Origin of the sequence: Pedobacter jeongneungensis (assembly GCF_039538295.1) — a bacterium.
Classification (GTDB): Bacteria; Bacteroidota; Bacteroidia; order Sphingobacteriales; family Sphingobacteriaceae; genus Pedobacter; species Pedobacter jeongneungensis.
Genome location: NZ_BAABBY010000004.1, coordinates 426173 through 483843 on the forward strand (window position 1 = coordinate 426173; position 57671 = coordinate 483843).

A 57671-nucleotide genomic window follows, 5' to 3' on the forward strand; every position below is an offset into this window, starting at 1 on the left:
AAATAGCAGCACCAGCCTAATTTCAATAAACCTGATCGGAACGAACATCCCGAATTAAGCATTGTTTATTATTTTTTGGTATGCTTGCTTGTTGCACAGGTTTCTTCGGGATAAAGTGGAGAGCAGGACTAAGCCTAACCTATAAAAAACAGGAACCTGCTTTCCAAACCCTTAAGTTACACAACAAACTGTAATACAATACATTACCAAATCATCATACTGCTTTTTTCTATCAAAACAATTTATGTTCAACTTTTGTAGTTAGGCTAAGCGTTTCCCTACAGTAAAAATATTTTTATTAAAGATTAATTCTCGATTTAAAATTACATTTTTGCAAAAATTATTTAAAAGTAAATGCAGAGTTACTCAGAATTTCTTGATCTAAGTGTTGGTTTCCCTCAGGAGGGGTTCGATGTTATAGATGATGAATTATATTTTCAGGATTTAAACCTGATGGAAATGATCGAAACTTACGGTACTCCCCTACGTTTCACATACTTACCAATGGTAAGTAAGAAGATTCAGCAGGCGAAGATTCTTTTCCAGACCGCTATTTTAAAGAACAATTACCGCGGTGATTATAAGTACTGCTATTGTACCAAAAGCTCGCATTTTAAACATATTGTAGAAGAGGCTTTAAAAAATAACATCCACCTGGAAACTTCTTCGGCTTTTGATATGCCGATGGTTGATGCTTTAGAGAAAAAAGGGGTATTAACGAAAGATACCACCATTATCTGCAACGGTTTTAAAACCTACCAGTACAAACAGTATATCATTGATATGCTGCACGATGGTTATACCAATATTATCCCGGTTTTAGATAACAAAGAAGAATTTAATCTTTTTGATGATGAGGTTGATATTGATACACCTTGTAACCTGGGTATCCGTATCGCAGCAGAGGAACAGCCAGATTCGCAGTTCTACACTTCGCGTTTGGGTGTACGTATGGAAGATATTATTGATTTTTACAACAATAAAATCGTTCACAACCCTAATTTCAGGGTTAAATTATTGCACTTCTTTATTAATTCAGGGATTACCGATTCGCCATATTACTGGAACGAGCTGGAGAAATATGTAACACTTTATTGCAAATTCAAAAAAATCAACCCTGATTTAGATACCCTTGATATTGGTGGCGGTATGCCATTTAAAGATTCGCTGGTTTTCGATTTCGATTACGAATACATGGTTAACGAGATTGTAAAAAGGATCAAGGAAATCTGTGCCATCCACGAGGTCATGGAACCAGATATTATTACTGAATTTGGTAAATATACCGTTGCCGAAGCATCAGGTATCCTTTATAAAGTATTGGGACGTAAACAGCAAAATGATCGCGAGCGCTGGTTGATGCTTGATGGTTCGTTCATCACCAACTTGCCTGATGTTTGGGCATTGAACCAAAAATATATCTTATTGCCAATTAACAATTGGGATGCTGAATACGAGCGGGTTAACCTTGGCGGCATTACCTGCGACGGACAGGATTATTATAACCAGGAAGCGCACATGAACAGTGTATTTATGCCGAAAACACGTAAAGTACAGTATTTAGGTTTCTTCCATACAGGTGCTTATCAGGAAGTATTAAGCGGTTACGGTGGTATCCACCATTGTTTATTGCCTAGTCCAAAACACGTTTTAATCCGCAGAAACCGTGATGAAAGTTTCAACTTCGAGGTTTTTGGAGAGGAACAGAACAGTAAACAAGTGTTGAAGATACTGGGCTACTAATTCAGTTTTTAGCTAGGAGTTTGCTGTTTGCAAATACCTGAAAATGTAAAATTTTATATCACATGATACAGATACCTCAGTTTTTTAAACTGGGGTATTTTTTTATATTTGAGTATGGCACAAGAACAGATTAAATTATTCGATCGGATCACTTCTACAGATGGTTTGATGGGTGGAAGACCCACAATACGTAGATTAAGGTTTCCAGTTTCTGATATACTTGAACTATTGGCAGCCGGCATGAATGAAAAACAAATCCTAGAGGAACATCCGGTATTAGAAAAAGAGGATATTAAGTCAGCCCTGTTATACTCCGCTCAAAAAGTTAATGAGGATTTCCTATCGGAATAATTGAGTGTTTTCAGTACAAACTTTCCACAATAGCTAAAGCAAAGAACAAGTTTCTTATTTTTACAATATGTAAATACCTTAGTTGAATAAGCTAAGGTATTTTCTTGCCTTTAACCTTTTACCTTACACCTAAAACCTCAAATAATGCAATTCGGTAAAGTAGACGACCCTTCGATTATAGATTATACCCTTCCTGCGGATGCACCTGAAACAGCAGCAATTTTGGCAGCTAATAAACCTAAACAGGATTTTAAAGCTTTTGTGGGCTGTGCAAAATGGAATAAAGCCGACTTAAAAGGTTTTTATCCAAAAGGAACTAAGGATGAATTAACTTATTATTCTACCCAGTTTAATTCGATCGAATTGAATGCCACTTTTTATGGCATGCCAACCAGCGAGCAGGTAATTACCTGGACGCAAAAAACACCTGCAGATTTTAAGTTTTTCCCCAAGCTCACCAATACCATCAGTCACTTTAAAAGGTTGATCAACGTTAAAGAACCTGTTGAGCAATACTGCGATGCGATTAGTAATTTTGAGGATAAACTGGGCATGGCTTTTCTACAGCTTCATGATAATTTTAAACCAAAAGATTTCGAAAGGTTAAAAATCGTAATCAACGAATTTCCAAAGGTAATTCCGTTGGGTGTTGAGGTGAGAAATACAGAATGGTTTACCAACCCGGCCATTTCAAATGAATTTGCCAAGCTTTTCGAAAACAATGGCATCACAAACATCATCGTTGATACTTCTGGCAGAAGAGACATGCTGCACATGCGCTTAACCACTCCAACTGCTTTTATACGCTTCGTAGGCGCTAATGATGATGAAATCGACAAAAAACGTCTGGACGATTGGATCGAAAGAATTGTGACATGGAAAGAACAGGGCTTGCAGAACCTTTACTTTTTTGTACACCAGAATGTAGAGCTTTCATCCCCTCTATTTTCTGCTTATTTTACCGAGAAACTGAATAAAGCAGTTGGAACCGATTTAAAAATACCAGTAATGGCTAATCAGGCTTCGCCTTCTTTATTTTAATAGGTTCAAAACCCTTAGTCGAGATTTGCAATCTTATCTGAATGAGCTGTGGATTTGCAATCCACCTTAAAAGATTATAAATCCTTAATTCAAAAGTCGGGATTACAAATCCTGACCAACAATTTGTCATGGTTCGTGTCGCCACGAACCATTTTCTAAAACCTAGATTTTTCTATAAACCGTTTCCGTCGCTTTTGCCTCTTCCCCTCCAGGCGAAACATTATAGGCAGTTAATATAAACTCATTATCGCCAACAATTTCCAGCGTTGTGCGCCAGCCCCAAAGCTGTTCCCCATACTCAGGACTACCATATTCGCCAAAAACCGAGAAACCATTTACAGTGGCTTCTCCGCTTGATAACATGATCTGCGTGCCCATATGAAAACTATCCACCCAGCTTGTGGTAAACCTTTGGTACGGAATATCGAAACCGATGATCATTTTGCCTTCAAAAGGCTTTCCCTCCAAACTGCCATGATAATCAACCGAAATAAAACGGCTGCCTAAAATGGAAGTAATTTGAGCTTCAGATGGAGATTCGTCAGCCAGAACATCCTTTTCGAACCAGGTTTTGGTTGTTCCCTGCCAGTTCCCAATTAACTGTTGAAGTTGCAGATGAGCGCCATCTGTTAAAGATTCCTCGAATTTACTTTTCGCCATAAATCAAAGCTATAGAATATTATTGTGATGTTAAATCTTTTATCTACAGGATTATGAAATGAAAATTGTAAATTGTTTTACAGAAAAGAATTCATATATGCTAAAAACGTTAGATCTCAATCAGGTAATGGTTATCGATATCGAAACTGTTCCGCAATACCCTTCATTTCAGGATGTCCCCCCCCATTTTCAGGAACTTTGGGAGCAAAAAACACATTATCAGCGAAGTGCTGACCAAAGTCCTGAAGATTTTTACGAAAAAGCAGGCATTATGGCCGAATTCGGTAAAATAATCTGTATCAGCCTGGGAATTTTTAATGTACAGGATCAATCTTATTCTTTGCGGATCAAATCTATTTTTGGTCATGATGAAAAAGAAATGCTTTTGCAGTTTTCGACACTGTTGAGCAAACAAGCACCTACTTTAATGTTCTGTGCGCATAATGGAAAAGAATTTGATTTCCCCTATTTATGTCGCAGGTTATTGGTTAACGGCATTGAAATTCCGGTTCAGCTGCAGCTTTCGGGCAAAAAACCATGGGAAGTAAACCATATCGATACCATGGAGCTCTGGAAATTCGGCGATTACAAGCATTTCACCTCCTTAAACCTTTTGGCCGCAATTTTGAATATCCCTACCCCAAAAGATGATATTAACGGATCTCAGGTAAGGCAGGTTTACTACGAAGAGAAAAATCTCGATCGGATTGTGACCTATTGCCAGAAAGATGTAATTACTACTGCGCAGGTGTTGTTAAAATTTAAAGGAATGGATATAATTTCAGCAGAAAATGTTACCATTGTAACCTGATGCTAAACGTTGAAAACCTAAATATTGATTTTTATAACCAGGAAGAAAAAACCTGGTTTAAAGCCGTTAAACAAATCAGTTTTAATGTAAAAGAAGGAACGGTTTTAGGTATTGTAGGCGAATCGGGTTCCGGAAAATCGGTCACTTCTTTTTCCATTATGCGTTTGCACGATGAAAAGACTGCAAAAATTACGGGTGAAATCGATTTTGAAAACGTAAGTCTGCTTAACCTTGGCACCAATGAAATCCGTCAGATCAGGGGAAACCAGATCTCGATGATTTTTCAGGAACCGATGACTTCCCTCAACCCTGTTTTTACCTGCGGCGATCAGGTGGCTGAAGCGATTATACTCCATAGAAAAGTAAATAAAACAGAAGCAAAAAAACATACCATTGCCCTTTTTAACGAGGTACAATTACCCCGCCCCGAAAAAATATTCGACAGTTATCCGCACCAGATTTCCGGCGGACAAAAACAGCGGGTCATGATTGCGATGGCCTTAAGCTGTGACCCCAAATTATTAATCGCCGATGAGCCCACCACCGCATTGGATGTAACCGTTCAGAAAACAATTCTTCAGTTGCTTTTAAAGCTGAAAACGGAACGAAACATGGCCATGATCTTTATTTCACACGATTTAGGTGTGGTAAACGAAATTGCCGATGAAGTTGCGGTAATGTACAAGGGCGAAATTGTAGAACAGGGACCTGCAAAATCCATTTTTGAGAACCCTCAGCATCCTTATACCAAAGGTTTACTTGCCTGCCGCCCTTCCCCTTCCCTGCAGTTAAAAAAATTACCTGTTGTGGGCGATTTCCTTACCGGAAAAATTGACGATGCCTCCGCGCATTTACAGGCTTCGAACCAGTTAACCGCTACAGAAATTGCAGTAAGAAGAGAAAAATTATATGCACAAAAACCGCTTCTCCAGATAAAAGACCTCTGCACCTGGTATCCAATCAGTAACGGCCTGTTTAGCAAAACCACTGATTATGTAAAAGCTGTTGATCAATTGAATTTCGAGGTTTTCCCGGGAGAAACATTAGGATTAGTGGGCGAATCAGGTTGTGGCAAAACCACATTAGGCCGCACCATTTTAAGATTAATCCAGCCTACTTCTGGTCAGATTATCTTTAACGGAGAAGATATTACACATATTAATAAAACTGATCTGCGGAAATTAAGAAAAGATATCCAGATCATTTTTCAGGATCCTTATGCTTCTTTAAATCCGCGTTTAAGTATCGGGCAATCTATTTTAGAACCTTTACAGGTACATAAGCTACACCGCAATGATGCCGAACGCAAACAAAAGGTATTAGAACTCCTCAATAAAGTAGGCTTAAAAGAAGAACACTATAACCGCTATCCGCACGAATTCAGCGGCGGACAAAGGCAACGTGTAGTTATTGCCAGGGCCTTGGCTTTAGAACCTAAATTTATCATCTGCGATGAATCGGTATCCGCTTTAGATGTTTCTGTTCAGGCACAGGTTTTAAACCTCATCAGAGACCTCCAGCAAGAATTCGGACTCACCTACATTTTCATCTCACACGATTTAGCTGTAGTAAAACATATTTCTGATCGAATTCTCGTAATGAATAAAGGCAAAATCGAAGAAGAAGGTTTCCCTGAACAGATATTTAATGCGCCTAAAGCTGAATATACAAGGAAATTAATTGAGGCCATTCCCGGGAGTTGAGGTAAGATGGATAATGGTGTCCATAGTCCATAGAATGGAAAGCATCTTGAATAAGGGTTTAATATTCCAAAAATATTTAATCAATTTACAGTTTACATCCAACAATCTAGCCATCTAAGAATTAAACAATTCGATTTACAATAACCGATTTAAACAATTAACCAATATTCAGATAACAATCTAGCCATCTAACAATTAAACAATCCGATTTACAATAACCGATTTAAACAATTAACCAATATTCAGATAACAATCTAGCCATCTAACAATTAAGCAATTTGATTTACAATTAACCAATTTATACATTTAACCGATTAACCATCTAGCCGGTAACAATCTAGCCATCTAACAATTAAACGATCCGATTTACGATTAACCGATTTAAACAATTAACCGATTAACCAATACTAAGATAACAATCTAGCCATCTAACAATTAAGCAATCTGATTTACAATTACCCACAACTCTACCAATAAACGAATGGCAAAATGAACAAATGAACCATTGAACGACCTCCATTATCCATTTTCCATCCCCCATCTTACATAATTTCCGTATCTTCGGTAAATTCAGTATTAGCGTATGGCAAAGAAAAAATCGGCAAATATAAAATTGGTTCTGAATCAATTGGTTAGTGATGTTTTTGAAAAGAACAGTAATCAGCTGCTCAATTATAAGCAGGTTTCAGCCAAATTAAATTTGAACGATCAGGAATCAAGGGAGACCATTCTCGAGATCTTAAAAGAGGGGAAAAATGCAGGAATTTTTATAGAACCCCAAAAAGGTAAATTTAAACTTAAAGAACTTCAAAATTTTATTATTGGTACGGTAGATATGACCGCCGATGGTTCGGCTTATATTGTTCCGGAAGATGAATTTGAAAAAGATGTTTTCGTAGCGCCGAAGAAACTCAAAAATGCCTTACATGGCGACACGGTTAAGGCTTATGTTTTTGCCAAGAAAAGCGGTCGTAAAAACGATGGCGAAGTTGTCGAAATTATTAAAAGGGCAAAATCGGATTTTACAGGTGTAATTAAAATATCCGATCGTTTTGCTTTCGTAATTGCGGATGATAAGAAAATGATGCACGATATTTTTGTGCCATTGGCAGATACTCACGACGCCAAAAATGGCCAGCGGGTATTGGTAACCCTATCTGACTGGCCCGAAAGTGCTAAAAATCCGATTGGTATTGTTAAACACGTGTTGGGTAATCAGGGTGAGAACAACACCGAAATGAATGCGATTTTAGCGCAATATGGTTTCCCACTAGAGTTTCCGCCTCAGGTAGAACGCGAAGCAAACGCCATCCCTGAAGAAATCCCTGCCGAAGAAATTGCCAAAAGAAAAGATTTTAGAAATATATTAACCTTTACCATCGATCCGGCTGATGCAAAAGATTTTGATGATGCCATTTCTTACCAAAAACTTCCTAACGGAAACCACGAAATCGGTGTACACATTGCCGATGTTTCGCATTATGTAATCCAGGGAACAGATTTGGATAAAGAAGCGTATAGCCGTGCAACTTCCGTTTATTTAGTCGACAGGGTAATCCCCATGCTTCCTGAGCGATTAAGCAATGGCGTTTGTTCATTACGTCCGCATGAAGATAAATTGTGTTTTGCAGCGGTTTTCGAGCTGGATGAACAGGCCAATATCCAAAATGAATGGTATGGCCGTACCGTAATCCACTCTGACAGAAGGTTTAGCTACGAAGAAGCACAGGAAGTGATCGAGAACAAAGCAGGTGATTATGCTACAGAAATTCTGAAGTTGAATGAGCTGGCTTACATTCTCCGCGACCGTAAATTTAAGAACGGAGCCATCAGTTTCGAAAGTACCGAGGTTAAATTTAAACTTGATGAAACAGGAAAACCGATCGGTGTTTATGTTAAAGAACGTAAAGATGCCCATAAACTTATCGAAGATTACATGTTATTGGCCAACCGGAAAGTGGCCGAATTTGTAGCCAAAAAAGTAAAGGGTAAAAATAAACTCACCTTTGTTTACCGGGTGCACGATTCGCCGAACATGGAAACCCTTACAACGTTTGCCACATTTGCTTCCCGTTTCGGTTATAAAATCAATACCAAATCGGATAAGGAAATTGCCAAATCATTAAATAGTTTAATGGCTGATGTTGAAGGTAAAAAAGAACAAAATATTCTTACTTCACTGGCCATCAGATCAATGGCTAAGGCGATTTATTCAACTAAAAAAACCAGCCATTACGGCCTGGCTTTCGAATATTATACCCACTTTACATCCCCTATCCGCCGTTATCCCGACGTAATGGCGCACAGGCTTTTACAAACTTATCTGGATGGCGGTAAATCAGCAGATGCCGAATTTTACGAAGTAGCCTGCGTACATTCTTCGGCCATGGAAAAACGGGCTGCCGATGCCGAGCGCGCATCTGTTAAATACAAACAGGCCGAATATCTTGAAAATAACATCGGTACAGAGTACAAAGGTATTATTTCGGGCGTTACCGAATGGGGCATGTATGTAGAAATTGAAGAGAACAAATGTGAAGGTATGATCCGTTTACGCGATATATCCGACGATTTTTATGTGCTCGACGAGAAAAACTACTGCATAATAGGTCAACGCAAAAAAAGAAAGTACCAGTTGGGGGATGAAGTGATGATCAGGGTTAAAAAAGTAGATCTTTCTAAACGTCAAATCGATTTTACGCTGATTCCTGATTAAAAATTAAGACATTTGTGCCCGAAAACACAATGTTCAAAGCAAAGCATGCATACTACAGAACAATTACAGCAAATTTTAGATACTGCAATACAAAATTTAAAATTTCCGGATCACCCTAAACAACTTTACGATCCGATTACCTATATCATTAACCTTGGTGGAAAACGCGTAAGGCCTTTATTGGTTTTAATGGCCACCGAACTGTTCGGCGGAGATCCAAATCAATCCATTCATGCCGCTATGGCCATAGAGGTTTTTCATAATTTTACGCTTGTTCATGATGATATTATGGATAATGCACCACTCCGCAGGGGGCAGTCCACCGTACACGAAAAATGGAGTACCAATGTTGCCATTTTAAGTGGCGATGTGATGATGGTAGAGGCCAATAAAAACCTCGCAAAAGTAAATCCTATCTTCCTGAAAGACGTTTTAGATACATTTAACGCAACGGCTCAGGGCGTTTGCGAAGGTCAGCAGCTGGATATGGAATTTGAAGGCCGTAATGACGTAAGCATCGATGAGTACATCAATATGATCCGGCTAAAAACAGCCGTATTGCTTGGTGGTGCATTAAAACTGGGTGCAATTATTGCCGGTGCTTCAGAAAAAGATGCTGATCTGATTTATCAGTTTGGCGAAAATATCGGAATTGCTTTCCAGTTGCAGGATGATATTCTGGATGTTTATGCCGATCCGGAAAAATTCGGAAAACAGGTTGGAGGAGATATTATTGCCAATAAAAAAACTTTCTTACTCTTAAAAGCTTTCGAACTGGCCGAAGGAGAAACCCGTGCTTCATTAGATACCTGGACGGGATACAAAGAATTTAACGCACAAGAAAAGGTAGAAACCGTTCGTCAGGTTTACGACACGCTGGATATCCAGGATATTGCTAAAGAAAGCATGAATTACTACCGCAATAAAGCTTTAGCGGTATTTACACAGATTAATGTGAGTGATGAAAAGAAAGCGAATCTTTTAACGCTTACCGAGCAATTAATGGCCAGGGAATATTAAATCAATACACTCGGCTACCATTGACAGACTCTAAATAAAAACCGTCATCTCGACTGGAACGCAGTGGAATGGAGAGATCTATCTCGGGATAGATTTCTCGACTTCGCTACACTCCGCTCGAAATGACGGTAATTTTATTTAAGCCTTCACCAGCTTATATTTAATCCAAAAATCTGATGATTTAGAAGATTCGCCACCCTGCATTGGTCGCTGACCTCCTCCTCCGCCCATTCCACCTCTTCCGCCACCGCCCATACCGCCACGGCCACCTCCGCCCATACCTCCGCCACCTCTACCTCCAGACCGACCTCTTCCACCACTGTTTCCTCCTTCAGGAGCACCTTCTCTTTTAAAGCCAGATTTACCTGGCTCGTTAATTTTTATATTGTAAACAAGCGGCTTTTTAAGATCCAAACCCACCTGTAGCTGCGCTAATGGAATACTAAGTTCGTAAATCAGGTCTCTGTTTGGATGTATGCTCATACCTGTTTCAATACCATCCTGATTAATGGCAGGTAATTCTCCATCAGGAATATTTTTAAAGCCAGAAACCCGGATGCTTTTATTCATTGCCGCAGGATCGTGCATTTCATTTTCTCTTTCTGCTGGTAAAGCAGCATGCTCTCGGTGCTCTTCCCCCTCTTTTGGCATCGGCGGTTTTTCCATTAAAGGAAAAGTTAATTTCATACCCTCTTTTTTCTTGCCTGCGGTATTGATATTTAAAGTAATGCCCCCTCTTAACACACTAAAAGTAGTTTGGGGATCCAGCGATTCGATAATGATGTATAGGTTTTTATCATCATTGGCCAGCGCAAAGGCTAACTTGGTAGCATCGTTATATTGATTAAGTGGTTCGTTCCATTCGTTTGATATGCCATCGGCTTTAAATGGTTTTATCATGCGGATATTTTCTTCCACATCCTGTGCATGTAATAAACGGCCAGAAATCAATAATAGGATTAATAAGGATATTCTTTTCAGATTCATTTGGATTGTTTTTATATCAATACTCAAATCTAAATCTGAAAAATGTTAATTTTTGTTATTTAACAGGATTTAACATTAGCTGGGAGTTCAGAGTTGGGAGTTAATAGCCAATTGGGATTAGTCCTAAGTCCATAGTCTTTAGTCCATAGTCAATTCTCTACTGATAATAGATCTTAGAGAAAATCGTTATCTCGACTCGAACAAAGAGATTTAAAATAGATTTCTCGACTGCGTTGCACTTCGCTCGAAATGACGATAACTTAAGGAAGTTTGCGACAATCGACTGAGGCTGATAAGCAATTTGATTTCTTGATAGTGGTCAATTAACCAGTTTAAACATTTAACCGATTAACCAAAAAACATTAAAACAAAAAAAAGTCCCGATTTGCATCGGGACTTTTCTTTTATAACTTGAATACCAATTATTCTGCAGGAGCAGCTTCTTCAGTAGATTCTTCTTTTTTAGTTGCTTTTTTAACAGGTGCTTTTTTTGCCGGTGCTGCTTCAACAACTTCTTCTGCTACAACTTCTTTCTTTGCAACCGCTTCTTTAGCAACTGGTGCTTTAGCTACTGCTGCTTCGATTTCAGCGTCGGTGATAGGAAGGATAGAAACATAAGATTTGTTATCTTGTTTCTTTCTGAACACTACTGTACCGTCAACTAAAGCAAATAAAGTATGATCTTTACCGATACCAACACCTTTATCAGGGTGGTGTTTTGTTCCACGTTGACGTACTAAAATGTTTCCGGCGATAGCTAATTGCCCACCGAAAATTTTAATACCTAAACGCTTACTATGCGATTCACGTCCGTTTTTCGAACTACCGGCTCCTTTTTTGTGTGCCATGATTTTATATTTTGTAACTCGCCAAAAAAGCGAATTATTGGGTTAACAATTAATTATAGAGTGATGTCAGAGATCTGAATCTTAGTGAAAAACTGGCGGTGACCATTTTTCTTTTTGTAACCTTTTCTACGTTTTTTGTGGAATACGATTACTTTATCACCTTTTAAATGAGATACGATCTTAGCTGAAACTTTAGCACCTTTAACTGCAGGAGCACCTACAGTAATTGCACCACCGTTGTCAACCAACAATACATTATCAAATTCAATACTAGCGCCTTCATCTCCTTGTAATCTGTGTACAAAAAGGTGCTGGTCTTTAGCAACTTTAAATTGCTGCCCTGCTATATTTACTATTGCGTACATTGTTTAAATATTTGTTTTTATAATTTTTATTTAACGAGGTGCAAATATAGAACAAATTCAATTAACACACAAACACATATCGAAAATATTTTTCACTAAAATCATGTAGGATCAGGATTTATAGGATTTCGTGATTTTAAGATGCATTCGTCGATAAGTATTACGAGCTTTCTGAAAGGCAATTTAGGTAATTCTTTGGGTATTTCGATTTTATAAAAACCACACAACCATTGTTACTAAACCCGATTGCAGTGATCCCGATGTAAAGTCGAGAGGAACGGAAAGCGGGACAAAACCCTGCCAAGAACTACCACCCGTTCATTTCAAAATAACAATTAGATTTCGGTCGGTGAGACACCACCGATAGATTCTCCGTGTTTATCCGTGCATCCGTGGCTAAAGCAAATGGTACTTCACTGTTAAAAAATGTTAAACCAATTTTTTATTACGAATATTTCGTAGTTTTACGAAAATTAAATAGATAAATTTTAAACCAATCATCATGAAAAAAATCCTAACCATCTGTTTAGCAACTGCCCTAACCATTTCGGCAAAAGCCCAAAACCCCGATAAAGCCCTGGCCAGGGTACGTTATACTTTTACCCACATCCAGGATACTACGCAGCGCGATAAACCAAGAACGGAAAATATGTTGCTTGTTACCGGTAAAAATGCTTCTGTGTACACAAGCTACGATAAACTGAATCAATCGTTAAACATGCAGAAACAGATACAGGAGCAGATCAAGAACCAGAGCGGCAATGGCAATATGCAAATTCAGGTTAAAAGTGAAACGAAAACCCCTTTAACCCAGGCCGATTATTTTTTCTTCGCCAATGAGCACAAAATGATTACCAAGGAGCGCCTTTTCAATAATTATCTGATTGAAGAAACCGCACCACAAATTGACTGGAAAATTTTAAAAGATACCATGAGTTTTTCGGGTATCCCCTGCCAGAAAGCAACTACCAGGTTTAAAGGCCGGAACTGGATTGCATGGTTTGCTACTGAAATCCCTTTCCAAAGCGGTCCGTGGAAATTAAACGGCTTACCAGGATTAATTGTAGAGGCTTACGACGATAAAAAAGAAGTAAAATTTGAATTTGCCGGTCTTGAAAACGTAAAAGACGATGCCAGTGAAGCTAATGCTGGCGACGATGTTAAAATTGCGGCTCCAAATGGCGGTGTTGGTGTGGTAAAAATGGTAGGCATTGATACTGGTACTCCTTATCTGGGATCAGAAATCAAATTACCGGCCGATGCCATTAAAACCACCAGAAAAGAACTGGATAAACTTAAAGAAGCAAGAGATAAAGATCCACAGGGCTTTATGCAGGCGCAAATGACTGCTAGTGGCATTCAGGGTTCATTTAAGAGCAATACTGCCCCACGTCCTTCCGGGGGTTCTGCAGCAACAAAACCCGAAATCAACAACCCCATCGAAATCCCTGAGAAAAAATGAAGAATTACGCTATAACATTAATATTCCTGATCTTTTCTTTTTCCGGCTGGGCTCAAAAACCGATAAAAGGTTTGGTTAAAGATGCCAATGGAAAAGCAATAGAATCTGTTAATGTAAGTCTGAAGGATCCTGAAGGGAACATCGTTAATTTCAGCAGAACCAACCGCAACGGTGAATTTAGCATTGCTATAAAAAACGATCAGGTTACCGGTTATAAAATCGAAGCTTCGAGCATTGGATTTAAAAAGTTAAGCACAATTGTTACCGATGTGACTAAAAGTTACGACCTCGTGATGCAGAGCAGCGAAACAAACCTGGAAACCGTAACCGTAAAAAACCGTCCATCTTTAACTTCGAGGGGCGATACCTTAAATTACAGACCATCCGATTTTGCCGATAAACAGGACAGAAGTATCGGCGACGTGCTCAAAAAAATGCCCGGAATAGAAGTGGCCGAGGATGGAAAAATCAGTTACAACGGAAAATCCATTTCGAACCTTTATGTAGACGGCGACAATCTTTTGGATGATAAGTATAACATTGGCACCAAAAGTATCCCACAGGGTGCCGTAGATAAGGTACAGGTGATCCAGAATGATCAACCGGTTAAAATGATGCGTAAAAACAACATGAGCGATGATGTGGCACTGAACCTGGTACTTAAAGATGAAGCCAAACTGAAGCTAATGGGCGATGCCACAGCCGGAGCTGGAATGCCGAACCGTTTTGACGAGAACCTGACGGCGATGCTGTTCAATAAAAAGCTGAAGTTCATCAATAACATTAAAGGCAATAATATTGGAAATGATCCCGGTATTGATCTTACTTCTCATAACTTTTCTGATTATTTAAAGAAACTGGATAACGACAAACCGGGCAGTCTCCTTTCAACTGGTGCTGCCGGCGTGCCATCTTTACCACAAAGCAGGTATCTGTTTAATAAAGCAGGATTAATCAATTTAAACAACTTATACAAGTTTAACCAGGATTTGCAGTTAAGGGCAAATCTTTCTTACCTGTATGATGAGCGCAGTCAGCAGTACAATAAATTTTCGCAAACTTATCTTTCCGGTCAAACGATCAGTTATGCCGAGTCGCAGAACAATGCCATTAATCCGCAAAAATTAAGGGCACAATTTAACCTGAACGGAAATGCAGACAAATATTACCTGAACAATAATTTTGTGCTTGATTATGCACCTTTTAAAACTTCATCGGGCTTTGTGATCAATAATGTAGCAGCAAATCAGGTATTAAAGCAGGAAACACTCGATATTTCCAACGAGTTTAATTACCGGAAAAAATTGAAATCGGAAGATGTAATTAACTTCTACTCTTATTTAAACCGTACCACTCAGCCAGAAAATTTAATCATTACGCCAGGACTTAATGCCGATATTTTAAATAATGGCAACAGTTATCTTGGCTTAAGCCAGTACATTAAAATACCAACCTGGTACACCAATAATTATGCATCATTTGCTTTTGTAAACAACCATTTTATGCAGACCTACAAGGCAGGTTTTAATGTGCAGCAACAACAACTTAACTCAGAACTTTACCGCACGCAGAGCAATCAGCAAACCGAACTGGTTTCGGGCAATACGGTAAATAACCTTAACTGGCTTAAAAGCAAACTTTATGCAGATGCTACCTATGAATTTACTAACGATAAGTTAAAAGCCGGCTTAAGTGTACCTTTAAGTTACAACCTGATTAATTACAGCGATGATGTAAACCAATTGGATAAACATTTGCATAAATTGTTTTTAAACCCTTCTATTAACATTAAATACCAAACCAGTACAGAAAACTACCTTACAGCAAACTATAGCTTTCGTAACGACTTAGGCGGAATTGACGATATTTACCAGGGAACAATTTTAAAAAACTACCGCTCGCTTTTTGCGAACAATGCACCAATTTCGGAATCGAAAACGCACAACGCCGGCGCAGGATTTAATTTCAGAAAAGCGATGCAGATGTTATTTATCAATCTAACGGCCAATTATAGCGATGCCGAACTGAATACGATTTCTTCCTACAGTTTAAGCAATAATATTCAGCAAAGGGTTGTTTTGCCGTTGAGCAACCACATCCGTACACTTTCTTTAAATGCGAATGCGAGTAAATACCTTTTCGCACTGAAAAGTACGGTAAATGGTGGCATCAACTTTTCGCAGAGCAGGTATGATCAGTTACAGAACAACGAATTGTTTGCATTTAATGCACAAACCATTACCTATAGAGTGGGTATAGAAGCAAAACTCAACAATTTCATCAACTGGTCTTACCTCGCAAATTTTTCGGTAACAGATAATAAGGCAAAAGTTGCCGATGCCATAAAAACCAATTTTCAGCAGTTAAGGCAGCAATCTACACTGGCCATCACAACGGTTACAAATGTGTATTTAAACTTATCGGCAGAGCACTTATTTACGCATCAATCTACGCAGCCAAATCTTAAATATCTGTTCGCAGATATGAATATTAAATACAAATACCTGAAAATGAAAACAGATTTTGAATTTGGCATCACCAATCTGGCGAATATAAAAAGCTTTGACGCGGTTTACCTCTCAGCCAATTCGCTTACCACAGGAACTTATTATATTCCTGGAAGGGTAGCAATGTTGAAGGCAACTTTTAGTTTTTAATTACCGACAACGTCCTCTCGACTGGAGCAGGGCGGAACGGAGAGATCTAATTTTGCATGAAAGACCCTGAAACAAGTTCAGGGTGACAACTCTCCAGGAACGGCCGTCATCTCGACTGGAACGCAGTCCCGAATATTCGAGAGAGAGATCTCTCGAAATAGATTTCTCGACTGCGCTGCGCTCCGCTCGAAATGACGGCAACTATAGAAATGACGACAACTTTGGAGAATTACGGCTTTATAGTAATCTGAATAGCCTGATTATTTCGGTCAATTTTCATATCAGAAACTTTATTAAGGTTCAGTTTGTCCAAATCTTCTTTCGTGATTTTATTTCCGTTGAGAAAGTATGAGGTATTTTCTGCAGCTATGATTGCCTTATCATTTGAATGCTGTTTTCCATCTTTTGCATCGGAGATTGTAGCAGTTGATTTTACAATATACACAAAGCCAATTCCCTTTTTATTTGGTAATGGCAATTCTTCCAGATCCCCTCCACTTTTAGCCAAAACTTTTACATCGATATTTTTATGATCCGATTTTATTGAATCGTTAAAGCTAAAATGCTGCACAAAGGTTTTGCCTTTAAAATCGCCATCTGTTTTAAAGCTCAGGATTTTCACTTTTTTACCCAAACCTTTAAATACATCTTCTACCGATTTCCGCGAAGAATCTACCCCATTGGTTATGCTTTTAATAATAAAAGTCATTTTTGTTACCGTATCCGGTGTTTTAAGGGTATCGATTGAGATTTGCTTTTTTGCTTTCGGTTTTGAAACAGTTTTCGGCAGTACCCGTACCTGAGTTACTTCTGCGGGTAAAATATTACCGACTATTTTAGCTAAAGGTTTCAGGCTTTTTTTAACTTCCTTTTTATCGATGGTAAATGCTAGCGTAACGCAAAGCAATACGGGCAGCACAAATAAATAACGCGTTAAATTCACCCTTGATGAACGTTTGGCATTCATCATTTTAATCCGTTTTTTAAGGTCCGACAGGTTAAAATTATTCACAATGGCGATCGATGGCTGCAGCGTACCTACATCCAGCAAACTGTATTGGTAAGCTTTTTTATCGATACCTTTTTTCAGGATCCTGGCGTCGGTAATAAACTCAATATTTTCACGAACAGCTTTTTTCATCATCCAGACACCCGGATTGAACCAATAAAAAACCACACAGATTTCGGCCAGGATGATATCCAGCGTATGCCATTCTTCTACATGCACTTTTTCGTGTTCGAGGATATTGTTCAGATCCTGCTTTTTATGCAACCGCGGATTGATATAAATCGTCTGCCAGAAACTAAAAGGACTCACTTCTTCGTTTAAAATCCTCACCTTATAATCGGCCAAACGATCCGGCAAAGAATTTTTGTGCATCCTGTAAAGCGAAATAAACTGCACCAATAACCTTAGAGCCATCAATAATACGCCCACATAAAAAAGCAAGGTTAATGCCTGCCAAAAAATAGAAACAGCATCTTGTTGTACAAACTGGCTTACCTGCTGGTTAAATTGTGGCACAAAGGTAGGAATAGCCTTTTGATCAGCAAAAAAACCGGTAAGGTTGATAAAAGGATAAACAGATGAAAAGAGGATTCCAAACAGCAGAAACATTCTGTTGATGGAATAAAATGTCAACCTGCGCAATACCAGGTAATAAGTTGCCGAAAACAAAATCAGCACCAGGTTAATTTTTAAAAGAATGATAAATAAATGTGGCATGGCATTTACTTTTCAGGGTTCTCGATTAGGTTTATAATTTCTTTTAGTTCTTCTGCACTGATTTTTTTATCCTTTGCGAAAAAGGCAACCAGTTCCTTATAAGAACTTTGAAAATAATTATTGACGAAACCGCTCATAAAGCGTTTTTTATATTCCGTTTCTTTAACCTTGGCACTATAACGGTTGGCATTGGCAAAACGTTCGCTTACCAGATAACCTTTGCGCTCTAAATTTTTAACGGTTGATGCCAGCGTAGTATATGGCGGCTTTGGCTCCGGAAGCACGTCCATAAAATCCTTTATAAACCCCTTCCCGATCTGCCAAACTGCCAGCATCGCCTCTTCTTCCTGTAATGTTAACTTTTCCATTATTACGAATATATCGTAAATATACGAAAATATCCTAAAAACAAAAGAACTAATGAGTTATGGTTTATCGGGTGGTAAAAGGTTAATTGGTTAAATCGGTTAATTGTTTCGTGCGATTGCTAAATTGTTTGATTGCGCTATTGTTACTGCAAATTGCCAACTGAAAACTGTTAAAGAGGGTTAATCGGTTAATTGTTTAAACTGGTTAACTGATACAAGACTACTAATTCAATAAAAAAAACCGTCATCCCGACCGAGACGCAGTGAAGCGCCCGCCTGCTTCGGGCAGGGAGAGATCTATCCCGGGACAGATTTCTCGACTGCGTTGCACTTCGCTCGAAATGACGGTATTTTGAGGATATATACGCATTAACTCAGCTGTCGCCCCTATCGATTTTACACCATAAAACCCGGACTCGAAATGACGACTGTGTATATTGTGTTTTCCTTTCTCAACTTCGTACTCCCGACTCCCGACTCCGGACTTAAACCCTATTTCCCGCTTCTCCGCTCTGCCTGATTTAAGGTTTCCATGATCACCTTTCTCATCTGTACGGCAGCATCCAGCAATTTTGGGTTACCATCGAAATCTCCGTAAACGATTACATGTTTCGATTTCTTTTTATAATTGAACAGCATATCGTAACGGGGCACTGCCATTGATTTTGGACTTTTCTTCCCAATGGTATCCGGAAAATTCCAAAGTCCGATTTCGTTGGCCTTGGCATGCATGTAAAGAATATCATCACTCTTTAAAAACACTTTTTTTCTAATGGTAGAATCTGCACTGGTAACATATTGGTATTCGCCTGTGGCCGAATTGTAGCTATTTTCTAAGGTATCTTTTAAACCCCATTTATATTCCATGGATACAAAATCAGCCTTTCTGAACGGTGCATTCTGGATGATTGGTTTATAATAGATATAGCAATAAATAATCATCGGAACAATGATGGTTAGGGCTAAGAATATTTTTTTTCCTTTACTTGACACTTTTATATTGAATTATTGAATGAATGAATTTTGAATGAGAGAATTATTAAATGAGTGAATGATTGAATGAGAGAATGGTTGAATGAATGAATTTTGAATGATTGAATATTAAATACGACTCCGGACTGAAGACTCTAGACTTCGGACTCTTTAAGCTCCCCTTCCCATTTACTTACCACTGCGGTAGCGATACTGTTTCCCACTACATTGGTTGCGGAACGGCCCATATCCAACAGCGGATCGATACCGATCAGTAAAGCTAAACCTGCTTCAGGAATATTGAAACTGGCGATGGTGCCGGCAATTACCACCAACGATGCTCTAGGTACACCGGCAATCCCTTTACTGGTTAACATCAGGATCAACAACATCGAAATTTGCTGTTCAAAGCCCAAATGAATACCATAAGCCTGTGCTATAAATAAGGAAGCAAAAGTCATATACATCATCGAACCGTCAAGGTTAAACGAATAACCCAATGGAAGCACGAAGCTTACAATTTTATCTTTGCAGCCAAAACGCTCCAAAAGCATCATTGTTTTTGGATAGGCAGCTTCGCTACTTGCAGTACTAAAAGCCAGAATGGCTGGTTCTTTCATATCGTTTACCAAACGGAAAATGCGTTTTTTCAATACCAGAAAGCCTAAAAAGATCAATACGCACCATAAAATACCCAATCCGAGGTAAAACTCGCCGATAAATATGGCATAAGTATTCAAAACGTTAAGTCCTTGCTTGGCAATGATAGCAGTCATGGCTCCAAAAACAGCTAATGGTGCAAAATTCATCACATAACCGGTCATTTTTAAGATAACATGGGCAATGGCATCAAAGGCTTTGATTACCACCTGACCCAAATCGCCAATGGCGGCTGTTGCCACACCAAAAAACAACGAAAATACCACAATCTGTAGAATTTCATTATTTGCCATCGATTCGGCTATACTTTTCGGAAAAACATGGGCAATAAAATCTTTAACGCTCATGGCGGCTTTCTGGATACCTGTATTCACTAAATGATCGGGCAACGATAATTTCATATGTCTGCCCGGCTCGAACAGGTTCACCAGGATCATTCCCAATACCAGCGACATTAACGACATGGCCAGAAACCAACCCAATGTTTTACCACCAATACGGCCCACCGCTTTAATATCGCCAACTTTTGCTACACCAACCACCAGTGTAGTAAATACCAGGGGAGCAACAATCATTTTAATCAGGCGGAGAAAAATATCGCTCAACAGTGTAAAATATTCTAACTTTTTCTCCCTGATGTCTTCGTTCTCTTTTTTGATTTTGGAGTTGGCCTTTTTTTCGGCCTTTAACTGCGTGTAAGCAATGCTTGTGGTATCGGTTGATTTAGCAATGCTTACCTCTATACTTTTAACTTTTGCATCAGCATTGAGTATTTTCTGGTTATAAACATCGATTGAGTTTACATTTAAAATGTAGCCCAGTGCAATACCCGCAATCAGCGCTATGAAAATAAAAAGCGTGAGTTTGTTTTTCTTCATGAATATAAAAAGTTTGTGGTACTCTTAATTTGGTAAAACTACGATATTTACGCCGTGTAACAAATTTTGATATGGGCTGACGTTAAAAAATATCTCAATAGAGCTGAGTTAAGCCCTTTTGGCAAAAGAAAATAATTTAACCACAGGTAAAAAGAATGCACATAGATGTGAAAATCCCTGTTTATCTGCGGGCATCCGTGGTTAAAAATTTTTAACCGAATCACATCAAAAAATATATTATTTTTGGGCCTCAGGTGTAACAAAAAGTGTACATCACTATCTAAAACGCAACTATAAACCCCTAAATGGAACAAAAAGACAAGTTATTTAAAGAGATCTTCGATTCAAATTCCAAAAAGATATTCCATTTATGTTATGGTTATACTGGCGATACCGACGCTGCAAATGATCTTTTACAGGAAACGTTTTTAAAGGTTTGGCAAAATCTGGACAAATTCAGAAACAAATCTTTAATTTCTACATGGATTTACAGAATTGCGGTAAACACCTGTTTAACGTATTTGAGGTCGGAAAAGAGGCAGGCTAAAGATGAATTGACCGATAACATTATCGAAAATAAAGTAGAAGAATTTTCAGAAAAGAATGAACAGGTTGCCCTGCTTTATAAATGTATATCGAAGCTTGAAGAAAACGACCGTTTGATTATTACCATGGTGCTTGATGAGTTGCCATACCACGAAATTGCCGATATCTCTGGGATAAGCGAAGGCAATTTAAGGGTAAAAATTCACCGAATTAAACAAAAATTAACAGAATTATATAGCCAGTATGCAAGCGTTTGATCAATTACAGGAGTTGTGGCAAAAGCACGAGGTAGAAGTTAAAGTTTCTGCCGATGAAATGCTACAGCAAGCGAAGAAAGAAGTAAATGGATTAAAGCTAAAATCTGCTTTGAACATTTTCGGGATGCTGGCATCTTTTATTGCCATTGCAGCGTTATGGATATTTTTCCACTTCGAATCGTGGACCACGCATGTGGGCATCAGCATTACCATTATTGCCATTGGGGTATATACTTTAATTCTTTACCGGGATTACAGGCTGATTTCTAAAACCGATTTTACTGCCCACCCACACGAATACCTGAACAACCTAAAAACCTATCAGTTAAACCGTTATAAGTTATACAATTCATTGTACTGGTTTTACATGATTGCGCTTTCATTAGGTATCATTTTTTATTTCGTAGAAATATTGGCTCATTTTAATACCGTACAAAAAGTGCTGGCTGTGGGCTTAACCGCAATGTGGATATTATTTTGCTCAACCATTTTACGTAAAGCGGTAATGCGCAGAGAAAAAGAACGGATTGCCTTATTGATCGAGAAATTTGAGCGCATCAGCGGACAGATTTCCACCCCGGAATAATTTTAGGCACGGTTTTTTCATTGTAAAAATCAACACATGAAGAGACTGATTATACCCTTATTATTTTTGCTGGCCTTGCCCTGCACTTTCGCGTTTAAACAGGATTTAAGCCAACCGGTACAACTGGATTGGGAAACTCATTTTAAAGGAAAAGCGGATATGAACTCGCCATTTTTTGCTTTAACGGCCATGACCTGGAAGTACAGTTACGAAAGTACAGTTTACCGTAATCGTGTGGTAATTAAGCTTAAAAACGATGTAAGTATTGACAAAACGCGGTCGTGGGTAAAGTGGGATAAAATTAAAGATCCGGAAATCAGGGCAAGTCTTTTACACCATGAACAAGGACATGCCAATATCCAGTATGTTTTGCTTTTAGAAGCCGAGAGGGTGTTAAAAAACCGGAATTATTCTGTCAGCAATTACAAAGCACAAATTTCGGAACTCGCTAACCAGATCAGCAGTTTTTTTGACACCATGCAGCGAAATTATGATGAGGAAACCGAACACGGCAGCAATCATAAAATGCAGGGGCGCTGGGATGATATTATTCAGGATAAAATTGAGGAATCAAGAGCAGCAATGGCTGAATTACAAAAATAGTTTCGGGATAAATACAATCACCCCAACCGCTACCGCTAAAAATGCCGTAACCAAAACCGCAGCGGCAGCTAAGTCTTTAACTATTTTAATTTTCGGATGATAATCAGGCGAAACTACATCAGCCAGTTTTTCGACAGCTGAATTAAGGATCTCAGCCACAAAAACCGCAGATATTACAGATAAGATGGCAATCCATTCCATACCCGATATTTTCAGGTAAAAAGAAAGTCCAATGGCAACTATTGCAGCAAATAAATGAACACGACCATTATGTTCGGTCATAAAAAAGAGTTTTAAACCATTAAATGCATATTTAAAGCTCTTTATACGATCGGTAATTGAAAATTTCTGGTTGTTCATTGTTTTAAATTTAAACTATAAAGAGCTTCGACTACGCTCAGGATGACACAGAGCCCAAATAGTCGTCATCTCGACCGGAGCAAAGCGAAGTGGAGAGATCTTTGTAACAAGTTATTTAAATCAAATTTAAAAGATTTCTCCATTACGCTACCGATGAAAAATCGGTGAGCTTCAGTCGAAAGGACGATATTATTATTTTAAATTCTTTATTGAGCGTAGTCCCGAACTTTCGGGAGAGATCTACAATAGATTTAGCTTCGCTGAGCCTTCGGATTCTCGACTTCGTTGCACTCCGCTCGAAATGACGATTTCCAAGGAATGCCTACTTCACTTCACTCGCAGAAAAACTATTGCCGCTTAATTTATATTGCAGCGTTCTGTTAATCGTTTTAGTGCTATCTGCTGCATCTTTTACAGGAAAAGAGCGGAATAATTCACCGTTTTTGATAAAAAATTTATCGTTGCCGGTATAGCCTTTTTTCTGGTTTGTACTTAAAGAGGGAAAACTGATTTTATTAAAATCTCCGCCTGCATATTCAAATACATTTAAATCTAAAACATTTTTTTTGCTTAACAGCTGGATGTAAAGTTCAGGGTTACCATCGTTATCCAGGTCCATGTTCCAGGCATCGGTAATAATTCCTTTGCGATCTACCGCAGCCGATCTGTAATTATTGCGGATCGAATCAGACATTAAAATCTGATAGCCACCAATAGAATCCACACCTTTTCCCCAGCTAAGGATTTCAAAATTCAATCCGGGTTTTACTTCTATATCCTTATAAAACCGGAACGGATTTTTTTCTACTTTAACCGTTTCTGTTTTGGTTTCTTTAGGTTTTTCTTCGGTGCATGCAAAACAAAACAGCACCCCTGTTATTAACAAAAGGTGCTGTAATGTATATTTCTGTAGTTTCATTCTATTTGGGTTCATTTTTGGTTGCCCCAAATTAATTATTTTAGCTTATCAAAGCAATAATTTATTTCTTTGCTTCGGTTTTAGCTTCAGGTGCGCCATTGTTTAAAACGGTTTCGGTAACTACACTTCTTCTGCCGCTTGGTGCAATTACGATGGTTTTTAACACCCTTTTTTCTCCCTGTGGAACAGTGATTTTAACTGGACCGGTATATAAAAATGCATTTTCTGACGGACGTGCCAAATCAATGGTATAATAAATTTTCGCTCCTGTTACGGGTGCTTTCAAATCGATGGTGAAATCGCCACCAGTTAAAGGTTTATCGCTCTGACCGATTGGTGTAGGCACCCAAAAATTAATTCCTGCTTTATCTAAACGCGCCAAATGTACCGGTAAACGTTGCTCCGAAAAATTCTTTAAATCTTTACGTTCAACCGGCGACCAGGCAATTTCAGATAGCGCTAATAAGCGTGGAAAAGCATGATTTTCAACTTTAGCGGTGGTTTTAATGTATTCTGTCCACATATTGGCCTGCACCCCTTTAATGTATTTGCGTTCATCAGCAGCCAGTACTTTCGGAATCGGATCGTAAGCATAGATTTTTTGATAAGGCGCAAATCCACCAATGGTTACGGGCTCATCAGGAGAGTTAGATTGTTTATGATCAATATACAAACCCATTGATCCCGGGGTCATAATTACATCGTGTTTTTGCTGTGCAGCCGCAATACCACCATCTTCTCCCCTCCAGCTCATTACCGTTGCATTTGGAGCCAAACCACCTTCTAAAATCTCGTCCCAGCCAATAATCGAACGTCCTTTGCCATTTACATGTTTTTCAATCGTCTGGATAAAATAACTTTGTAATTCGTGTTCATCCTTCAGGCCTTTTTCCTTCATCAGGTTCTGGCAGAAAGTAGATTCTTTCCAATAAGTTTTTGGGGCTTCATCGCCACCAATGTGGATATATTTTGACGGGAAAATTGCGATTACTTCATCCAGAACATTTTCTAAAAAGGCAAAAGTATTGGTTGATGGCACAAAAATATCATCAAAAACACCCCAGGTTTGTTGTACCTGTTTGCCTTTTTTGCTGCCAGCCCATGGTGTTTTATCGCTTACAAAAGTATCACGATCCGGGAAACAGCTCAATTCAGGATAAGCAGCAATGGCAGCAGAAGCATGACCCGGCAATTCAATCTCCGGAATTACGGTAATGTATTTCTCAGCCGCATACTTTACAACTTCTTTGGCTTCATCCTGGGTGTAAAAACCTTTAACCGGAGTAAGGTAATTGCCGTTTCCAGGGTAATTGCCAATAATACTACCATTACGTGATGAACCTATTTCGGTTAATTTAGGATATTTTTTAATCTCCAATCTCCATCCCTGATCATCACTTAAATGCCAGTGAAAGGTATTGATTTTGTAATAGGCCAGCTGATCGATATATTTTTTAATAAAAGAAACCGGGAAGAAATGACGGCAAACATCCAGCATGGTTCCACGGTAGCTAAAACGCGGATAATCGTTAATGTTAACCGCAGGGATGGTAATTTTATCGGCAACTTTATCAGGCATCATCTGCATGGCCGATTGTACCGCATAAAAAAGTCCTGCGCCTTTTCCTGTTAAAACAATTTGTGTAGGCGTAACTTTAATGGTATAACCTTCGGCAGGTAATTTATCTGCTCCAACAGATGTTAATACAATTGCCTTTTGGTTAGCCTGCGGGGTTTTGGTTTCCCTTAAGGCGAAACCTGCTTTGGTTACGATAAAAGCGTTCAGTAAATCAGTCATTTTTGCGCCGTCGATGCTCTGATTTACCAAAACGGTTGTTTTATCCAAAATGAAATTTCCGTTCGCCCTTGTAATGGCTACGGGTGCAGGTATGATTCCCAGATTGGGATCGCTCTGCGCAAATGCACTCGTACTGATTAATACTCCAATAAAAATCGATAATGCTTTGTTCATGTTTACTGTGTGGTTTAAATAGATTTATCTGATTAATTAAACCAAGATAGAGATTATGGGCAGATTCCAAATCCCACATTTTTGTTACAATCCTAATCAACCGTTTGACTGCACTATGTAAGGCCTATAAATCTTAATCTTAAGAGGTTGTCATTTCGAGCGAACCCGATAACTATCGGGTGCAACGCAGCCGAGAACCCGAAGGCTCAGCGAAGCTAAATTTATATTGTGAAGTTTCTTGCGAGTAGATCTCTCCATTCCACTGCGTTTCAGTCGAGATGACGACTTTTTTTTTGAAAGTCAGGTACAGCAGCGTTTGGGTTGCGATAGTCCCGCCATCCGTTATAGTCCCGATGAAAAATCGGGAGCTGCCACTACTGTCGGGTTTGGGAAGCAGGACCAGTTGAACAATTTGGGGTTGCATAGTGCAAAATAATTGTAGACACCCATGCTATAATTACTTGAACAGCAGCACAAAACTTATATACAAACCTGATTGAAATGAAAAGCCCGCAAGCGAGGTACGAGTGCGGACTTGTAATAAAAAGCAGGACGAACAATAAAAAGCACCACTGTAACTGCTTTCCAAAAGAGAGAAAACAGGAAGTTTTGTAAAATAAGATCTGTCTTGGTAGATCTCTCGACTGCGTTGCACTTCGCTCGAGATGACGATATCAAATAAAAAAGAGAAACCATCAACGATTTCTCTTTTTCAAAATATTTTAAAATTATCCTTATGCTTCTACCGCGTGTTCTTTAGCGGCGAGGTACCTTTCGGCATCTAGCGCGGCCATACAGCCAGAACCCGCAGCAGTAACCGCCTGACGATAGTACATATCCTGCACATCGCCACAGGCAAAAACGCCTTCGATATTGGTTAAAGTAGAACCTGGTTTGGTGGTTAAATAACCGGTTTCATCCATATCCAACTGACCTTTAAAGATATCAGTATTTGGTTTGTGACCAATCGCAACGAAGAAACCTTCAACCGCGATATCAGACTCCACTCCTGTTTTATTATTTAAAACTTTTACTGCAGTTACATTTTTACCATTACCTAAAATCTCCTGGGTTTCGGTATTGTAGTGCACCACAATGTTCGGAGTAGCCAGTACGCGGCTCACCATTGCTTTTGATGCCCTAAACTCATCCCTGCGTACCAATAAATGCACGGTTTTACAAAGTTTAGCTAAATAAGTTGCTTCTTCGGCAGCGGTATCACCAGCACCAACGATGGCTACATCCTGTCCTTTAAAGAAGAAACCATCACAAACGGCACATGCCGAAACACCAAAACCATTGTATTGCTGCTCGCTTGGTAAACCCAGCCATTTGGCGGTTGCACCGGTAGCAATAATTACAGTATCGGCGGTAATGGTTTTAATTTCATCAACCACTACCCTGTGCGGAGTTGAAGAAAAATCAACCGAACTTACGTAACCAAAACGGATATCGGTGCCAAAACGCTCTGCCTGTTTACGGAAATCTTCCATCATTTCTGGTCCCATAATACCTTGTGGGTACCCCGGAAAGTTTTCTACATCGGTAGTTTGCGTAAGCTGTCCGCCAGCCTGCATACCAGTGTACATAATTGGTTTTAAATCAGCCCTGGCTGCATAAATTGCAGCAGTATAACCTGCCGGACCAGAACCTATAATTAAACACTGAACGTGCTCGTTTTCTTGTGACATTATATTGTGTGTTTGAAATTCATTAATCGTAGCGCAAATTTAATGCTTTAAACAATTGTTAACAAGCGTACATTGTCAACATAGTTTACTTATTAACAGCATAGAGCAGGGAGCACGGTGCAAAGCGCTAAGCGGATTGCGTTTGGCGCATGGCACTAAACTTAGGTATTCAAGTGGCTTAAGCGGTAAACAGAAATAACTTTATCAGATGGCAACATCTAAAAAACAATTATTACCGGCTAATCAATCGATATGAATACCAAGAGTCAACAGGCTTCTTATCTTTTCCTATTGTTGCCGGTTTCCAACCTTTAGACTGTTGAAAATAGTCTTTTATTTTTTCTCTCATGATGTAATCACTAATACCCGTTACTGATGGTGTAGATATAGTCCCATCAATATTAACCGTAAACGTAACCACAAAAGTTTCTGGAGTGAAATCACTTGAACGGGCATTATTTACGAATTTAGATATTGCGAAGTTGAAATCAACTGGCATCCTTGGAGGAACATCATATTTATGCTTTTCTTTTTCAAGTAATAGCTCCTCTTTTTGTTTTCTTTCTTTCGCTGCTATAACTTCTTTATTCTTGGTTGTTTTTATTACTTTACCATTTTTATAAATATCATCCCGTATTCCACTCAGCATTGTCCACCTTCCTTCTCGAAAATTATTTACATATTCTCCGTTAGTGATAACATTACCAATAGTATCATAATCAGTATATGTTCCATTTAATACATCATCGATGTAGGTAACAATTTTGGTTACTTTACCATTTGTACCATACTCTCTCCAGATGCCATTCTTCTTGTTGAGAAAATAACTACCTTTAATTTGTAAATAATTCTGCCAGTGCGTGGTTTGTGGGGCATCATTAATAGAAGCTGGAGGAGGATTTTCTATCATTTTGTAATACTCAAAGTCTCCGTGCGAAATAGATAGATTTGCATCCTTAAAGCTGGCAATTGTTAATAATATACCCTCTTTAGAAAATTGATTCATCCTAAAAACAGAATCAGAAAGTTTTTTTTCGAATACAATCATATAGGTAGAAGCTTTTGCCGAATCACAGATTTCACTCTCATCATTGAGAAAGTATTTTACGTTTTGGCCAAAGGAATAACAGCACAAAAATGTGAAGAATAATAGAGCGTTAAGAAATTTCATGACTCAAAAATATTATTAAGTATGTGTAATTCCAATATTAATAAATCATAATATTTTAAATAAATTCACTTCAATTGCTGTGGAGCGGTTAGATTTAATATACTTTAAAAGTTAAATTTATACGCCAAAATCAGATATATTAGGGTGGCAAAAAACTAAATAATACTCACCATCGGATGATAAAATCTGACGTCACATTATACCTAAGTCTGTATTAGGCCCACATTAAACTTCCTGGTAATCGGCGATTGATTAGCCGCTTCAATTCCCATCGAAATTACCTTCCTGGTTTCCAATGGATCGATGATTCCATCTACCCAAAGCCTGGATGCCGCATAATATGGGGTGGTTTGGCTATTGTACTTATCGGTAATTTCTTTTAATAACTCAGCTTCTTTTTCTGGAGTAATCACCTCACCTGTCGCTTTTAAAGAAGCTTGTTGAATTTGTAATAATGTTTTTGCTGCCTGCGAACCACCCATTACGGCAATTTTTGCTGTTGGCCAGGCATAAATTAACCGTGGATCGTAAGCCTTACCGCACATGGCATAATTACCGGCACCGTAAGAATTACCCAAAACAATGGTGAATTTTGGCACTACAGAGTTAGCCACTGCATTTACCATTTTTGCACCGTCTTTTATAATGCCTCCATGCTCTGAACGGCTACCCACCATAAAACCGGTAACATCCTGTAAAAATACTAACGGAATTTTCTTTTGGTTACAGTTCATGATAAAACGTGAGGCTTTATCAGCGCTATCAGAATAAATTACGCCACCGAACTGCATCTCCCCTTTTTTCGATTTGACCACTTTACGTTGGTTAGCTACAATGCCAACCGCCCAGCCATCAATCCGGCCCAAACCGCAGATAATACTTTGCCCATAGCCCTGCTTATATTCTTCGAACTCAGATCCATCAACCAAACGGTTGATTACATCCATCATTTCGTAAGGTTTATCCCTGTTTTCGGGAAAAATACCATACAGTTCTTCTTCTTTTTCCTTTGGTTTAACAGCGGCAATGCGATCGAAACCCGCATTTTCCGGCGCACCCAGCATGCTCATGATATTTCTGATGCTATCTAAACAGGCCTGATCGTTAGGGTGTTTATAATCGGTAACACCCGATATTTCGCAATGTGTGGTTGCCCCGCCCAGGGTTTCGTTATCAACTTCTTCGCCAATGGCCGATTTTACGAGATAAGAACCTGCTAAAAATACGGAACCGGTTTTATCGACAATCATGGCTTCGTCGCTCATAATCGGCAAATAAGCACCACCAGCCACACATGCCCCCATAATGGCCGAAATCTGCACGATGCCTTCTGACGACATGATGGCGTTGTTACGAAACATCCGTCCAAAATGTTCTTTATCAGGAAAAATTTCATCCTGCATTGGTAAATATACCCCTGCACTATCTACCAAATAAATTACGGGTAAACGGTTTTCCATGGCAATTTCCTGTGCGCGGAGATTTTTCTTTGCCGTCATCGGGAACCAGGCACCGGCTTTAACGGTAGCATCGTTGGCCACAATCATACATTGCCTGCCACTTACATACCCGATTCCACATACTACGCCGGCAGAAGGACATCCGCCCTGTTCTTTGTACATGCCGTCGGCAGTGAAGGCTCCGACTTCTAAAAAGTCAGAGTCTTTATCGATTAAATAAGCAATACGCTCGCGGGCCAAAAGTTTTCCCTTTTCTTTTTGCTTGGCGGCATTTTTTTCACCCCCACCGAGGTATATTTTTTTGAGTTTGGTTTTCAGTTCGTAAACCAACTGTTTGTTCACATCCTCGTTTTTGTTGAATTCGATATTCATGGAGGCAATTTAAATTTAATTTTAGAAAAACAGCATTGACCAAATCGGTTTCTGGTCTACGGGGAAAGGTAACAGCAAAGCGCGTAAAGAAGGGTCCGCAGAGATCGCAAAGTTTTTATTAATTGCTTTTCTTTTTAACCACAGAGATCACAGAGAAAAAAGTACAGAGCACATTGAGAAGTTTAAGTATGAGATGTACTAATTGCAAAATGCTTAACGCTAACCGCCGAACGCCAAACACTGAACTAATCTTGATAAACTACCCCGTCAATCTTTACTTTTTGATATTTTTCTGCCCAACCTTTGCCTTTAATGTATTTGACTTCGGATGGATGTCCTTTTAAGTTGGGGTGATAAACCGGATCGAAAAAAAAAGTCATTTCGTTATCCGATTTCTGAACAACAGTTACCTGGTTATCGTTTTCATCCTTTTCGCCCGTGGTAAAAAACTTCTCTCCTATTTTGGCATTAAAATCAGCGCGGATATAGGTTTTGGTAGGATCGTCGGGATAACTTTCGATGAGTTTGTTATTTTCATCTATGCGCAGGTAAAATGTGCTGCTGGCATCACCTCCAACCAGGGAATAAAATTTATAAAAAAGCTTTTTATTAATCCGTACGGTATCCTTGATTTCGGTATAAGACATATTGTTCATATACCACAAATTACCGATCTGCATGGGTAAAAATGAATCGGCAGCAAGATCCTGCTTTTTGCTTTCCTGACAGGAGAACAAAAACAAACCTGCTAAAATTAAACTAAGCGATGTGCTGATTTTTTTCATAAGTATAATTACATTTATTATTAGCGCTAAAAATCAGCCATACGCTACAGCATATTAACTAATTGATAAAGTGGTATAAGAAAACTACTTCGCCATTGAATGCAGGTTTCTTTTGATCTTCAATTTCCATTTCGATAGCCATATTTACCTTGGTTACGCCACGCAGGTTAATAATTGAAGCCAGTTTAGCTTTTAATCTTACCTTGCTGTTTACAGTAACCGCCTGTGCAAATCTTAAACTTTCGATCCCATAATTGATCTCCATTTTTAGATTCTGAATATCGACTATTTCTTTCCATAAATACGGAATTAAAGATAGGGTTAAATAACCGTGTGCAATAGTTGCTTTAAAGGGTCCTTCGTTTTGTGCCCGTTCTTCGTCAACATGAATCCATTGATGGTCTAAGGTAGCGTCGGCAAATTTATTGATCTGTTCTTGTGTAATGGTGTGCCATGAAGAAACGCCTAATTCCTTGCCAAGGTATTGTTCAAATTCTGCGTGGGAGGTAATGATTTGCATTGTTGTATGTATTTAGCGCCAGGCGTTTTGCGGATGGCGGGTTTATATTTTTTATTTTGGTTGATGGTTTTATGGTCAATAGATCATTGTTTTATAGGCGATTATCATAGATCGTATCTAAACTTTCCATTTAACCATAAAGTGGTAGTATAATTAACTCAAATTCCTTTCTTTAAACCAAACTTCATCAGAAATGGCTGAGAAATTGTCCATCTTGTCGATTAAAATTTCTGCATCTGCTTCGTTAAAAACGAGGTCGCGGTTGGCAGGTTTTAAGAATCTGCTCTGTACCATCATTTCCATTTGGGCAAAAAGCGGATCGTAAAAACCATTTACATTTAATACACCAATGGGTTTATTGTGCAGGCCGAGCTGTAGCCAGGTAAGCACTTCAAAAAATTCTTCGAGTGTACCAAAACCGCCGGGCAGAATCACAAATCCATCACTTAAATCGGCCATTTTTTGTTTTCTCTGGTGCATATTGTCAGTTACGATCATTTCGGTTACCCCTTTATGCCCAACTTCCTTATCCATTAAAAATTGCGGAATAATGCCGGTAACCAAACCACCTAATTCCAATACGTCGTTGGCCAAAACCCCCATTACACCTACACTGCCACCACCGTAAACCAACTTAATTTGTTGCTTTACCAATGTTTCTGCCAACTGTTTTATTGCATTGCGCAACTGCACATCGCCGTTAAAGTTTGAGCCACAATACACACAAACCGAATTAAGCTTATTCATTATTTTAAAATTTACCGAAGTTAAGATTTTATCGGCTTTCTGTAAATTTTTATTCTGCACAAAGCTGTTACAGGACTTATTACGGGTAAATGACCAGAATATTTTTCTTGCCAAGAACCACCGGCTTTGCTAAATAAACCTGATTGCAGAGGAAAGCCCGCAGCGCAGCGAGGACTTGAAACGGAAAGCAGGGCTGTATCTCCCGATTAATATCAGCAAACTCGTTTTCTAAAAATATTGACCACCTTAGTCACTTGAGGAATTTAAGTTTTTTCCTGTATAAACAAAAAAAGGAGCGGCATTACACCACTCCTTTTTAACCAAATATAAGAGAGAAAAGATTTACTTTTTAATCTACAACTTTAGAAAGTATAACGGATTGTAGCACCATAAGTTCGAGGATCGCCAAGCACACCAGCGTATAAACCGGAGTTACCTGCCGCAGCTTGCAATTGCTCATAGTAGTTTTTATTGGCAATATTTCTGCTCCAAACAAATAATGAGAATTTATCCGATTTAAAACCTAACCTGGCATTGAATAAGGCGTAACCTTTAACATTTAAAACACTGGATGGCGTAGGGTTCGAAGAGTATTCTGAACGATAACTGGCATCACCAGCAATAAAATACCTGCCTTCTTTAGTAGCCAGGTTGCCTGCTGTGCTTAACTCTGTACCACCAGAAATGTTCCATTTAGATACGCCTGGTAACCTGCCGCCCGAAGCATCTTTAAATGCAACCTGTGTGGCAACGCCATTTACCAGTTCGGTATGGCCGGTTTCTTCTAAAGGAAGTGGTGCATTGGTAAATTTAACATATTTCCCATCAAGATAAGCTAAAGCAGCATTTAAGGTTAAGAACTTTTCGAGCTGGTAGCTTCCGTCAATTTCCAATCCTTTTACCCTAACTTTTTCGGCATTAGCCAGATACCCCCTGTTTACACCTAATTGAGGTGACTGCACATTGGTTTGGTAATCTTTGATATCGGTATTGAATAAACTAAGATTTACAATAGCACCTTTAAACGGCTTTGTTTTAGCACCAAATTCGTAATGTTGAACATATTCCGGTTTAACCACTGCTACCGATAAATCGGCTGCTCCGGTTGAAGTAGTTGGCAAACCACCTACGTTAACACCAACCGGTTTGTAAGCGGTAGAGAAAGTTCCGTAAACATTTAAGTTGTGTGTTGGCCGGTATGACACGGTAAAGTTTCCTGATAAATTGTTATTATCTACCTTTGTTGTAAACTGCTGATTAGCATATACAGCTGCTTTGAGCGCTAATAAAGCTGCATCATTAGTTTGCAAACCACCATAAGTTACCCGATCATAATCAACATCTTTTTTATCATAAGTATATCTTAAACCAGGTAAAACGTGCAGGTTCTTTAAAACTTCCCAATCTACCTGCGCAAAAACAGCGGCACTTAATGATTTGATGGTAGAGTTGGTTTTAATCCCGAAGCCATCCAGTAAACCAGGGGTTGAATATAAAGCCTGGCTACCTGTGTTGCTGGTTTGTACAAATCTCCATTGATCTTTACCTACTTCTTCTGTTTGTGCCAATCCTTTTAAATTCTGACCTAACAAATACACCCCGACTACACCACTTAATTTATCGGTGATGTTACCTGCATATCTTATTTCCTGAGAATATTGATCGTGGCGCGAAGTACCCTGCGATTTGGTTAAAGCCGCTAACTCTGAGAAATCCCTGTCGTTTGTAGGGTCCCAGTTCCAGAATCTCCAGGCGGTAGTTGAGGTAAGTGTTCCGTTACCGATTTTATAATCTACGTTTAAAGATATACCACCGATAGACTGATTATGCCTCCAGGGGGTATTGGTATTGATTTCCCTTGAAAAAGGATCGATTTTAGGCTGCTGATACCCTAAATCGGAAACAATTTTAGCGTACTGGCGGTATGCACTTCTTTCTGTAGTAGCAACACCCGCAATTACCAATGGATAACCTGCCGGATGCTGAATGCTCACATCACCGCTTAACAATACCTGTAATTTCTCTGAAGGGGTGTAATACAACTGGCCTTTAAAACCAAGGTTATTTTGTCCGCTGTATTTACGTTCTTCCCTGGTGTTCCAGATGGTACCATCACGTTGTGTACCCGAAATAGAAATTTTTGCAGCAAGATCTTTCGCAAGCGCACCAGAAACAGAGGTTTTAGCCTGAATGAAATTATAATTTCCAGCGCTTAGCTCTACTTTTGCACTTGGCGTTAAAGTTGGTTTACTTGTTGTGATGTTAAATGCACCTGCAGTGGTGTTTTTACCAAATAAGGTACCTTGCGGACCGCGAAGAATTTCAATCTGCTCGATATCAAGAAAATCGGTTGAGGTTGCAGCCGGACGGGCATGGTACACACCATCTACATAAAAACCTACACCCGGATCGATACCATCGTTAGTTAAACCGAAGGTTGAACCTAATCCCCTGATGTTAAGCGTTGTATTTCTGGCGTTTGATGCATATAACTGCACCGAAGGAACCAATTCTTTTAAACGGTTAACGTTAAAAGCACCGGCATTTTCTGCTGCACGGCCACCAATTACGGTAATCGGAATAGGCACATCCTGTAAAACTTCTGAACGGCGGCGTGAGGTTACCACGATTTCATCTAAAAGGGCACTTTCTACCAGAACCAGTTCAATCGGTGTATCCTGATACCTTAAAATCTGAAAATCCTGAGGTTTATAACCTACCGAACTTACCTGAAGATAAAATGGAGGTTCCTGCTTTGCATCGATTTTGAAAGCACCGGTATCATCGGCACTTACGGTAATATTGGTGCCCCTAACTTTAATGGTTGCACGTGGTACCGGCTCGCCGTTAGATTTTTTTATAATACCTGTTATTGGACTTTGGGCAAAAGCAATGCCTGCCGAAAGTAAAAATGAAAAGAAAAAGAGTAAACTTTTGTTCATGATTTGTTGATAGTTTGTTTTATATATTGTTGATTAGCGACCCGTTCGAAAGTATTCGATCACTGTTTTAGCATGGCCACAACAACAATAGAAGCGTGATTTTTGATTAGTTTTCATAATTATTATATAAATCCTATAGATTTAGTCGACAAATATATTAAAAAATTCTATCTGCCAAATTTTATTTTGTGAATTTTTATATTACTTATGGTTTTTAGAATTACTTTGATATTAAGTTTTGGTTCGTGGCGACACGAACCGAGGCGGAGGCGAAGAAGTTTAAAGACTCTTTCTAAACCCAGCAGGTTTTTAAAGCCTACGAGGTCTGGCATAAAACAAAACGGGGCTATCGTAAACCGATGCCCCATTCATTTAGTCTTTAAAATTATCAGGCATTTTCATTTACCCTATACTTTAGCCTTACACCATACACCTAAGTTTCGTTTCGTGGCGACACGAAACGAAACGAGGCGAGGGCGAGGAGTTTATAAATCTAACCTGCTCCCAAGATCCTCTGTTTTAGGTTAAATAAACCTGATAGAACGGAAAGCCCGCAAGCGAGGAACGAGTGCGGACTTGGAGGGATAGCAGGGCTGCACGCCCCGAAGTGTTACAGCAGGTTATTTTCAAAATACAAACGAGGATGATGGTAGACAAAAAACGGGGCTGTCATAAACCGATGCCCCGCTCATTTATTCCTTAAAATTATCAGGTATTTTCATTTACCCTATACCTTAAGCCTTATACCCTATCTCGTATAATTAGGTGCTTCTTTGGTAATGGTGATATCGTGCGGATGGCTTTCGCGCATGCCCGCAGCGGTAATCTGTACAAACTGTGCTTCTTGTAATGCTTCAATATTTGCTGCTCCACAGTAGCCCATACTTGCACGTAAGCCACCGATATACTGGTACATCACTTCGGCCAAAGTACCTTTAAACGGCACACGACCAACAATACCTTCGGGAACCAGTTTTTTAATATCATCTTCTACATCCTGGAAATAGCGGTCTTTAGAACCCTGTTCCATGGCTTCTATTGATCCCATACCACGGTATGATTTAAATTTACGGCCTTCGTAGATAATGGTTTCACCCGGAGATTCTTCAACCCCTGCAAATAACGAACCTGCCATTACAGTGCTTGCACCAGATGCGATTGCCTTTGCAATATCACCAGTATGCTTAATACCGCCATCGGCAATAACCGGTACGCCTGTACCTTTTAATGCTTTAGCACATTCGTAAACGGCATATAACTGAGGAACACCAACACCGGCAATAATTCTGGTGGTACAGATAGAACCCGGACCAATACCAACTTTAACGGCATCAGCACCAGCATCGGCCAAAAATTTAGCCGCGGCACCTGTAGCAATATTACCCACAATAACCTGTAAATCAGGATATTTCGCTTTTACTTCTTTTAATTTATCAACTACACCTTTAGAGTGACCGTGAGCCGTATCGATGGTAATTACATCAACTCCTGCTGCAACCAAAGCATCAACCCTTTCAATGGTATCGGCAGTTACGCCAACCGCAGCACCTACGCGTAAACGACCACGTTCATCTTTACAGGCAACAGGATAATTTTTAACTTTTGATATATCTTTAAAAGTAATTAAACCGCTTAGATAACCATCTTTACTTACAACGGGAAGTTTCTCGATTTTGTGGTTCTGCAAAATTTCTTCTGCCTGTACCAAAGTAGTTCCCTCTGGTGCAATGATTAAATTATCTTTAGTCATTACCTCAGAAACTGGCCTTTTCATATCCTTTTGAAAACGAAGATCCCTGTTTGTAATAATACCAACCAATTTATTATCGCTGCTTACCACCGGAATACCACCAATTTTGTGCTCTTTCATAATTTTGAAAGCATCAGCAACTACAGCTGTTTCCAGTAAAGTTACCGGATCCTGGATCATACCACTTTCAGAACGTTTTACTTTACGCACTTCAGCAGCTTGTCTGTCTATAGTCATGTTTTTGTGCAACATCCCGATCCCACCATTTTGTGCAATGGCAATGGCAAGTTCGGCCTCTGTTACAGTATCCATTGCGGCAGAAATCAACGGAACATTAAGTTTGATTTTTTTAGTTAAAAAAGTGGATGTATTTACTTCACGGGGCAGAATTTCTGAATATGCGGGTACTAATAGTACGTCGTCGTACGTTAAACCTGTGGCAATAAATTTTGTGGAATCGAGTTGCATAGCAAATAAATTAGGATTTATTATTTGCCAGGCAAAGATACGGAAATAACGCGAAAATAAAAGCATAAAGATAAAAATGCTTAAATATTGAGCTTGGCTGACAATTGACGGTATGAATAAATGTTATTATAATTGTGCCGATCGAACAGACAAACATTTGAGAAGTAAAAGTAAGCTCAAAAAAATCCTCACCTTATAATTATGATTACTGAAAACCAATATTTTGATGGCAATGTAAAATCGCTGGGCTATGAAACCACCGAAGGCAAATCGACAATAGGCATTATAAATCCGGGAGAATACACATTCGGAACCGCCCAAAAAGAAATTATGCACGTTATAGACGGCGAATTGGAAGCCTTGCTTCCTGAAACTACCGACAGGCAAACCTTTAAAGCCGGCAGTAATTTTGAAGTACCTGCCAATTCATCATTTAAGGTAAAAGCGACGGTACAAACGGCATATTTATGTCAGTATAGGTAGTAAAAAGATTTTATATCATCAATGCAGGATTGTCATTCTGAGCCTGTCGAAGGTCGCTTTAAAGTATGTTTTAGGCGTTTCGACAGGCTCAGCGTGACAGTACTCGTTTTAATTGATTTAGCTAGATTTATTTCTTTCCAATTACCACTTCGGTAAAGTTCTCTGTTGTAAGGTATTTATTAGCCAGTGCCAGTAATTCTTCAGCTGTAATGGTTTTTACTTTTTCGATATATTTAGTGTAATAATCGTAATCCAATCCTGAAAAATAAATATTCTTGAATTTATCGGCATGCGAGAAAACATTTTCCAGACTGCCCAACATAGAACCTAGCATATAATTACGAACCAGGCTCAACTCCTCCTCCCCGATCAGTTCAGTTTTTAAAAGCGCTATTTCTTTGTAAATTTCTGTCAGAGCCGCAGCGCAAACATCAGCACCTACCTCAGTAGAAATAAACAGATAACCTGCTTGTTGTAATGAAGAAATGCCAGATCCAATGCCATAGGTGTAACCCTTATCTTCACGGATGTTATTCATCAAACGCGAGCCAAAATAACCACCTAATACAGTATTTAAAATCTGAAGCCCGGAAAAATCTTCATGTTTACGGTTAATGGCCAGTTGGCCAATTCTGATGGCAGACTGCAATGCTTCTGGTTTTTCAGTATAAATAACCTGTTTTTCTGTAGCAGTAAAATCGAAGCTATTTTTTACGGCATTACTTTTTTCCCAATTTTTACCAAAAGCATCATTCAATAAATTAAAACTTGCTTCATCAAATTTTCCTGAAACAATAATCGTACAGTTATTTGGCGCATAAGCTGCTTTAAAATATTCGATCAGGTCTTCCCGTTTTAAGGCATCATAATGCTCAGCCTGTATATTTACGCCATAAGCGGTATCGCCAAATAAAGCATGTGCAAATTCTTTTCTTGCCAGAATATCGTTTTTCTTTAAGTTTACCTGCAGCTTTTGTTTCTGGTTTTGAATATAAATATCAAGCTCGTGCTGAGGGAACTGACTTTCTGATAAAACATCTTTCACAATCGGCAGTACCGAATGTAAATGTTTATTCAGCGTGTAAAGGGTAACAGACGATTGATCCTGAAGATATTCCGTTTGAAAAAACGCCCCATAAAAATCGATCTGCTCGGCTATTTCCTTTGAAGTTAACTTATTGGTTCCATTATTAATCAGCGAGCTTACCGCAATGGCCTGTAATGGCTTATCAAGTTTCCAGTTTACGTTTTCGAAAATAAATTCGATACGCACTAAATCCTGCTCACCCGAGTAAATGGTAAAAACAGGAACACCGTTATCCAGCGCTTTTTTTTCCGGCTGGATAAAATTTATAGTCGATACCTGCTTAAAATCAGGCGCCTGTTGTCTGTTAAGCATGTTCTTCAGTTAAATAATATAAAGTTGATGATGAATTTGGGCTAAAAGTTTCGTTAGAAATCCGTTTAATGTCTTCGGCTGTAACTTTTAAAAACGCCTCTGTTTCCTGGTTTAATAAAGCAGCATCGCCTAGTAGCTCATAATATGCCAGGTTCATGGCTTTATCCAAAAGGCTCATTTCAGAAAAAACCAGTACCGATTCTACCTTGTTTTTTACTTTAGTTAATTCAGCATCTGCAACTAACTCAGCCTTAAGTTTATCCAGTTCTGCCCAAATGGCTTTTTCGGCAGCTTCTATTGTGATTCCTTCTACCAGTTTACCTTCAACGATAAATAAACCGGGATCCAAACTGCTTGAAATATAGGCATTGATATCGCTGAAAAGCTGTTGCTCCTTTAATAAACTGTTGTATAAACGGGAAGATTGTCCACGCGATAAAATATCCGATAACAAATCAAAAGCATAATAATCCTGGTTTAAACGTCCGGGCATTTTAAAAGCCATGTAAATTGCATTTAATGGCACATTTGCTTTAACCGTTTCTTGTCTGGCTTCTGTTTGCGGTTCTTCCTGAACTAAATCCCGAACATATTTCTCACCGGCAGGGATAGGCTCGAACCATTTTTCGGCCAGTTTTTTTACTTCTTCAGTTTTCACATTTCCGCCCACAACCAAAATGGCGTTCTGCGGTGTATAATGTTTTTTAAAGAATGCTTTTACATCCTCCATGGTTGCATTTTCGATGTGCGAAAGTTCTTTTCCAATGGTTGCCCAACGGTAAGAATGCTTTTTGTAAGTAAGGGGACGCAATTTTAGCCAAACATCGCCATAAGGCTGGTTGAGGTAACGTTGCTTAAATTCTTCACTCACCACATTCCGCTGCGTGTCTAAACTTTTTTCAGAAAAAGCCAGGCTCAGCATGCGGTCGCTTTCCAGCCAAAACGCGGTTTCTATATTTTCTGAAGGTAGCGTAATGTAATAGTTGGTAATATCATTACTCGTAAAAGCGTTGTTTTCGCCCCCTACCCTTTGCAAAGGCTCATCGTAACTTGGAATGTTTACCGATCCACCGAACATTAAATGCTCAAATAAGTGTGCAAAACCGGTTTTTTCGGGATCCTCGTCGCGGGCACCCACATCATATAAAATATTTAAAACTGCCATCGGGGTTGTAGCATCTTCATGTACTAAAACCTTTAACCCATTGGCTAGTGTAAAACGATTAAAATCTACCATATCTAATTTTAGAACCGTAAAGATATTATTTTAGGTTAGAATCGGATATGTAAAATGTAAGAAGCGAGACATAATTAAAATGATAAGAATAAACGCAATGTTTAAAGCGGCAAGATGCGAACCCGCTCTTTTTGCTCATCAATAATAATTAGCGCGCCTTTTTTCAAAACCTCACCATATTTTTTGAATATTGGAATAATTAAAGTTTCGAGGTGAATAACAGTTACATTCTGCGTACGAACCTGAATTACACTCGGAGATTCGGCTCTAGAAAGTGCCAGTGCAGTACCAAAATCTAAATCGTGCGTAAAAACGATATAACCATTTTCTCTGGCCCAGTTCATTAAGTCTACATCCGGCGCATTAAAAGCACCAACTTTTGTCCAATGTACAGCTTGTATATGATGTTTATCAAAAACCTGTTCCCATTCCGGTGACAGATTCATATCAATCAATATTTTCAAACCGCAACAGGGACTTCGATTTCTTCTGAACGCCAGGAAGCATAAGATAGCGCCTGCAAGAGATCTTCCTCTTCAAGATAAGGATATTGTTTTATAATTTCTACAGCTGACAAACCCGAAGCGTATAAACCTATAATGGTACCAACTGTTACCCTTAATCCGCGGATACAAGGTTTTCCGCCCATTTGATCAGGATTTAAAGTAATTCTATCTAAATGTTTCATAATTGTTTACGCTTATTTCAAATATAATTATAATGTATCAACTTATATACAAATTAATTGTTGGCCGATTGTTAAATTAAAGTTTTGTTGCAGCTTTTAACATCCAACAGCCCAGTTTTATTTACATTTGTATATGCAAACTGCAGAATTATTAAAACGTGCCTTAAACTTTGAGTTTCTTTCTCAGGAAGAAGGCGTATATCTATATCACAATGCCGATACTGCATCTTTGATGTTTGTGGCCAATGAACTAAGAAAAATTCAGGTGCCAAGTGGTAAAGTAACCTGGCAAATCGACCGCAATGTAAACACGACCAATGTTTGCATCGCGAACTGTAAATTTTGTAATTTCTTCCGCAGGCCTGGCCATGAGGAGAGTTATATTACCGATATCGAAACCTATAAGGTAAAAATTGAAGAAACTTTCCGTTTAGGCGGCGATCAGTTGTTATTACAAGGTGGTCACCACCCTGATTTGGGCCTAGCCTTTTATGCCGATCTGTTCAAAAAACTAAAAGAATTATATCCGGATTTAAAACTTCATGCCTTAGGTCCGCCGGAAATTGCACACGTAGCAAAACTGGAAGGCATGACACATACAGAGGTGTTAAAAGTGCTTAAAGAAGCAGGAATGGACTCGTTGCCTGGTGCTGGTGCCGAAATTTTAAATGACCGTGTAAGACGTTTAATTTCTAAAGGAAAATGTGGCGGACAAGAGTGGCTGGATGTAATGCGTGCCTGCCATCAATTAGATATTACCACATCGGCAACCATGATGTTCGGCCATGTAGAGACCATCGAAGAACGTTTTGAGCATCTGGTATGGATCCGTCAGGTACAGAGCGAAAAACCTGCCGATGCAAATGGATTTTTGGCCTTTATTCCATGGCCTTTCCAGGACGATGGTACTTTATTAAAGAGGCTCCGCGGAATCAGTAACAATGTAACCGCTGATGAATATATCCGAATGATTGCCTTAAGCCGTATCATGTTACCAAACATTAAAAACATTCAGGCCAGCTGGTTAACCGTTGGAAAAACCACTGCACAATTGTGTTTACATGCAGGTGCAAACGATTTTGGATCGATCATGATTGAAGAAAACGTGGTATCGGCCGCTGGTGCACCACATCGCTTCACCGCAAATGGTATCCAGCAATCAATTAAAGCTGCAGGTTTCGAACCACAGTTACGTGGACAGAAATATAATTACAGGGATTTACCAGAGCATTTGGAAGAGCAGGTGATAACCTACTAAATGATGTAAAAGGGAAAATGGAAGACGGGAAATGGAAGAAAATATTGATTTTTAATGAGCATTGGCAAGCTTGCCTAAAGCAATATAGTTAAGTTCTTCGAAATCTTTAATGATCAAATAACGGATCAATTTAAATTTCAACTGATCAATCTTGAAAATCATGTACAAAAAAGGGAAGTAAAACCAAGTTCTACCTCCCTACCTTAAACTAAACATTACCTAATCAATAATGTAAATATTTTATTGTATTACAATTTTTTACCTGGTTGTAAAAATAAATTTGCGATTGAAACAACGCTCGCTTTATCTAATGGCTCATCAAAACTTTCTACTGCTGCTGCCTTGGTTATACCTGCATTTCCACCAATACCTACAATATTAGCACCTGCCTGTACCGTTAAATCTTCACCAGCATAAACAGCATCAACCTGTGGAACGCCAGAATCATTTGCCTGTCCGGAAGCACCTAAGCTTACCCAAGGTTTATATACTGGACTTCCTCCTGAAGCTGCTGTACGCATCTGGCGAATATGTGATGCGTGACGTGCTTCTACTGAGTGGATTTGTAATGCAACCTGTAGTATACCCGGACTCACTAATAAATTCCCTGCCTGACCTTTGTACGCTCTAACGCCAGTATCTTCAAAACCTTGTGCAACAGCTAAAAATGTATTATAATCACTATAAACAGTTGAAAATGTTCCACCAGCCCTAAAATCAGTATCAGCATAAGCAATTGGTGCACGAGCTGCACTTCCCAAAGTTGTTACCAATAAATCAACGTGCGCTTTCTCGTGATCGCGAATAGTGGTAATCGCTGCCTGGCTCGCTGCGTTAGGAAAATTAAAAGTAACATCAGTAACTGCTGATCCCGGAGTTTTGCCTACAATACAGTGATTATAAAAATGGTATTCTAAATACTCTAACGACAATGCAAAATTTAATACATCTACAACTGCAGCAGGTAGAGTAGTTTGACCATAAGCTTTTTGGAACATTGAACTAAGGACAAGTGGTACAGCTGCTAAAGATATCTTTTTACCTACGTTAAAAAAGCTTTTCATAGCGGCTCTTCTCGGATTTAATCTTTCATAGATTTCGCCGTCAACTTTTTCAATTTCTTCTAATATATTTACGATATTCATGATTTCTTGTTTTAAAAATTAAAGATTAATTACGTTAATTTTGGTTTTGATATATTTACCGGCAACAGCTAAAACCTTATCCGGAGTTAGTGCAGCATCTAGTCCTTTCGCATTATCAGCGCCTAAACTAGTAAGGCTGTTTAAATCTGCAAATGTTCCATTTGAGATCAAATCACGAACATATGCTGCGTGACGAGCTTCTACAGAAACAATCTTGCCTGCTAACAATAAATAAGTTGCATTTTTTATTCTTGATCCGGCACCATTATAAGCAGATACACCTAAATCTTCAAAAGCCATTGCTGTAGCTAAAACACTCGATGCACTTGTAAAATCAATTGAAGAGAAATCAACTTCTAAACTACCTATTGCAGCAGTACTTAAAGCGGCTTTAAAAAACTCTCTGTGCGCAATTTCATGGAACTGAATATCCTGGAAATAAGCTTTTTGAGCAGCAGTAAAACTTGATGGTGGTGCTGAAGCAACTTTAACATAAAATGCAGCTTCTAACTGTTCCAAAGCATAAGCATAGTTTAATACACCGAAATCATCCTTAAAATCCAATGTTGCCCCCCCGTTCATTGTTGGATTTTCATAACCGCGGTCTTTTTTACAACCAGCAGCTACTAAAGCAATACCCGCTGCACCCGCGCCTGCATACTGAAGAAAAGATCTTCTTCCTACAGTTTTGTCAAATAAACTTTTTTCCTGAAGCTCATTTTTTGTTTCTAGTTCATTGTTTTTCATAGTCATCTATGTTTAGTGGTTTTGAATTCGTTTGATGATACATACGTGACAATCAGAACACTGGTTTTTTCTTTTTGCATTTTTTTTTGTAAGCGCATTTTAATACATTCACCAACCTATAATTATGACTACACTTAAAGCCATTATTGTTGATGATGAGGAGTTTGCCCGATCGTCGCTATTTTTTTTACTGCAACAGAATTGTGCACAGGTAGAAATTACCGGTATTGCAAGGTCTGTAGCCGAAGCAAAAGATATTTTAGCGCACCATCCCATCGATTTAATCTTTCTCGATATTGCCATGCCGGGAGGCAATGGTTTCGAACTCATCCCCGATGCACAAAAACACAAGGCAGCTGTTATATTTACTACCGCTTACGATCAGTATGCACTAAAGGCAATTAAAGCCAATGCGCTCGATTACCTGCTAAAGCCAATCGATATAGATGAGCTTAAAACAGCCGTAGAGAAGGTTTTTCAGCATATAAAATTGTTTAAAGGCCAAAATGAAAACGACGAAAGAATCAATAATCTCGCCTCCAGCTTAAGCTCCAGAACGGAAATCAGGAAACTTACACTGCCTTACGGACAAGGTTTTAAAATGATCGATATTGATGACATTATTTACATTGAGGCAGATAGTAATTATTCTATCGTACACTTAAATAATCACGATAAAATAACCGTTTCTAAAGTATTACGCGAGTTTGAAGAGCTTTTACCAACCGACCAATTTGTAAGGATTCACAAGTCGAGCATCATCAATTTAAACCACTTAAAGGAATACAATTCTAAAAACGGACTCCAGGTTTTCCTGAAAAACGGTGAAAGCATCAACATTTCGAGAAGAAGGGCGAGCGATTTTTTCGAAAAAATAAAATTATTTACAAAAGCCAACAGTGATCATTAAACCAAAGATAAAAGTTCAATTTTTAGCTAAAAAAGCTATCCTGAAGCCAAACTTCAGCAGAATTTTTATTGCTTTTTTATTTTTAGCAACCGGTTTTATCACTCCTGAAAGTCTTTTTGCCCAAACCACCTATCTTCCGCATTACAATTCGAAAAACGGATTGGCCAGCAACAACTGTTATTATATTTTACAGGACAAAAAAGGCTTTATCTGGATTGCTACAGACAATGGACTGAGCCGTTTTGACGGTACAAATTTCCAGAATTTCACCATTGAAGATGGATTGCCTGATACACAGATCCTCCAGATGAAAGAGGATAAAGAGGGCCGTTTATGGTTTTTCGCGCTTAATGGTCAGCTGAGTTACCTTAAAGAAGGTAAATTTTATAACCAGGATAACGATGAACTGCTTAAAAAATTAAACTTTAATACCGTAATTGTTTCATTTTTGGTCGATAAATCCGGAAGAATCTGGCTCGGCACCAACGCTAATCTTATTGTTTGCTGGGATGGAAAAACGATCAAAAAATACATTTCTCCTAACCAGAATGATAAATTTATCAATGCCTTTATCCATGAGGATGAACAGGGAAACATAATTGCCTACAGCGATTTAAGCGTTCAGCAATTTAATGGAAAAACTTTTTCCATGATTAAATCTAAGGTTCAGCCACTTTCTTACATGACCGCGACCAATAGTCCCCACCGGTCTTTGTTCTATCTGGATAGTGGTGGTTTGAAACAATACAGACACGGAACCATCAATAACCTGATCCCAATCCCGCAGAACCTGATCAAAAACATGTCGGGCTATTTTTATTACGACGTTGCCGCTAAAGAAGTCTGGCTATCAAATGCAAACGGCGCTTTTGCCCTTGATAAAAATGGGAAAACCGTTCAGTATTTACAGGATATTGCTGTTAACCAGGTAATTAAAGATAATAACCAAAACATATGGTTTGCTACCAATCAGGGCATTTATATGCTGCCGAATGCGAACAACAGACTTTCTATTATCGATGCAGAGTCGGGTTTGAGCAGCAATGTAATCAAAAGCATCACTAAAGATGGTAAAAACCGCCTTTGGCTGGGTACTGATGATGCCGTAATTGATGTTTTAAGCATCAACAATTATCAGGTTAACGAAATCGGTCTGGATGATTTTAAAAAGTACAAAACCATTAAACAGATTACATTCGATCCCAAAGATCAATCGATATATTTCGCTTCTGATTATGGAATGGGCGTTTTTAAAAATATTTATCAAGGCAATGATGAAGTAAGTTATTTAAAGGAATCAAACAATTCCATGTTTGTAATCAAACACTTCAGCATTGGCGAAAACAACAACCATTTAGCCCTGGCGCTATCATCAGGGGTGGTTTTCTTATCCGACAGGACCAACAAATTCGAATTTAACGCCGCAAAATACCGCGAAAAAGAAGATTTTTTTAAAGACCGCTCCTATCACGTTTTTTACGACCGCGAAGGCAGTTTGTGGTTTTCCAACGTTAGCGGTTTATCACAGTTTTCTAAAGGAAAATTAATCAAACATTACGAAAATCATCCTTTGCTTACCAAGAGGATAAACGACATTCAGCAGCTTGCGGATGGTACGCTGATTTTAGCTACTGATGGCTATGGATTAATTTTTTACAAAAATAATCAGATTACCAGGCAGATTACTCAAAAAGATGGTTTAACCAATAACATCTGTACCAAAATATTTGTAAAAAACAGCGAGATATGGGTCCTCACGAACAAAGGTGTTAACAAAATTGCAGATTACCCGAATCAGCCCAGTGTGGCCAATTTCGACTATGGCAAAGATTTGTTGAGCGATGATATCAACAGTTTATTTATTGATGATAGCACGGCTTATTTTGCTACAAACAAAGGGTTAATTTTATTCAAGTACAACAATAAAAATATCATTAAAAACCTGCCCAAGGTGTACGTTACCTCCATTATTAAAGATAACGAACGTTTACCGGTAGATCAGGGAAATTTCACCTTCGAAACGGGCAATAACACTATTTTATTCACTTTTAGCGCGGTAGATTTTACCACGAGTGATATTACCTACCGCTACCGTTTAAACGAAAATTCGCCCTGGATAGAAACGCGCACCAGACGACTGGATTTCTCCTCGCTACAATCGGGCGATTACGTGTTTGAAGTAAGCGCCAAAAGTCAGAACGGAAACTGGGGCGAACCGGCAAAAATCTCCTTTACTATTAAAAAACATTTTTGGCAAAGTCTATGGTTTTTGTCCATTTTAATCCTGTTAGTAGCCTATATTTTCTATAAAGTAGCGGTTTACATCACCCGCAAACAAAAAGATAAAGAGCAAGAGCAGTTATTATTAAAAAATAAGGTATTAATGCTTGAGCAGCAGGCTTTACAGGCCATGATGAATCCGCATTTTGTATTTAACGTGATGAATTCTATCCAGCATTACATTAATACGCAAAATACGGCCTCTGCCAATAAAGTTTTAACCGGTTTTGCCCGCCTGATCAGAAAAAACCTCGAAATTTGTACAAAAAGTTACATTTCTTTAGAAGAAGAGCTGGAATACCTTAATCTTTATCTAAAACTGGAAAAAAATCGTTTCGGCGATAAACTCGAATATGTTTTTAATATCGACGAAGATATAGACAAGGAAGAAACCTTTATTCCTTCCATGTTGTTACAACCCTATGTAGAAAATGCAATATGGCATGGCATTATGCCAAAAGAAACCGGTGGCGAAATCCAGATCAACATTAAACTGCAGGACGAATTTTATTTAAACATCGAAATAATAGATGACGGGATTGGTATTGATAATTCATTGAAAGATAAAAAGGAAACGCATATCAGTAAAGGCATGCAGCTTACCAAAGAAAGATTACACCTTTTAGGGCAGATTGGAGCAAAACCTATACACTTAAATGTGAAACAAAATGCTACAAATGGCACAACAGTATCCATTTCTATACCGTTAAAATAGAAATTTTACCGTTTACTCAATTATTAATACCACTCACTAAATAGAACCTGGATCGAACCTTCTTTAGCCTTAAACTTGTGTTAGAAATAAACGATAGTGTTTATCAAAGACGTTCTTATAGAATTGATATAGATATTTAATAACCTAACCTAAAACTATATCTTAATTCAGGTTTCATTTGTGTGTTGAAAGCGGTCTTGTTTTTAAAAGCGAGACCGCTTTTTTTTATGCCCAAAAATTCTATTTTTGCATATGCCCAATCACAACATCGCCAGGCACATCGAAGCCCTTATATTTTCTTCCAGCCAAAGTTTAGGCACACAGGAGATTATGCTTGCACTTAACGCCGTTTTTAATGAAGAGTTTATTGAAACACAGGTATTCGAATGTATCGAGCAGATTAAGGAAAAATATAGTCATGATGATTTTGCAATCGAACTGGTATTCTTAAACAATGGCTATCAGTTTCTTACCAAAAAAGATTATCACGAAACCGTTAACCAGCTCCAGTTACACCGGTCGAAGAAAAAATTAAGTCAGGCTGCCATGGAAACCCTGGCCATTATTGCTTATCGCCAGCCCATTACCAAATTGGAAATCGAACAGATCAGGGGTGTAAATTCTGATTATTCGGTACAGCGCCTGCTAGAAAAAGAACTGATCAGCATCGATGGAAAGGCTGAAACCCCTGGCAGGCCAATCCTTTACAGTACAAGCCCGTTATTTATGGATTATTTTGGACTAAATAACCTGAGTCAGCTCCCGCAATTAAAAGACATCGTAAAAGAGGAAAATACTGTTGGCGAAAATGTTGAATAAATAATTTAATTTCTTTGCTTCCAGGTTGTTATTAAAAAAAGTTTTTTTGTATTTTTAAACTATAAAAGCAATTTTTATTTTTGTGTTATGAAAGCGCCAAAGAAACTCCCAACAAAGCCGACTACAAAGAAACAGGTAGACGAAGACGATGATCTTGAAGATGATGACGATATTCAAACAACGAAAAAGAAGCCTCAGGATGACGATGATGATGACGATTTTGACTTGCCGTTAGATGATCTTGACAACTTCGAGAATTTCGATGATGACGACGACGATTATTAATATTTAAAAAACATATATTTGAAAAAGCATCCGCCCGCTTGGTAGGATGCTTTTTAATTTTAAAATGTGCCCATGCAAGTAATACAGGTAAGCAATCCATCATTAAAAAAAGATTTTCTAAATACGCCTAAACTCTTATATAAAAACGATAAAAACTGGATCTGTCCGTTGGATAGCGAAGTAGAAAATGTCTTTAATCCTGAAAAAAATACCTTTTTTGCGCATGGGAAATGTACACGCTGGGTTTTGAAAGACGATGCGGGCAAACTTATCGGCCGTGTAGCAGCCTTTATTAATGAGAAAAAAGCGTATCATTACGATCAGCCAACGGGCGGAATGGGTTTTTTTGAATGCATTGATGATGAAAAAGCAGCATTTCTTTTGTTTGACACTGCTAAAGCATGGCTGACTGAAAACGGCATGAAAGCCATGGACGGACCGATAAATTTTGGAGAGAACGATACCTTTTGGGGCCTGCTGGTGGATGGCTTTACCCCTCCTTCTTTCGGGATGAATTATAATTTCCCTTACTATCAAAAGTTTTTCGAAAAGTATGGCTTTGTTACCGAATATGAACAGTTAACCAATCATATTAACCTTACCATTCCTTTTCCTGAACGTTTTACCAAAATTGCCAATTGGGTAAGAAACAAACCGGGTTATACTTTCGAATATTTCAGTAAGGCCAATGCCAGCAAATACATTAACGATTTAATGGAAATCTATAATGATGGCTGGCAGGATTTTGAAAACTTTGTTCCGATCAAAAAAGAAACCCTCGAAGAAAGCTTTAAAAGCATGGAGCCGATTATGGACGAACATTTGATCCAGTTTGCCTATTTTAATGGTGAGCCGGCATCTTTTGTGGTGTTAATCCCTGATGCTAACCAGATGATTAAAGGTTTTGATGGCAAATTGGGTTTAATTGAAAAATTAAAATTTGCTTACCGTCGCTGGGTGGGCGTTACCCGCATGAGGGCCATTGTAATGGGTACAAAGCCAAAATTCCAGAAACATGGCCTGGAATCAGTCCTTTTTATTCGTTTAGGTGAATATGTATTACCTAAAAATCAATACAAGGAGCTTGAATTAAGCTGGGTGGGCGATTTTAATGAGCAGATGATCGCGATACACAAGGCTACGGGTGCTACCTTCGGTAAAAAGCATTTAACGATGCGCAAAATATTTTAATCGCCAAGGTTCGTGTCGCCACGAACCTTTTTTTATTTTCCTGCCACGGATTCACTGAAAACAAGAAAAAATTCAATTTCATTTTTTTGTTTTATGCAGCAGATTTCTCTCCCGAACGTTCGGGACTGCACTTCAGTCGAAATGACGATTTAGCTATAACCTTATGCTGTGGTTCGTGTCGCCACGAACCTTTTTTATTTTGCCTACGCACTTTTATACTTTGGTAAATTAATCAACAGCACACTACCTAAAATAATGACCAAACCTATTACTTGTGTAATTCCAATTACCTCGTTGGTAAAAGTTAAACTCAACAGCACTGCCACAACCGGATTTACATAAGCATAAGTACTCACCTGTGTAGCCGGACGCACTTTTAGCAACCATACATAAGCACTAAATGCTGCAATTGAACCAAACAGGATCAGGTATATGATCGATAACCATGCATCAAGTGATATACCGCTCCAATCCAGTAATTTAAATTCTGATTTCAATACGGCACCCGGCAAGAATGCTAAACTTGCCATCAACATTTGCCAGCCTGTGTTTACAGAAACTGAACTTTCTGTGGTGGGGTGATATTTCGAATAAAGCGAGCCGCCAGCCCAGGCAATTGGTCCGAAAACCAACAGTACCATGCCGATGATTTGCAGGTTACTTTGTGGTTTATCAAGCGCCTGCATAATCTGATCGCCGAACAACAGCACAACCCCTAAAAAACCGATAATCAAACCCGAAACAATATATTTATTACTCAAATTCTCTTTCCAGTGAGATTTATCCAGGATTACAAACCATATTGCTGCCGAAGCCACCATGATGGCCACCAAACCGCTTGGAATAAATTGTTCTACCCAAATTACAATCCCATTTCCTAAACCCAGCATCAGGATACCGCTTATCGCTGCAATTTTAATCGTTTTCAGGTTAAAAATCTCTTCGCCTTTTATCTTACACCAACCCAATAACAAAATGCCTGCAACGGTGAACCGCACTACACCTAAAATAAAAGGAGGAAAACCAGCCAGTGCTTTCTGGATAAAAAAGTAGGTAGAGCCCCATACAATATACACGATAGCAAATGCCAAATAAACCATTACCGGAGATGCTGTTTTATTTAAATTTGTCATGATTTTATTTTTGAGGGATTACCAGTTGTTGTTGTTCTTTTACCGTTTCTAACACAATAGTTGTTTTCACCGATAAAATGTTGGGCACCTTGCTAAACTCATCGCGCAGCAAAGCCATTAAAGATGCAGAATCAGTTGTTCTCACCTTAACAAGGAAACAATCATCGCCCGCAATTACATGCACTTCCTGCACATCGGGAATTTTAGCCAGCTCGCTTGCGGTATCGTTACAGCTGAAACTTTGCGCTGATTTCATTGAAATAAATGCCAGTAATTTTAAATCGACCGCAACAGGATTTACCTTGGCATTATAGCCGGTAATTACGTTCTTCTTCTCAAGTTTTTTTACGCGCTCCAGCACAGCTGATGGAACAAGATCCAATGCCTTAGCCAAATCTACGTTTGAGATCCGGGCATTATCCTGCATAAGTCTGAGTATAGCCAGATCGATATGATCAAGGCTAAAATTGTTTTCGATTACCATTCTGTAAAACTATAAATATTAAGAACATAATTCAAAATATTTTAAATAAAAATGAATTTTATTCTATGATATAGTTTTATTATGATAATTAGTCGGCATATTAAATCGAAATCCGAATTTTATATTCCTAATTTATCGTACAGGTCGATTACTTTTTTTCGGAGTTTATTAATTTCTTCTTCTTTTTCGATCAGTTCTTTTTTAAGCACTGCTAATTCGGCTGATGGCTCGGCCCCTACTGTTTTACCATCAATTAATTGCGAAATGGAAACTTTAAAAGTTTTAGAAATCTGGAGTAAGCGGGAAATGTTGAGATCGGTTTGACCTGTTTCTATTTTGCAGAAAGCCGGAGTAGAAATATTTAATTTTTTGGCAGCATCAGCCTGACTTAAACCTAAGGCCAATCTGCTTTGTTTAATGCGGTCTCCGATGCTTTTCATTTATAAATATGAGATTTGAGATACTAGATGTGAGATATGAGACTTGAGATGCTAGATATGAGATGGGGTGATCTCCTGTCTCAAATCTCACGTCTCATATCTATTTATCTAACGAAGCCGCCAGTTCAGGAAGATCGAAACCTGCGTAATTGCCAGAGCTCATCATTAAAAGATTGGTATCCTTATAATTGAGGCTTAACAAGTAACTTTTCAGTTTGGCAGCATCGTTAAAAAATTTCAGTTTTGGGTTTGCAAATGCCTGTTGTACATCATCTTCAGAAAAAGGCTCCATGCGTTTTTGTTCAAAAGATTTAATGTCAATGAATACAATGGCCTCATCGGCTTTATCCATCGCACCGGTATATTCTTTCAGGAAATCTTTGTTCAAACTACTGAAAGTATGCAATTCAATACAAGCCACCAGTTTACGGTTTGTAAACTGTACTTTAACTGCATCAATCGTGGCTTTTAATTTTGATGGCGAATGTGCAAAATCTTTGTACACATTTGTCGAATCATCGGCAGAAATTACTTCTAAACGTTTGGCTGCGCCTGTAAATGAAGCAATTGCGGCATCAAAATCCAATTCACTGATATTTAACTGCTTACAGACTAATTTAGCCGCATTGAGGTTCATCAGGTTATGATCGCCAAAAATCTTTAGCGCTGTTTCTTCCGGAAGCAGGTAAGTTATCCCGTTTCTGATTTCATGTTCAGGAATGGCATAACCGATTTTAGTTACATTAGCTTTTGAATTGGATACAATCTCGTTCAGATCTGCATCTGCTTTACAGTAAATCAAAGTACCTTTAGTTTCGATGGTATCGATAAATTTATCAAACTGCAACGTATAATCAGCGTAAGTCGGAAAAACATTGATGTGATCCCAGGCAATACCACTGATTACCGCAACATTTGCTTTATAGAGGTGAAATTTAGGTCTTCTATCAATCGGCGACGATAAATATTCATCACCTTCAATAATCATTATGGGAGCTTCTTCGGTTACTTTAACCATGGTTTCGAAACCGGCCAGCTGTGCACCAACGAGGTAATCGAAATCGCGTTTATAATAATTTAATACATGCAAAATCATGCTGGTAATGGTTGTTTTACCATGACTGCCACCAATTACTACACGCAGTTTATTTTTGCTTTGTTCGTAAATATATTCGGGATAAGAATAGATTTTAACACCCAGTTCCTGCGCTTTCAATAATTCAGGATTATCGATCCGGGCATGCATGCCTAAAATTACCGCGTCTAAATCTTTCGAAATACGGTTTTCATCCCAACCCATTTCGGCAGGTAAAAGGCCATATTTATCTAATCTCGATTTTGCAGGTTCAAAAATCACATCATCAGAACCCGAAATCTGATATCCTTTTTTATGTAAGGCAATGGCCAGATTGTGCATGGCACTTCCACCAATTGCTATAAATTGTATGCGCATATTTTTAATTATTGAATGGAAGAATTAGAGAATGATTGAATGGTAATGCATCGTAAACTAAAACATTCTGTCACTCATTCATTCAAAATTCAATCATTATTTTTTCTCAAACTGAGCCGCAACCCAATCGCCGTTTTGCTTATGATCAACGTATTTGATGCAATATTTAGCACATTCCGCCGTAATCATACCCAGATCGGGATCCAGATAAAAACCACTGAAGAAAATTTTGCCTTCTGGTTTTAAAACCTCCGCATAACGGTGAATCTGATCTAAAAGGATGTTTCTATTGATATTAGCAAAAATAACATCATATTCGTCATCAGGAATAACATCTTTACTGCCGCAAAGTGCCTGTAAATTATCTACCTGGTTAAGTGCAGCATTTTCTATTGTACTTTCGTAACAGATATCATCATAATCAATGGCCATTAAACTTTTAGCACCTAATTTTGCAGCCAAAATGGCTAAAATTCCGGTTCCGCAGCCCATATCCAGGATGTTTTTATCTTTAAGATCGGCAGCTAAGATGTACTGCATCATCATGGTAGTGGTTTGGTGGTGACCGGTACCAAAAGCCATTTTTGGATCAATTACGATTTCGTAAGGATATGATGGCTGAGGCTCGTGAAAGGTTGCCCTTACATAACACACATCATCGATAATCAGCGGACTAAAATTCTTCTCCCATTCGGCATTCCAGTTTTCGTCGGCAACATCTTCTAAAGTGTAATCTGTTGCAAATTCTTCACTATAATTGCCCAACAGATCTTTTAACTCCTGTTCGTCAAAATTATCCTTAATTACGAAAGCCGTAAACCCACCCTCACTATCTTCGAAAGTATCGAAGCCTAAATCGGCAAGATCGCTGATGAGCAGATCCTGTTGATAATCTTCGATACCTTTGAATGTAAATATTGCTTTAATGTATTGCATTTAGCTGTTTAATGCTTTAATAATATCTGTAAAATCGCGTGATTTTAATGAGGCACCACCAATCAGGCCACCATCAATATCTTTTTGCGAGAATAAACTTGCTGCGTTGCCAGGGTTACAGCTACCGCCATATAAAATGGTAGTATCATCAGCCACATTGAAACCATAATTTGCTTCAATTTCACTGCGGATAAAAGCGTGAATATCCTGTGCCTGCTCTGGTGAAGCGGTTAAACCTGTACCAATAGCCCAAACCGGCTCATAAGCGATCACAATCTTTTTGAAATCTTCTTCGGTCAGGCTGAAAAGACCTTCAACCAATTGTTTTTTCAACACTTCGTAATAGCTACCATTATTGCGTTCATCCAAAGTTTCGCCGATACAAAAAATAGGTGTTAAACCATGTGCCAGAGCTGTTTTGGTTTTAGTAGCCAATAATTCATCGCTTTCAGCAAAATATTGTCTGCGCTCTGAGTGACCTAAAATAACATATTCTGCACCAACAGATTTTACCATTTTAGCAGAAGTTTCGCCTGTATATGCACCACTTTCTTTATCGCTGATGTTCTGAGCGCCAATTTTAACATCGTTACCACCCAATTTTGCCAAACTGTTTAAATGAATAAATGGCGAGCAAATAATAGCCAGCTGATCGCCTTTGCGCTCATCTTTAACCATATTTACAATTTCGCTAAACAACGAAACACCTTCATTATAATCTAAGTTCATTTTCCAGTTACCGGCAACAATCTTTTTTCTCATTTTGTATTTTTTTAATGTTAGAATGTTTTAAAGTTGGAATGTTTAAATGTTGAAATATCCCAACCCTTCATCTTATTTAAAATCGTCTGTACGATTCGGTTAATTCAAATATTTTTGCAATAATGTTTTTGTCAACTTCCCCTAAAGGTAGGTTCTTCCGGGCGAAAACCTTTTCAGTAGTTTCTAACATTTTATCCAGTTTATAAGCTTCAAAGCTATTGCCTCCTCCCCAGCTAAAATCAGATATATGGTTTGGTGGAAGTCCGCCGCCGAAAACATTGGCGCTAACCCCTACCACAGTACCTGTATTAAACATGGTATTAATGCCGGATTTAGCATGATCGGCCATAATTAAGCCACAAAACTGCAGATTGGTATTTCGCATTTTTCGGCTTTCGTAATCGTAAAGCTTAACTTCTGCATAGTTATTTTTTAAATTCGAATTATTGGTATCGGCACCAATATTGCACCATTCGCCCATTACCGAATTACCTAAATAACCTTCGTGCCCTTTAGCCGAATTGCCCCAGATTACAGCATTGTTAATTTCGCCACCTGCACGGCTATTCGGGCCAATTGTAGTACCCGAATATATTTTAGCACCCATTTTTATGGATGAATTATCACAAAGTGCAAAAGATCCCCTGATTAGAGAACCTTCCCAAACTTCAGCATTTTTACCGATATAAATTGGTCCGTAAGTAGTATTAAATACACTACATTCTGCTTTAGCACCTTCTTCCAGAAAAATATCATCTCCTAACAGCTGATTGGTACCGCTTAACTTTGCCGAACTACGTCCTTCAGTTAACAATTTAAAATCTTTTCTGATTTCGGCCGGATTATGACCAAAAATATGCTCGGGATAAACAATATGTATAAAATCGCCGGCATATTCAATTTGCTTTAGCGATTTAACAGTTTCAGAATCGTGTCTGTCGGCAATATAAGCCACAATTACATCTTTTTTACAGAGTACCTCACCTGCTTTAAGGTTGACAACAGCATTAAGCAAAGCTTCATCGGGACAAACCGAACCGTTTATAAATAAATTAGCATCAGGTTTTGGTGCATATTTTATAGAGAGGTAATCCTGGGTATGAAAGCCAAAATCGGCTTTTAAATGTTTGGCCCATTTTTCAGCAATGGTTAAAATACCTATGCGCAGATCGGCCACTGGCCTGGTAAA

General features: G+C 38.6%; 51 protein-coding genes (1 of these 51 cut by a window edge). 19 read left to right on the forward strand and 32 right to left on the reverse strand.

Annotated features, from left to right (window positions below; all coding sequences use genetic code 11):
• Positions 1–354 precede the first annotated feature (354 nt).
• The 3 genes from ABD769_RS09905 to ABD769_RS09915 all read left to right on the forward strand — a co-directional run bounded on the left by ABD769_RS09905 (position 355) and on the right by ABD769_RS09915 (position 3135).
• The gene (locus tag ABD769_RS09905; RefSeq protein WP_025146786.1) at positions 355–1743 is read left to right on the forward strand and encodes an arginine decarboxylase; all 1389 of its coding nucleotides are present in this window, start codon (positions 355–357) and stop codon (positions 1741–1743) included.
• 114 nt (positions 1744–1857) lie between these two features.
• Positions 1858–2094, forward strand: coding sequence for a DUF433 domain-containing protein (locus ABD769_RS09910; RefSeq protein WP_344851275.1), 237 nt, complete (start codon positions 1858–1860; stop codon positions 2092–2094).
• Between the two features lie 144 nt (positions 2095–2238).
• The gene (locus ABD769_RS09915) at positions 2239–3135 is read left to right on the forward strand and encodes a DUF72 domain-containing protein (RefSeq protein ID WP_344851276.1); all 897 of its coding nucleotides are present in this window, start codon (positions 2239–2241) and stop codon (positions 3133–3135) included.
• Positions 3136–3297: 162 nt separating this feature from the next.
• Here the strand turns inward: ABD769_RS09915 and ABD769_RS09920 are convergent, their stop codons facing one another.
• Entirely contained in the window at positions 3298–3795 is a 498-nt protein-coding gene (locus tag ABD769_RS09920; RefSeq protein WP_344851277.1) for a DUF1579 domain-containing protein, read from the reverse strand.
• A 97-nt stretch (positions 3796–3892) separates the two neighbouring features.
• On the opposite strand from ABD769_RS09920, the gene ABD769_RS09925 reads away from it, so the two are divergent.
• From ABD769_RS09925 to ABD769_RS09940, 4 genes are all read left to right on the forward strand, one after another.
• Positions 3893–4606, forward strand: coding sequence for a 3'-5' exonuclease (locus ABD769_RS09925; RefSeq protein WP_344851278.1), 714 nt, complete (start codon positions 3893–3895; stop codon positions 4604–4606).
• The gene (locus ABD769_RS09930) at positions 4606–6309 is read left to right on the forward strand and encodes an ABC transporter ATP-binding protein (protein WP_344851279.1); all 1704 of its coding nucleotides are present in this window, start codon (positions 4606–4608) and stop codon (positions 6307–6309) included. The genes ABD769_RS09925 and ABD769_RS09930 overlap by 1 nt, the downstream gene beginning before the upstream one ends.
• Before the next feature lie 583 nt (positions 6310–6892).
• Complete coding sequence (gene rnr / locus ABD769_RS09935; RefSeq protein WP_344851280.1) at positions 6893–9025, forward strand: ribonuclease R; 2133 nt, start codon at positions 6893–6895, stop codon at positions 9023–9025.
• A gap of 45 nt (positions 9026–9070) precedes the next feature.
• Positions 9071–10045, forward strand: coding sequence for a polyprenyl synthetase family protein (locus tag ABD769_RS09940; protein ID WP_344851281.1), 975 nt, complete (start codon positions 9071–9073; stop codon positions 10043–10045).
• Between the two features lie 138 nt (positions 10046–10183).
• Here ABD769_RS09940 and ABD769_RS09945 read toward each other — a convergent pair whose 3' ends face one another.
• The 3 genes from ABD769_RS09945 to rplU form a co-directional block, all read right to left on the reverse strand.
• Complete coding sequence (locus ABD769_RS09945) at positions 10184–11032, reverse strand: hypothetical protein (protein ID WP_344851282.1); 849 nt, start codon at positions 11030–11032, stop codon at positions 10184–10186.
• 422 nt (positions 11033–11454) lie between these two features.
• Positions 11455–11880 carry a 50S ribosomal protein L27 gene (gene rpmA, locus ABD769_RS09950; RefSeq protein ID WP_344851283.1) on the reverse strand — a complete coding sequence of 142 codons (426 nt, stop codon included), beginning with the start codon at positions 11878–11880 and terminating at the stop codon, positions 11455–11457.
• Between the two features lie 53 nt (positions 11881–11933).
• The gene (gene rplU, locus ABD769_RS09955; protein ID WP_039476071.1) at positions 11934–12245 is read right to left on the reverse strand and encodes a 50S ribosomal protein L21; all 312 of its coding nucleotides are present in this window, start codon (positions 12243–12245) and stop codon (positions 11934–11936) included.
• Positions 12246–12747: 502 nt separating this feature from the next.
• On the opposite strand from rplU, the gene ABD769_RS09960 reads away from it, so the two are divergent.
• Together ABD769_RS09960 and ABD769_RS09965 are read left to right on the forward strand one after the other, a co-directional pair.
• Complete coding sequence (locus ABD769_RS09960; protein WP_344851284.1) at positions 12748–13707, forward strand: GLPGLI family protein; 960 nt, start codon at positions 12748–12750, stop codon at positions 13705–13707.
• Entirely contained in the window at positions 13704–16364 is a 2661-nt protein-coding gene (locus ABD769_RS09965; protein WP_344851285.1) for a TonB-dependent receptor, read from the forward strand. The genes ABD769_RS09960 and ABD769_RS09965 overlap by 4 nt, the downstream gene beginning before the upstream one ends.
• A 229-nt stretch (positions 16365–16593) precedes the next feature.
• Here the strand turns inward: ABD769_RS09965 and ABD769_RS09970 are convergent, their stop codons facing one another.
• From ABD769_RS09970 to ABD769_RS09985, 4 genes are all read right to left on the reverse strand, one after another.
• On the reverse strand, positions 16594–18090 hold the full coding sequence (locus ABD769_RS09970) for a M56 family metallopeptidase (protein ID WP_344851286.1): 1497 nt from the start codon (positions 18088–18090) through the stop codon (positions 16594–16596).
• Positions 18091–18095: 5 nt separating this feature from the next.
• Positions 18096–18458, reverse strand: a complete 363-nt coding sequence (locus tag ABD769_RS09975) for a BlaI/MecI/CopY family transcriptional regulator (protein WP_025146770.1) — start codon at positions 18456–18458, stop codon at positions 18096–18098.
• 492 nt (positions 18459–18950) lie between these two features.
• Positions 18951–19451 (reverse strand): hypothetical protein, encoded by a 501-nt coding sequence (locus ABD769_RS09980; protein ID WP_344851287.1) that lies wholly within the window; start codon positions 19449–19451, stop codon positions 18951–18953.
• A 134-nt stretch (positions 19452–19585) separates the two neighbouring features.
• Positions 19586–20968 carry a dicarboxylate/amino acid:cation symporter gene (locus ABD769_RS09985; protein ID WP_344851288.1) on the reverse strand — a complete coding sequence of 461 codons (1383 nt, stop codon included), beginning with the start codon at positions 20966–20968 and terminating at the stop codon, positions 19586–19588.
• 305 nt (positions 20969–21273) lie between these two features.
• Between ABD769_RS09985 and ABD769_RS09990 the strand changes: the two genes are divergently transcribed.
• The 3 genes from ABD769_RS09990 to ABD769_RS10000 are packed head-to-tail and all read left to right on the forward strand — an operon-like array spanning position 21274 to position 22960.
• Positions 21274–21771, forward strand: coding sequence for an RNA polymerase sigma factor (locus ABD769_RS09990; RefSeq protein WP_086546642.1), 498 nt, complete (start codon positions 21274–21276; stop codon positions 21769–21771).
• Positions 21758–22357 (forward strand): hypothetical protein, encoded by a 600-nt coding sequence (locus tag ABD769_RS09995; RefSeq protein WP_344851289.1) that lies wholly within the window; start codon positions 21758–21760, stop codon positions 22355–22357. The genes ABD769_RS09990 and ABD769_RS09995 overlap by 14 nt, the downstream gene beginning before the upstream one ends.
• Positions 22358–22393: 36 nt before the next feature.
• On the forward strand, positions 22394–22960 hold the full coding sequence (locus ABD769_RS10000; RefSeq protein WP_344851290.1) for a DUF922 domain-containing protein: 567 nt from the start codon (positions 22394–22396) through the stop codon (positions 22958–22960).
• Here the strand turns inward: ABD769_RS10000 and ABD769_RS10005 are convergent.
• From ABD769_RS10005 to guaB, 11 genes are all read right to left on the reverse strand, one after another.
• Positions 22949–23320: a diacylglycerol kinase family protein gene (locus ABD769_RS10005; protein WP_344851291.1), complete on the reverse strand. Its 372-nt coding sequence runs from the start codon at positions 23318–23320 to the stop codon at positions 22949–22951. The two genes, ABD769_RS10000 and ABD769_RS10005, sit on opposite strands and share 12 nt — an antisense overlap.
• Before the next feature lie 322 nt (positions 23321–23642).
• Positions 23643–24239: a hypothetical protein gene (locus tag ABD769_RS10010; RefSeq protein WP_344851292.1), complete on the reverse strand. Its 597-nt coding sequence runs from the start codon at positions 24237–24239 to the stop codon at positions 23643–23645.
• 61 nt (positions 24240–24300) lie between these two features.
• Positions 24301–26211: a beta-N-acetylhexosaminidase gene (locus ABD769_RS10015; protein WP_344851293.1), complete on the reverse strand. Its 1911-nt coding sequence runs from the start codon at positions 26209–26211 to the stop codon at positions 24301–24303.
• Between the two features lie 734 nt (positions 26212–26945).
• Positions 26946–27902 (reverse strand): thioredoxin-disulfide reductase, encoded by a 957-nt coding sequence (gene trxB / locus ABD769_RS10020; protein WP_344851294.1) that lies wholly within the window; start codon positions 27900–27902, stop codon positions 26946–26948.
• Positions 27903–28134: 232 nt separating this feature from the next.
• Positions 28135–29073 (reverse strand): toxin-antitoxin system YwqK family antitoxin, encoded by a 939-nt coding sequence (locus ABD769_RS10025; RefSeq protein ID WP_344851295.1) that lies wholly within the window; start codon positions 29071–29073, stop codon positions 28135–28137.
• 203 nt (positions 29074–29276) lie between these two features.
• On the reverse strand, positions 29277–30905 hold the full coding sequence (locus tag ABD769_RS10030; RefSeq protein ID WP_344851296.1) for an acyl-CoA carboxylase subunit beta: 1629 nt from the start codon (positions 30903–30905) through the stop codon (positions 29277–29279).
• Between the two features lie 245 nt (positions 30906–31150).
• Positions 31151–31690, reverse strand: coding sequence for a hypothetical protein (locus ABD769_RS10035; protein ID WP_344851297.1), 540 nt, complete (start codon positions 31688–31690; stop codon positions 31151–31153).
• 58 nt (positions 31691–31748) lie between these two features.
• Positions 31749–32210 carry a MaoC/PaaZ C-terminal domain-containing protein gene (locus ABD769_RS10040; protein ID WP_147229518.1) on the reverse strand — a complete coding sequence of 154 codons (462 nt, stop codon included), beginning with the start codon at positions 32208–32210 and terminating at the stop codon, positions 31749–31751.
• A 153-nt stretch (positions 32211–32363) separates the two neighbouring features.
• Positions 32364–32957 carry an LOG family protein gene (locus tag ABD769_RS10045; RefSeq protein WP_344851298.1) on the reverse strand — a complete coding sequence of 198 codons (594 nt, stop codon included), beginning with the start codon at positions 32955–32957 and terminating at the stop codon, positions 32364–32366.
• Positions 32958–33319: 362 nt separating this feature from the next.
• Positions 33320–35899: a TonB-dependent receptor gene (locus tag ABD769_RS10050; protein WP_344851299.1), complete on the reverse strand. Its 2580-nt coding sequence runs from the start codon at positions 35897–35899 to the stop codon at positions 33320–33322.
• Between the two features lie 748 nt (positions 35900–36647).
• Positions 36648–38117 (reverse strand): IMP dehydrogenase, encoded by a 1470-nt coding sequence (guaB, locus tag ABD769_RS10055; RefSeq protein ID WP_344851300.1) that lies wholly within the window; start codon positions 38115–38117, stop codon positions 36648–36650.
• Between the two features lie 201 nt (positions 38118–38318).
• On the opposite strand from guaB, the gene ppnP reads away from it, so the two are divergent.
• On the forward strand, positions 38319–38600 hold the full coding sequence (ppnP, locus tag ABD769_RS10060) for a pyrimidine/purine nucleoside phosphorylase (protein ID WP_344851301.1): 282 nt from the start codon (positions 38319–38321) through the stop codon (positions 38598–38600).
• Between the two features lie 127 nt (positions 38601–38727).
• On the opposite strand, the gene ABD769_RS10065 is transcribed toward ppnP, so the two are convergent.
• The 4 genes from ABD769_RS10065 to ABD769_RS10080 form a co-directional block, all read right to left on the reverse strand.
• Positions 38728–39999 (reverse strand): M16 family metallopeptidase, encoded by a 1272-nt coding sequence (locus tag ABD769_RS10065; protein WP_344851302.1) that lies wholly within the window; start codon positions 39997–39999, stop codon positions 38728–38730.
• Positions 39992–41236, reverse strand: coding sequence for a M16 family metallopeptidase (locus tag ABD769_RS10070; RefSeq protein ID WP_344851303.1), 1245 nt, complete (start codon positions 41234–41236; stop codon positions 39992–39994). The genes ABD769_RS10065 and ABD769_RS10070 overlap by 8 nt, the downstream gene beginning before the upstream one ends.
• Before the next feature lie 101 nt (positions 41237–41337).
• A complete protein-coding gene (locus tag ABD769_RS10075; protein ID WP_344851304.1) occupies positions 41338–41700 on the reverse strand; it encodes a DUF5615 family PIN-like protein in 363 nt (120 codons plus the stop codon).
• A complete protein-coding gene (locus tag ABD769_RS10080) occupies positions 41697–41924 on the reverse strand; it encodes a DUF433 domain-containing protein (protein WP_344851305.1) in 228 nt (75 codons plus the stop codon). Before ABD769_RS10080 ends, ABD769_RS10075 begins: the two co-directional genes overlap by 4 nt.
• 133 nt (positions 41925–42057) lie before the next feature.
• On the opposite strand from ABD769_RS10080, the gene mqnC reads away from it, so the two are divergent.
• Positions 42058–43182, forward strand: a complete 1125-nt coding sequence (gene mqnC / locus ABD769_RS10085) for a cyclic dehypoxanthinyl futalosine synthase (protein WP_344851306.1) — start codon at positions 42058–42060, stop codon at positions 43180–43182.
• A gap of 248 nt (positions 43183–43430) precedes the next feature.
• Here the strand turns inward: mqnC and ABD769_RS10090 are convergent, their stop codons facing one another.
• Both ABD769_RS10090 and ABD769_RS10095 read right to left on the reverse strand, forming a co-directional pair.
• Complete coding sequence (locus ABD769_RS10090) at positions 43431–44327, reverse strand: ferritin-like domain-containing protein (RefSeq protein ID WP_344851307.1); 897 nt, start codon at positions 44325–44327, stop codon at positions 43431–43433.
• An 18-nt stretch (positions 44328–44345) separates the two neighbouring features.
• Positions 44346–45074, reverse strand: coding sequence for a ferritin-like domain-containing protein (locus ABD769_RS10095; RefSeq protein ID WP_344851308.1), 729 nt, complete (start codon positions 45072–45074; stop codon positions 44346–44348).
• A gap of 124 nt (positions 45075–45198) precedes the next feature.
• Here ABD769_RS10095 and ABD769_RS10100 point away from each other — a divergent pair, with 124 nt between their 5' ends.
• From ABD769_RS10100 to ABD769_RS10120, 5 genes are all read left to right on the forward strand, one after another.
• Entirely contained in the window at positions 45199–45984 is a 786-nt protein-coding gene (locus tag ABD769_RS10100; protein ID WP_344851309.1) for a LytR/AlgR family response regulator transcription factor, read from the forward strand.
• Complete coding sequence (locus ABD769_RS10105) at positions 45974–48979, forward strand: ligand-binding sensor domain-containing protein (protein ID WP_344851310.1); 3006 nt, start codon at positions 45974–45976, stop codon at positions 48977–48979. Before ABD769_RS10100 ends, ABD769_RS10105 begins: the two co-directional genes overlap by 11 nt.
• Before the next feature lie 252 nt (positions 48980–49231).
• Positions 49232–49798, forward strand: a complete 567-nt coding sequence (gene scpB, locus ABD769_RS10110) for an SMC-Scp complex subunit ScpB (RefSeq protein ID WP_344851311.1) — start codon at positions 49232–49234, stop codon at positions 49796–49798.
• Between the two features lie 87 nt (positions 49799–49885).
• Positions 49886–50083, forward strand: coding sequence for a hypothetical protein (locus ABD769_RS10115; RefSeq protein WP_344851312.1), 198 nt, complete (start codon positions 49886–49888; stop codon positions 50081–50083).
• Between the two features lie 72 nt (positions 50084–50155).
• Positions 50156–51274 (forward strand): GNAT family N-acetyltransferase, encoded by a 1119-nt coding sequence (locus ABD769_RS10120; RefSeq protein WP_344851313.1) that lies wholly within the window; start codon positions 50156–50158, stop codon positions 51272–51274.
• Between the two features lie 203 nt (positions 51275–51477).
• Here the strand turns inward: ABD769_RS10120 and ABD769_RS10125 are convergent, their stop codons facing one another.
• The 7 genes from ABD769_RS10125 to ABD769_RS10155 form a co-directional block, all read right to left on the reverse strand.
• Positions 51478–52407 carry an EamA family transporter gene (locus tag ABD769_RS10125; protein ID WP_344851314.1) on the reverse strand — a complete coding sequence of 310 codons (930 nt, stop codon included), beginning with the start codon at positions 52405–52407 and terminating at the stop codon, positions 51478–51480.
• Between the two features lie 4 nt (positions 52408–52411).
• The gene (locus ABD769_RS10130) at positions 52412–52891 is read right to left on the reverse strand and encodes an Lrp/AsnC family transcriptional regulator (protein ID WP_344851315.1); all 480 of its coding nucleotides are present in this window, start codon (positions 52889–52891) and stop codon (positions 52412–52414) included.
• Between the two features lie 119 nt (positions 52892–53010).
• Complete coding sequence (locus ABD769_RS10135; protein WP_344851316.1) at positions 53011–53331, reverse strand: helix-turn-helix domain-containing protein; 321 nt, start codon at positions 53329–53331, stop codon at positions 53011–53013.
• A 100-nt stretch (positions 53332–53431) separates the two neighbouring features.
• Entirely contained in the window at positions 53432–54784 is a 1353-nt protein-coding gene (locus ABD769_RS10140) for a UDP-N-acetylmuramate--L-alanine ligase (RefSeq protein ID WP_344851317.1), read from the reverse strand.
• A 96-nt stretch (positions 54785–54880) separates the two neighbouring features.
• Positions 54881–55720, reverse strand: a complete 840-nt coding sequence (gene prmA / locus ABD769_RS10145) for a 50S ribosomal protein L11 methyltransferase (RefSeq protein ID WP_344851318.1) — start codon at positions 55718–55720, stop codon at positions 54881–54883.
• Positions 55721–56482, reverse strand: a complete 762-nt coding sequence (gene tpiA, locus ABD769_RS10150) for a triose-phosphate isomerase (RefSeq protein ID WP_344851319.1) — start codon at positions 56480–56482, stop codon at positions 55721–55723.
• A 76-nt stretch (positions 56483–56558) separates the two neighbouring features.
• On the reverse strand, positions 56559–57671 hold the 3' portion of the coding sequence (locus ABD769_RS10155) for a putative sugar nucleotidyl transferase (protein ID WP_344851320.1). It continues 54 nt past the right edge of the window; only the last 1113 of its 1167 coding nucleotides appear in the window; its start codon lies off the right edge, out of view; the stop codon is at positions 56559–56561.

Excerpts from the sequence above, each read along its gene's own strand:
- ABD769_RS09905 (WP_025146786.1), top strand. The coding sequence starts at position 355 with ATGCAGAGTTACTCAGAATTTCTTGATCTAAGTGTTGGTTTCCCTCAG.
- ABD769_RS09910 (WP_344851275.1), top strand. The coding sequence starts at position 1,858 with ATGGCACAAGAACAGATTAAATTATTCGATCGGATCACTTCTACAGAT.
- ABD769_RS09915 (WP_344851276.1), top strand. The coding sequence starts at position 2,239 with ATGCAATTCGGTAAAGTAGACGACCCTTCGATTATAGATTATACCCTT.
- ABD769_RS09920 (WP_344851277.1), bottom strand. The coding sequence starts at position 3,795 with ATGGCGAAAAGTAAATTCGAGGAATCTTTAACAGATGGCGCTCATCTG.
- ABD769_RS09925 (WP_344851278.1), top strand. The coding sequence starts at position 3,893 with ATGCTAAAAACGTTAGATCTCAATCAGGTAATGGTTATCGATATCGAA.
- ABD769_RS09930 (WP_344851279.1), top strand. The coding sequence starts at position 4,606 with ATGCTAAACGTTGAAAACCTAAATATTGATTTTTATAACCAGGAAGAA.
- rnr (WP_344851280.1), top strand. The coding sequence starts at position 6,893 with ATGGCAAAGAAAAAATCGGCAAATATAAAATTGGTTCTGAATCAATTG.
- ABD769_RS09940 (WP_344851281.1), top strand. The coding sequence starts at position 9,071 with ATGCATACTACAGAACAATTACAGCAAATTTTAGATACTGCAATACAA.
- ABD769_RS09945 (WP_344851282.1), bottom strand. The coding sequence starts at position 11,032 with ATGAATCTGAAAAGAATATCCTTATTAATCCTATTATTGATTTCTGGC.
- rpmA (WP_344851283.1), bottom strand. The coding sequence starts at position 11,880 with ATGGCACACAAAAAAGGAGCCGGTAGTTCGAAAAACGGACGTGAATCG.
- rplU (WP_039476071.1), bottom strand. The coding sequence starts at position 12,245 with ATGTACGCAATAGTAAATATAGCAGGGCAGCAATTTAAAGTTGCTAAA.
- ABD769_RS09960 (WP_344851284.1), top strand. The coding sequence starts at position 12,748 with ATGAAAAAAATCCTAACCATCTGTTTAGCAACTGCCCTAACCATTTCG.
- ABD769_RS09965 (WP_344851285.1), top strand. The coding sequence starts at position 13,704 with ATGAAGAATTACGCTATAACATTAATATTCCTGATCTTTTCTTTTTCC.
- ABD769_RS09970 (WP_344851286.1), bottom strand. The coding sequence starts at position 18,090 with ATGCCACATTTATTTATCATTCTTTTAAAAATTAACCTGGTGCTGATT.
- ABD769_RS09975 (WP_025146770.1), bottom strand. The coding sequence starts at position 18,458 with ATGGAAAAGTTAACATTACAGGAAGAAGAGGCGATGCTGGCAGTTTGG.
- ABD769_RS09985 (WP_344851288.1), bottom strand. The coding sequence starts at position 20,968 with ATGAAGAAAAACAAACTCACGCTTTTTATTTTCATAGCGCTGATTGCG.
- ABD769_RS09990 (WP_086546642.1), top strand. The coding sequence starts at position 21,274 with ATGGAACAAAAAGACAAGTTATTTAAAGAGATCTTCGATTCAAATTCC.
- ABD769_RS09995 (WP_344851289.1), top strand. The coding sequence starts at position 21,758 with ATGCAAGCGTTTGATCAATTACAGGAGTTGTGGCAAAAGCACGAGGTA.
- ABD769_RS10000 (WP_344851290.1), top strand. The coding sequence starts at position 22,394 with ATGAAGAGACTGATTATACCCTTATTATTTTTGCTGGCCTTGCCCTGC.
- ABD769_RS10005 (WP_344851291.1), bottom strand. The coding sequence starts at position 23,320 with ATGAACAACCAGAAATTTTCAATTACCGATCGTATAAAGAGCTTTAAA.
- ABD769_RS10010 (WP_344851292.1), bottom strand. The coding sequence starts at position 24,239 with ATGAAACTACAGAAATATACATTACAGCACCTTTTGTTAATAACAGGG.
- ABD769_RS10015 (WP_344851293.1), bottom strand. The coding sequence starts at position 26,211 with ATGAACAAAGCATTATCGATTTTTATTGGAGTATTAATCAGTACGAGT.
- trxB (WP_344851294.1), bottom strand. The coding sequence starts at position 27,902 with ATGTCACAAGAAAACGAGCACGTTCAGTGTTTAATTATAGGTTCTGGT.
- ABD769_RS10025 (WP_344851295.1), bottom strand. The coding sequence starts at position 29,073 with ATGAAATTTCTTAACGCTCTATTATTCTTCACATTTTTGTGCTGTTAT.
- ABD769_RS10030 (WP_344851296.1), bottom strand. The coding sequence starts at position 30,905 with ATGAATATCGAATTCAACAAAAACGAGGATGTGAACAAACAGTTGGTT.
- ABD769_RS10035 (WP_344851297.1), bottom strand. The coding sequence starts at position 31,690 with ATGAAAAAAATCAGCACATCGCTTAGTTTAATTTTAGCAGGTTTGTTT.
- ABD769_RS10040 (WP_147229518.1), bottom strand. The coding sequence starts at position 32,210 with ATGCAAATCATTACCTCCCACGCAGAATTTGAACAATACCTTGGCAAG.
- ABD769_RS10045 (WP_344851298.1), bottom strand. The coding sequence starts at position 32,957 with ATGAATAAGCTTAATTCGGTTTGTGTGTATTGTGGCTCAAACTTTAAC.
- ABD769_RS10050 (WP_344851299.1), bottom strand. The coding sequence starts at position 35,899 with ATGAACAAAAGTTTACTCTTTTTCTTTTCATTTTTACTTTCGGCAGGC.
- guaB (WP_344851300.1), bottom strand. The coding sequence starts at position 38,117 with ATGCAACTCGATTCCACAAAATTTATTGCCACAGGTTTAACGTACGAC.
- ppnP (WP_344851301.1), top strand. The coding sequence starts at position 38,319 with ATGATTACTGAAAACCAATATTTTGATGGCAATGTAAAATCGCTGGGC.
- ABD769_RS10065 (WP_344851302.1), bottom strand. The coding sequence starts at position 39,999 with ATGCTTAACAGACAACAGGCGCCTGATTTTAAGCAGGTATCGACTATA.
- ABD769_RS10070 (WP_344851303.1), bottom strand. The coding sequence starts at position 41,236 with ATGGTAGATTTTAATCGTTTTACACTAGCCAATGGGTTAAAGGTTTTA.
- ABD769_RS10080 (WP_344851305.1), bottom strand. The coding sequence starts at position 41,924 with ATGAAACATTTAGATAGAATTACTTTAAATCCTGATCAAATGGGCGGA.
- mqnC (WP_344851306.1), top strand. The coding sequence starts at position 42,058 with ATGCAAACTGCAGAATTATTAAAACGTGCCTTAAACTTTGAGTTTCTT.
- ABD769_RS10090 (WP_344851307.1), bottom strand. The coding sequence starts at position 44,327 with ATGAATATCGTAAATATATTAGAAGAAATTGAAAAAGTTGACGGCGAA.
- ABD769_RS10095 (WP_344851308.1), bottom strand. The coding sequence starts at position 45,074 with ATGAAAAACAATGAACTAGAAACAAAAAATGAGCTTCAGGAAAAAAGT.
- ABD769_RS10100 (WP_344851309.1), top strand. The coding sequence starts at position 45,199 with ATGACTACACTTAAAGCCATTATTGTTGATGATGAGGAGTTTGCCCGA.
- scpB (WP_344851311.1), top strand. The coding sequence starts at position 49,232 with ATGCCCAATCACAACATCGCCAGGCACATCGAAGCCCTTATATTTTCT.
- ABD769_RS10115 (WP_344851312.1), top strand. The coding sequence starts at position 49,886 with ATGAAAGCGCCAAAGAAACTCCCAACAAAGCCGACTACAAAGAAACAG.
- ABD769_RS10120 (WP_344851313.1), top strand. The coding sequence starts at position 50,156 with ATGCAAGTAATACAGGTAAGCAATCCATCATTAAAAAAAGATTTTCTA.
- ABD769_RS10125 (WP_344851314.1), bottom strand. The coding sequence starts at position 52,407 with ATGACAAATTTAAATAAAACAGCATCTCCGGTAATGGTTTATTTGGCA.
- ABD769_RS10130 (WP_344851315.1), bottom strand. The coding sequence starts at position 52,891 with ATGGTAATCGAAAACAATTTTAGCCTTGATCATATCGATCTGGCTATA.
- ABD769_RS10135 (WP_344851316.1), bottom strand. The coding sequence starts at position 53,331 with ATGAAAAGCATCGGAGACCGCATTAAACAAAGCAGATTGGCCTTAGGT.
- ABD769_RS10140 (WP_344851317.1), bottom strand. The coding sequence starts at position 54,784 with ATGCGCATACAATTTATAGCAATTGGTGGAAGTGCCATGCACAATCTG.
- prmA (WP_344851318.1), bottom strand. The coding sequence starts at position 55,720 with ATGCAATACATTAAAGCAATATTTACATTCAAAGGTATCGAAGATTAT.
- tpiA (WP_344851319.1), bottom strand. The coding sequence starts at position 56,482 with ATGAGAAAAAAGATTGTTGCCGGTAACTGGAAAATGAACTTAGATTAT.